Source organism: Zavarzinia compransoris, assembly GCF_003173055.1.
GTDB classification, from domain to species: domain Bacteria; phylum Pseudomonadota; class Alphaproteobacteria; order Zavarziniales; family Zavarziniaceae; genus Zavarzinia; species Zavarzinia compransoris.
This window is the reverse complement of sequence record NZ_QGLF01000003.1, coordinates 166,970-221,030: the sequence shown is the minus strand read 5'-3', so window position 1 is coordinate 221,030 and position 54,061 is coordinate 166,970. Positions and strand designations below refer to the sequence as shown.

At 68.2% G+C, this 54,061-nt stretch carries 58 protein-coding genes (2 of these 58 cut by a window edge); 25 read left to right on the top strand and 33 right to left on the bottom strand.

Going from position 1 to position 54,061, the window contains the following annotated elements; genetic code table 11:
- The 4 genes from hemH to DKG75_RS11690 all read left to right on the top strand — a co-directional run.
- Positions 1-36, top strand: partial view of a ferrochelatase gene (gene hemH, locus DKG75_RS11705; protein ID WP_243746564.1) — the 3' portion only. Its footprint begins 960 nt before the window's first position; the window shows 36 of its 996 coding nt (coding positions 961-996); its start codon lies off the left edge, out of view; the stop codon is at positions 34-36.
- Positions 24-467 (top strand): protoporphyrinogen oxidase HemJ, encoded by a 444-nt coding sequence (hemJ, locus tag DKG75_RS11700; protein WP_109921303.1) that lies wholly within the window; start codon positions 24-26, stop codon positions 465-467. The genes hemH and hemJ overlap by 13 nt, the downstream gene beginning before the upstream one ends.
- A gap of 250 nt (positions 468-717) precedes the next feature.
- A complete protein-coding gene (gene rho / locus DKG75_RS11695; protein WP_109921302.1) occupies positions 718-1,974 on the top strand; it encodes a transcription termination factor Rho in 1,257 nt (418 codons plus the stop codon).
- 49 nt (positions 1,975-2,023) lie between these two features.
- Positions 2,024-2,812 carry an N-acyl homoserine lactonase family protein gene (locus DKG75_RS11690; protein ID WP_109921301.1) on the top strand — a complete coding sequence of 263 codons (789 nt, stop codon included), beginning with the start codon at positions 2,024-2,026 and terminating at the stop codon, positions 2,810-2,812.
- A 6-nt stretch (positions 2,813-2,818) separates the two neighbouring features.
- Here DKG75_RS11690 and DKG75_RS11685 read toward each other — a convergent pair whose 3' ends face one another.
- The 7 genes from DKG75_RS11685 to DKG75_RS11655 form a co-directional block, all read right to left on the bottom strand.
- Positions 2,819-3,721, bottom strand: coding sequence for a ParB/RepB/Spo0J family partition protein (locus tag DKG75_RS11685; protein WP_109921300.1), 903 nt, complete (start codon positions 3,719-3,721; stop codon positions 2,819-2,821).
- A 23-nt stretch (positions 3,722-3,744) separates the two neighbouring features.
- A complete protein-coding gene (locus DKG75_RS11680) occupies positions 3,745-4,548 on the bottom strand; it encodes a ParA family protein (protein ID WP_109921299.1) in 804 nt (267 codons plus the stop codon).
- Complete coding sequence (gene rsmG / locus DKG75_RS11675) at positions 4,541-5,158, bottom strand: 16S rRNA (guanine(527)-N(7))-methyltransferase RsmG (RefSeq protein ID WP_109921711.1); 618 nt, start codon at positions 5,156-5,158, stop codon at positions 4,541-4,543. Before rsmG ends, DKG75_RS11680 begins: the two co-directional genes overlap by 8 nt.
- Before the next feature lie 17 nt (positions 5,159-5,175).
- Entirely contained in the window at positions 5,176-7,026 is a 1,851-nt protein-coding gene (gene mnmG, locus DKG75_RS11670; RefSeq protein ID WP_109921298.1) for a tRNA uridine-5-carboxymethylaminomethyl(34) synthesis enzyme MnmG, read from the bottom strand.
- A gap of 116 nt (positions 7,027-7,142) precedes the next feature.
- Positions 7,143-8,438, bottom strand: a complete 1,296-nt coding sequence (gene mnmE, locus DKG75_RS11665; protein ID WP_109921297.1) for a tRNA uridine-5-carboxymethylaminomethyl(34) synthesis GTPase MnmE — start codon at positions 8,436-8,438, stop codon at positions 7,143-7,145.
- A 1-nt stretch (position 8,439) separates the two neighbouring features.
- On the bottom strand, positions 8,440-8,805 hold the full coding sequence (locus DKG75_RS11660; RefSeq protein ID WP_109921296.1) for a (2Fe-2S) ferredoxin domain-containing protein: 366 nt from the start codon (positions 8,803-8,805) through the stop codon (positions 8,440-8,442).
- Entirely contained in the window at positions 8,802-9,086 is a 285-nt protein-coding gene (locus tag DKG75_RS11655) for a DUF6489 family protein (protein ID WP_109921295.1), read from the bottom strand. Before DKG75_RS11655 ends, DKG75_RS11660 begins: the two co-directional genes overlap by 4 nt.
- A gap of 101 nt (positions 9,087-9,187) precedes the next feature.
- On the opposite strand from DKG75_RS11655, the gene DKG75_RS11650 reads away from it, so the two are divergent.
- The 3 genes from DKG75_RS11650 to DKG75_RS11640 all read left to right on the top strand — a co-directional run bounded on the left by DKG75_RS11650 (position 9,188) and on the right by DKG75_RS11640 (position 11,414).
- Positions 9,188-9,652, top strand: coding sequence for a methylated-DNA--[protein]-cysteine S-methyltransferase (locus DKG75_RS11650; protein ID WP_109921294.1), 465 nt, complete (start codon positions 9,188-9,190; stop codon positions 9,650-9,652).
- Positions 9,653-9,717: 65 nt separating this feature from the next.
- The gene (locus tag DKG75_RS11645; protein ID WP_109921293.1) at positions 9,718-10,422 is read left to right on the top strand and encodes a dienelactone hydrolase family protein; all 705 of its coding nucleotides are present in this window, start codon (positions 9,718-9,720) and stop codon (positions 10,420-10,422) included.
- A gap of 11 nt (positions 10,423-10,433) precedes the next feature.
- On the top strand, positions 10,434-11,414 hold the full coding sequence (locus tag DKG75_RS11640; RefSeq protein ID WP_109921292.1) for a quinone oxidoreductase family protein: 981 nt from the start codon (positions 10,434-10,436) through the stop codon (positions 11,412-11,414).
- On the opposite strand, the gene ribB is transcribed toward DKG75_RS11640, so the two are convergent.
- From ribB to DKG75_RS11620, 4 genes are all read right to left on the bottom strand, one after another.
- Entirely contained in the window at positions 11,411-12,712 is a 1,302-nt protein-coding gene (ribB, locus tag DKG75_RS11635) for a 3,4-dihydroxy-2-butanone-4-phosphate synthase (RefSeq protein WP_166646534.1), read from the bottom strand. The genes DKG75_RS11640 and ribB overlap by 4 nt on opposite strands.
- 69 nt (positions 12,713-12,781) lie before the next feature.
- Positions 12,782-13,447 (bottom strand): rhomboid family intramembrane serine protease, encoded by a 666-nt coding sequence (locus DKG75_RS11630; RefSeq protein ID WP_208112115.1) that lies wholly within the window; start codon positions 13,445-13,447, stop codon positions 12,782-12,784.
- 57 nt (positions 13,448-13,504) lie between these two features.
- Positions 13,505-14,404, bottom strand: a complete 900-nt coding sequence (locus DKG75_RS11625) for an SDR family oxidoreductase (protein ID WP_109921290.1) — start codon at positions 14,402-14,404, stop codon at positions 13,505-13,507.
- 113 nt (positions 14,405-14,517) lie between these two features.
- Complete coding sequence (locus DKG75_RS11620; protein ID WP_133637015.1) at positions 14,518-15,174, bottom strand: TetR family transcriptional regulator; 657 nt, start codon at positions 15,172-15,174, stop codon at positions 14,518-14,520.
- Positions 15,175-15,332: 158 nt separating this feature from the next.
- On the opposite strand from DKG75_RS11620, the gene DKG75_RS11615 reads away from it, so the two are divergent.
- Both DKG75_RS11615 and DKG75_RS11610 read left to right on the top strand, forming a co-directional pair.
- Complete coding sequence (locus DKG75_RS11615) at positions 15,333-16,328, top strand: NADPH:quinone oxidoreductase family protein (protein WP_243746566.1); 996 nt, start codon at positions 15,333-15,335, stop codon at positions 16,326-16,328.
- Positions 16,329-16,454: 126 nt separating this feature from the next.
- Positions 16,455-16,805, top strand: a complete 351-nt coding sequence (locus tag DKG75_RS11610; protein WP_109921288.1) for a hypothetical protein — start codon at positions 16,455-16,457, stop codon at positions 16,803-16,805.
- Between the two features lie 35 nt (positions 16,806-16,840).
- Here the strand turns inward: DKG75_RS11610 and DKG75_RS11605 are convergent, their stop codons facing one another.
- The 10 genes from DKG75_RS11605 to coaBC form a co-directional block, all read right to left on the bottom strand.
- On the bottom strand, positions 16,841-17,206 hold the full coding sequence (locus DKG75_RS11605) for an HIT domain-containing protein (protein WP_109921287.1): 366 nt from the start codon (positions 17,204-17,206) through the stop codon (positions 16,841-16,843).
- Positions 17,207-17,210: 4 nt separating this feature from the next.
- The gene (locus tag DKG75_RS11600) at positions 17,211-17,537 is read right to left on the bottom strand and encodes a phosphoribosyl-ATP diphosphatase (RefSeq protein ID WP_109921286.1); all 327 of its coding nucleotides are present in this window, start codon (positions 17,535-17,537) and stop codon (positions 17,211-17,213) included.
- An 11-nt stretch (positions 17,538-17,548) separates the two neighbouring features.
- Positions 17,549-18,307, bottom strand: a complete 759-nt coding sequence (gene hisF, locus DKG75_RS11595) for an imidazole glycerol phosphate synthase subunit HisF (RefSeq protein WP_109921285.1) — start codon at positions 18,305-18,307, stop codon at positions 17,549-17,551.
- Positions 18,307-19,041 (bottom strand): 1-(5-phosphoribosyl)-5-[(5-phosphoribosylamino)methylideneamino]imidazole-4-carboxamide isomerase, encoded by a 735-nt coding sequence (gene hisA / locus DKG75_RS11590; protein ID WP_109921708.1) that lies wholly within the window; start codon positions 19,039-19,041, stop codon positions 18,307-18,309. Before hisA ends, hisF begins: the two co-directional genes overlap by 1 nt.
- Complete coding sequence (gene hisH, locus DKG75_RS11585; RefSeq protein ID WP_109921284.1) at positions 19,038-19,697, bottom strand: imidazole glycerol phosphate synthase subunit HisH; 660 nt, start codon at positions 19,695-19,697, stop codon at positions 19,038-19,040. Before hisH ends, hisA begins: the two co-directional genes overlap by 4 nt.
- Entirely contained in the window at positions 19,694-20,053 is a 360-nt protein-coding gene (locus DKG75_RS11580) for a DUF2628 domain-containing protein (protein ID WP_109921283.1), read from the bottom strand. The genes hisH and DKG75_RS11580 overlap by 4 nt, the downstream gene beginning before the upstream one ends.
- A complete protein-coding gene (gene hisB, locus DKG75_RS11575) occupies positions 20,053-20,652 on the bottom strand; it encodes an imidazoleglycerol-phosphate dehydratase HisB (protein WP_109921282.1) in 600 nt (199 codons plus the stop codon). Before hisB ends, DKG75_RS11580 begins: the two co-directional genes overlap by 1 nt.
- 100 nt (positions 20,653-20,752) lie before the next feature.
- On the bottom strand, positions 20,753-21,712 hold the full coding sequence (cysK, locus tag DKG75_RS11570) for a cysteine synthase A (RefSeq protein WP_109921281.1): 960 nt from the start codon (positions 21,710-21,712) through the stop codon (positions 20,753-20,755).
- Positions 21,713-21,735: 23 nt separating this feature from the next.
- Positions 21,736-22,200 (bottom strand): RrF2 family transcriptional regulator, encoded by a 465-nt coding sequence (locus DKG75_RS11565; protein WP_109921280.1) that lies wholly within the window; start codon positions 22,198-22,200, stop codon positions 21,736-21,738.
- Positions 22,200-23,420 carry a bifunctional phosphopantothenoylcysteine decarboxylase/phosphopantothenate--cysteine ligase CoaBC gene (coaBC, locus tag DKG75_RS11560; protein WP_109921279.1) on the bottom strand — a complete coding sequence of 407 codons (1,221 nt, stop codon included), beginning with the start codon at positions 23,418-23,420 and terminating at the stop codon, positions 22,200-22,202. The genes DKG75_RS11565 and coaBC overlap by 1 nt, the downstream gene beginning before the upstream one ends.
- 162 nt (positions 23,421-23,582) lie before the next feature.
- On the opposite strand from coaBC, the gene DKG75_RS11555 reads away from it, so the two are divergent.
- A complete protein-coding gene (locus tag DKG75_RS11555; protein WP_109921278.1) occupies positions 23,583-24,173 on the top strand; it encodes a hypothetical protein in 591 nt (196 codons plus the stop codon).
- Here DKG75_RS11555 and DKG75_RS11550 read toward each other — a convergent pair.
- On the bottom strand, positions 24,155-25,006 hold the full coding sequence (locus DKG75_RS11550; RefSeq protein WP_109921277.1) for a 23S rRNA (adenine(2030)-N(6))-methyltransferase RlmJ: 852 nt from the start codon (positions 25,004-25,006) through the stop codon (positions 24,155-24,157). The genes DKG75_RS11555 and DKG75_RS11550 overlap by 19 nt on opposite strands.
- A complete protein-coding gene (locus tag DKG75_RS11545) occupies positions 25,003-26,262 on the bottom strand; it encodes an RsmB/NOP family class I SAM-dependent RNA methyltransferase (protein WP_109921276.1) in 1,260 nt (419 codons plus the stop codon). Before DKG75_RS11545 ends, DKG75_RS11550 begins: the two co-directional genes overlap by 4 nt.
- Positions 26,263-26,677: 415 nt before the next feature.
- Between DKG75_RS11545 and DKG75_RS11540 the strand changes: the two genes are divergently transcribed.
- From DKG75_RS11540 to DKG75_RS11525, 4 genes are all read left to right on the top strand, one after another.
- The gene (locus DKG75_RS11540) at positions 26,678-27,016 is read left to right on the top strand and encodes a P-II family nitrogen regulator (protein WP_109921275.1); all 339 of its coding nucleotides are present in this window, start codon (positions 26,678-26,680) and stop codon (positions 27,014-27,016) included.
- A gap of 23 nt (positions 27,017-27,039) precedes the next feature.
- The gene (locus tag DKG75_RS11535) at positions 27,040-28,383 is read left to right on the top strand and encodes an ammonium transporter (RefSeq protein ID WP_109921274.1); all 1,344 of its coding nucleotides are present in this window, start codon (positions 27,040-27,042) and stop codon (positions 28,381-28,383) included.
- A gap of 151 nt (positions 28,384-28,534) precedes the next feature.
- On the top strand, positions 28,535-29,446 hold the full coding sequence (locus DKG75_RS11530) for a cation diffusion facilitator family transporter (RefSeq protein WP_109921273.1): 912 nt from the start codon (positions 28,535-28,537) through the stop codon (positions 29,444-29,446).
- Positions 29,447-29,579: 133 nt separating this feature from the next.
- Positions 29,580-31,421: a long-chain-acyl-CoA synthetase gene (locus DKG75_RS11525; protein ID WP_109921272.1), complete on the top strand. Its 1,842-nt coding sequence runs from the start codon at positions 29,580-29,582 to the stop codon at positions 31,419-31,421.
- A 62-nt stretch (positions 31,422-31,483) separates the two neighbouring features.
- Here DKG75_RS11525 and DKG75_RS11520 read toward each other — a convergent pair whose 3' ends face one another.
- Entirely contained in the window at positions 31,484-32,671 is a 1,188-nt protein-coding gene (locus DKG75_RS11520; RefSeq protein WP_166646535.1) for a helix-turn-helix transcriptional regulator, read from the bottom strand.
- Between the two features lie 546 nt (positions 32,672-33,217).
- On the opposite strand from DKG75_RS11520, the gene DKG75_RS11515 reads away from it, so the two are divergent.
- Genes DKG75_RS11515 through DKG75_RS11500 form a run of 4 tightly spaced genes read left to right on the top strand, consistent with a single transcriptional unit; the run spans position 33,218 to position 36,229 of the window.
- Positions 33,218-34,375 (top strand): ATP phosphoribosyltransferase regulatory subunit, encoded by a 1,158-nt coding sequence (locus DKG75_RS11515; protein ID WP_109921270.1) that lies wholly within the window; start codon positions 33,218-33,220, stop codon positions 34,373-34,375.
- 47 nt (positions 34,376-34,422) lie between these two features.
- Positions 34,423-35,715, top strand: a complete 1,293-nt coding sequence (locus tag DKG75_RS11510) for an adenylosuccinate synthase (protein WP_109921269.1) — start codon at positions 34,423-34,425, stop codon at positions 35,713-35,715.
- 38 nt (positions 35,716-35,753) lie between these two features.
- Entirely contained in the window at positions 35,754-35,972 is a 219-nt protein-coding gene (locus tag DKG75_RS11505; protein WP_341809851.1) for a PIN domain-containing protein, read from the top strand.
- Positions 35,969-36,229 (top strand): type II toxin-antitoxin system HicB family antitoxin, encoded by a 261-nt coding sequence (locus DKG75_RS11500; protein ID WP_109921268.1) that lies wholly within the window; start codon positions 35,969-35,971, stop codon positions 36,227-36,229. Before DKG75_RS11505 ends, DKG75_RS11500 begins: the two co-directional genes overlap by 4 nt.
- A gap of 9 nt (positions 36,230-36,238) precedes the next feature.
- Here DKG75_RS11500 and DKG75_RS11495 read toward each other — a convergent pair whose 3' ends face one another.
- Positions 36,239-36,934 carry a TetR/AcrR family transcriptional regulator gene (locus DKG75_RS11495; protein WP_109921267.1) on the bottom strand — a complete coding sequence of 232 codons (696 nt, stop codon included), beginning with the start codon at positions 36,932-36,934 and terminating at the stop codon, positions 36,239-36,241.
- A gap of 75 nt (positions 36,935-37,009) precedes the next feature.
- Here DKG75_RS11495 and DKG75_RS11490 point away from each other — a divergent pair, with 75 nt between their 5' ends.
- Positions 37,010-38,128 carry an efflux RND transporter periplasmic adaptor subunit gene (locus tag DKG75_RS11490; protein WP_109921266.1) on the top strand — a complete coding sequence of 373 codons (1,119 nt, stop codon included), beginning with the start codon at positions 37,010-37,012 and terminating at the stop codon, positions 38,126-38,128.
- Positions 38,125-41,235, top strand: coding sequence for an efflux RND transporter permease subunit (locus DKG75_RS11485; RefSeq protein WP_109921265.1), 3,111 nt, complete (start codon positions 38,125-38,127; stop codon positions 41,233-41,235). The genes DKG75_RS11490 and DKG75_RS11485 overlap by 4 nt, the downstream gene beginning before the upstream one ends.
- Here DKG75_RS11485 and DKG75_RS11480 read toward each other — a convergent pair.
- On the bottom strand, positions 41,219-41,851 hold the full coding sequence (locus DKG75_RS11480) for a TetR/AcrR family transcriptional regulator (protein ID WP_109921264.1): 633 nt from the start codon (positions 41,849-41,851) through the stop codon (positions 41,219-41,221). The two genes, DKG75_RS11485 and DKG75_RS11480, sit on opposite strands and share 17 nt — an antisense overlap.
- A 53-nt stretch (positions 41,852-41,904) precedes the next feature.
- On the bottom strand, positions 41,905-42,348 hold the full coding sequence (locus tag DKG75_RS11475; protein ID WP_109921263.1) for an NUDIX hydrolase: 444 nt from the start codon (positions 42,346-42,348) through the stop codon (positions 41,905-41,907).
- 159 nt (positions 42,349-42,507) lie between these two features.
- Here DKG75_RS11475 and DKG75_RS11470 point away from each other — a divergent pair, with 159 nt between their 5' ends.
- Complete coding sequence (locus DKG75_RS11470) at positions 42,508-43,275, top strand: DUF2066 domain-containing protein (RefSeq protein WP_109921262.1); 768 nt, start codon at positions 42,508-42,510, stop codon at positions 43,273-43,275.
- On the opposite strand, the gene DKG75_RS11465 is transcribed toward DKG75_RS11470, so the two are convergent.
- Genes DKG75_RS11465 through DKG75_RS11455 form a run of 3 tightly spaced genes read right to left on the bottom strand, consistent with a single transcriptional unit; the run spans position 43,272 to position 45,389 of the window.
- Positions 43,272-43,991: an RluA family pseudouridine synthase gene (locus tag DKG75_RS11465; RefSeq protein ID WP_109921261.1), complete on the bottom strand. Its 720-nt coding sequence runs from the start codon at positions 43,989-43,991 to the stop codon at positions 43,272-43,274. The genes DKG75_RS11470 and DKG75_RS11465 overlap by 4 nt on opposite strands.
- 2 nt (positions 43,992-43,993) lie before the next feature.
- Positions 43,994-44,464: a preQ(1) synthase gene (gene queF / locus DKG75_RS11460; RefSeq protein ID WP_109921707.1), complete on the bottom strand. Its 471-nt coding sequence runs from the start codon at positions 44,462-44,464 to the stop codon at positions 43,994-43,996.
- Between the two features lie 13 nt (positions 44,465-44,477).
- Complete coding sequence (locus tag DKG75_RS11455) at positions 44,478-45,389, bottom strand: LysR family transcriptional regulator (RefSeq protein WP_109921260.1); 912 nt, start codon at positions 45,387-45,389, stop codon at positions 44,478-44,480.
- Between the two features lie 99 nt (positions 45,390-45,488).
- On the opposite strand from DKG75_RS11455, the gene DKG75_RS11450 reads away from it, so the two are divergent.
- Positions 45,489-45,908 (top strand): DoxX family protein, encoded by a 420-nt coding sequence (locus tag DKG75_RS11450; protein WP_109921259.1) that lies wholly within the window; start codon positions 45,489-45,491, stop codon positions 45,906-45,908.
- 33 nt (positions 45,909-45,941) lie between these two features.
- Positions 45,942-46,718 carry a dioxygenase family protein gene (locus DKG75_RS11445; protein WP_109921258.1) on the top strand — a complete coding sequence of 259 codons (777 nt, stop codon included), beginning with the start codon at positions 45,942-45,944 and terminating at the stop codon, positions 46,716-46,718.
- Between the two features lie 10 nt (positions 46,719-46,728).
- Here DKG75_RS11445 and DKG75_RS11440 read toward each other — a convergent pair whose 3' ends face one another.
- Together DKG75_RS11440 and DKG75_RS11435 are read right to left on the bottom strand one after the other, a co-directional pair.
- Positions 46,729-48,105 (bottom strand): aspartate aminotransferase family protein, encoded by a 1,377-nt coding sequence (locus tag DKG75_RS11440; RefSeq protein WP_109921257.1) that lies wholly within the window; start codon positions 48,103-48,105, stop codon positions 46,729-46,731.
- A gap of 271 nt (positions 48,106-48,376) precedes the next feature.
- Positions 48,377-48,760 (bottom strand): helix-turn-helix domain-containing protein, encoded by a 384-nt coding sequence (locus tag DKG75_RS11435; RefSeq protein WP_109921256.1) that lies wholly within the window; start codon positions 48,758-48,760, stop codon positions 48,377-48,379.
- Positions 48,761-49,163: 403 nt separating this feature from the next.
- On the opposite strand from DKG75_RS11435, the gene DKG75_RS11430 reads away from it, so the two are divergent.
- Positions 49,164-50,030, top strand: coding sequence for a phytanoyl-CoA dioxygenase family protein (locus DKG75_RS11430; RefSeq protein ID WP_208112117.1), 867 nt, complete (start codon positions 49,164-49,166; stop codon positions 50,028-50,030).
- Between the two features lie 18 nt (positions 50,031-50,048).
- Here the strand turns inward: DKG75_RS11430 and DKG75_RS11425 are convergent, their stop codons facing one another.
- The gene (locus DKG75_RS11425; protein WP_425086492.1) at positions 50,049-50,471 is read right to left on the bottom strand and encodes a DUF29 domain-containing protein; all 423 of its coding nucleotides are present in this window, start codon (positions 50,469-50,471) and stop codon (positions 50,049-50,051) included.
- Between the two features lie 176 nt (positions 50,472-50,647).
- Here DKG75_RS11425 and DKG75_RS11420 point away from each other — a divergent pair, with 176 nt between their 5' ends.
- Positions 50,648-54,061, top strand: the 5' portion of a protein-coding gene (locus tag DKG75_RS11420; protein WP_109921253.1) for an NAD-glutamate dehydrogenase. It continues 1,341 nt past the right edge of the window; only the first 3,414 of its 4,755 coding nucleotides appear in the window; the start codon lies at positions 50,648-50,650; its stop codon lies beyond the right edge, outside the window.

The following is a 54,061-nucleotide window of genomic DNA, read 5'->3' as shown; positions in this document are numbered from 1 at the left end:
ATCGGCGCCAAGGACGAATTACGATGGATTTCCTAGTCCAGCATTACGACACGCTGAAGGTGCTGCATATCATTGCCTTCACCACCTGGATGGCGGGCATGTTCTACCTGCCCCGGCTTTTCGTCTATCATGCCGACAAGCCGGTGGGATCGGACGCATCCGAGACCTTCAAGGTGATGGAACGCCGCCTGCTGAAGGCGATCATCAATCCTTCGATGGTCGTCACCTGGATCATGGGCCTGTCGCTGATGGTGGCGACCAATGCCCTCCAGGCGGGCGGCTGGTTCCATGCCAAGCTCACCCTCGTCCTTCTGATGAGCGCGGTCCATGGCGTGCTGGTCGGCCAGGTCCGGCGCTTCGGCCGGGACGAGCGGCCGCATTCCGCCCGCTATTACCGCATCCTCAACGAAGTGCCGACCGTGCTGTTTCTCGCGATCGTGCCGCTCGTGGTGCTGAAGCCGTTCTGAAGCGGGTTGACAGGGGGCACCGTGAAGCGCAAGGTGCCCCCGTCCGGACAGGCCGATGGTCCGGGCCTTGGCCTTTGGCCTTGATCCAGTGCGCTGCGACAGCCGGCCGCCGGGTACTCTTCGGACCTATCCCATCTCACCGCTTCCAGTCCCGGTATTTGGCCCCCTGGGCCCCGTCTTTCGGGCATTCGCCCCGGCGGCTTGGCGACGGAACGGGCATTCCCCCCAGCGACCGACATTGGTAGTACCCATGAATCTTCAGGAGCTTAAGGAAAAATCGCCGACCGAACTTCTCGCCTATGCCGAGGAGCTTGAAGTCGAGAATGCCTCGACCCTGCGCAAGCAGGACATGATGTTCGCGATCCTCAAGCAATTGGCCGAGAAGGATATCGAGATCACCGGCGGCGGCGTGCTCGAAATCCTGCAGGACGGTTTCGGCTTCCTGCGTTCGCCCGAGGCGAACTACCTGCCGGGTCCGGACGACATCTATGTCAGCCCCAGCCAGATCCGCCGCTTCGGTCTTCGCACCGGCGACACGGTGGACGGCCAGATCCGGGCGCCCAAGGACGGCGAGCGTTACTTCGCTCTGCTCAAGGTCAACACCATCAATTTCGAGGACCCGGAGGCGATCCGCCACAAGGTCCATTTCGACAATCTGACCCCGCTCTACCCGAACAAGCGCCTGAACCTCGAGCCCAACGATCCGACGATCAAGGATCGCTCGGCCCGGGTGATCGACCTGATCTCGCCGCTGGGCAAGGGCCAGCGCGCCCTGATCGTGGCGCCGCCGCGCACGGGCAAGACGGTTCTTCTCCAGAATGTCGCCCATGCCATCACCGCCAACCATCCGGAAGTCTATCTGATCGTCCTTCTGATCGACGAACGGCCGGAAGAAGTGACGGACATGAGCCGGTCGGTGAAGGGCGAAGTCATTTCGTCCACCTTCGACGAACCGGCGGTGCGCCACGTCCAGGTCGCGGAAATGGTGATCGAGAAGGCCAAGCGCCTGGTCGAACACAAGCGCGACGTCGTCATCCTGCTCGATTCGATCACCCGCCTCGCCCGGGCCTATAACACCGTCGTCCCCTCGTCGGGCAAGGTGCTGACCGGCGGTGTCGATGCCAATGCCCTGCAGCGGCCGAAGCGCTTCTTCGGCGCCGCCCGCAATATCGAGGAAGGTGGTTCGCTGACCATCATCGCGACCGCCCTGATCGATACCGGCAGCCGCATGGACGAAGTGATCTTCGAAGAGTTCAAGGGCACCGGTAACTCGGAAATCATCCTGGACCGCAAGATCGCCGACAAGCGCACCTTCCCCGCGATCGACATCACCAAGTCCGGCACCCGCAAGGAAGAACTGCTGGTCGACAAGGGCACCCTGTCCAAGATGTGGGTGCTGCGCCGCATCCTGATGCCCATGGGCCCGGTCGATGCCATCGAGTTCCTGCTCGACAAGCTGAAGCACACCAAGACCAACGGCGAATTCTTCGACTCGATGAATTCGTAAAGACTGAAGGGGGCCGGTGTTCGGCCCCCTTTCGCATTCGGGGGATCGGATGACGGCGACCACGGTCAGAAAGCTCTATGTCTTTCTCGTCGGCTACGAGGTTCTGCCGAAGTCCGTCTCCACCCTGAACCGGGGTGCCGACCGCATTCTCGCCGAGCCGGTCTGCGCCTATCTGATCGAGACCGAGCGGGGCTATGTCCTGTTCGATGCCGGGCTGAACCGGGACCTGCTGACCGACGATACATTGCGCCAGCGCTATTACCCCTATCCCCTGTGGCTGGCGCCTTCGGTCGTGCTGCCGGAACACGATCTGTTGCCGCAGCTGGCGAAGATCGGCGTCTCGCCCCGCGACATCGGCGACGTCATCCTCAGCCATACCCATTGCGACCACGCGGGCAACCTGAAGCATTTCGCCCATGCCCGGGTCCATATCCAGCGCCGCGAATATGATTACGCCATGGGTGACCATGGCAATTACGCCGTCTTCAATATCGATTTCGACCTGCCCGGCCTCGACTGGCAGCTTCATGACGGCGATTGGCAATGGGCGCCGGGGATCGAGGCGATCTCGACCCCGGGGCATACGCCGGGCCATCAGTCCCTGGTCGTCAGCCTGCCGTCGGGCGCGACCAAGATCCTGGTCGTCGATGCCGGCGATCTGGCGGAAAATTTCGCCGAGGAAATCGCTCCCGGCGAATGCCTGGCCGGGGTCGAGACCGCGCTGGCCTCGATCCGGCGGATCAAGGCGCTGGCGGCGGCGCGCGTCGCCGATATCGTGCTGTTCCACGATGCCGACCACGTTCATGCCTTGCGGCTGGCGCCCGCCTTCTACGATTGAGGACGATCAGTCGTCCATGCGGCTGAGCTTGCCGCAGATGCCGTCCAGCTCGTCCAGGGTCTGGTAGCGGATGGTGATGGAACCGCCGGCATCGCCCTTGTGGGCGATCGAGACCGGCAGGCCGATGGCGGCCGACAGATTGCCCTCAAGCTCGATCGTGTCCGGGTCCTTGGCCGCGGCGCCGTTGCCCTGCCCGCCGCTTACTGGTGCCGGAGTCTTGGCTTTCTTGGCCAGGTCTTCGATCTGGCGCACGGTCAGGCCCTGGTCGACCGCGCGCTTTGCCAGGGCCGCGGCATCGGGCAGGCCGATCAGGGCGCGGGCATGGCCGGCGGACAATTGGCCCTGGTCGACCAGGTCCTTCACCGGCGCCGGCAGGCTCATCAGGCGCAGGGTATTGGCGATATGGCTGCGCGACTTGCCGACGATCTGGGCGATCGCTTCCTGGGTATGGCCGAAATCGTCGATCAGGCGCTGATAGCCGGCCGCCTCTTCGATCGGGGTCAGGTCGGCGCGCTGGATATTCTCGACCAGGGCGACTTCCATCACCTCGGCGTCGGTGAATTCCTTGACCACCACCGGCACCTGGTGCAGGCGGGCGGCCTGGGCTGCGCGCCAGCGCCGCTCGCCGGCGATGATCTCGTAGCGGTCCTGGCCCAGTTTCCGCACCAGCAGGGGCTGAAGGATGCCGTGGGACTTGATCGAGGCGACGAGGTCGTCCAGCGCTTCCGGGGTGAAGCGCTTGCGCGGCTGTTTCGGATTGGGCTGGATCTGCTCGATCGGCAGTTCGCGCAGGCCCTTGGGTTTTTCACCGGGGGCGGCGCCCGGGGGCGGATTGACCGCGTCGCGCACCTCGCCCATCAGGGCCGAAAGGCCCCGGCCCAGACCCTTCTTCCGGGTATCGTCAGCCATTGAACTCGTGATCCTTCAAAACGTCAGGCGGCGCGGGGCTCTTCCCGGCGCAGCAATTCGCCGGCGAGGCGGATATAGGCCTGGCTGCCGGCGCAGCGGTGGTCATAGACCAGGGCCGGCTGGCCATGGCTGGGCGCCTCCGAAATGCGGACATTGCGGGGGATGACCGTGTTGTAGACCTTGTTGCCCAGGAACCCCCGCACGTCCGCCGCGACCTGATCCGACAGGTTGTTGCGGTTGTCGTACATGGTCAGGACGATGCCCTGGATCTCCAGGCCCGGGTTCAGGCTGCCGCGTACCTGGTCGATGGTCCGCAGCAGCAGGCTCAAGCCTTCCAGGGCGAAGAATTCGCATTGCAGGGGCACCAGCACCGAATCGGCCGCGACCATGGCATTCAGGGTCAGCAGGTTCAGGGACGGCGGGCAATCGATCAGCACGTAATCGAAGGCACGGGTGATCTCCGGGGCCGAAAGCGCATCCTTCAGGCGGTGGGCCCGGCGCTCCTGATCGACCAGTTCCAGTTCGGCGCCCGACAGATCGACGGTGGACGGCACCAGCGACAGGTTGGGGATCGCGGTTTCGACCAGGGCTTCGGCCAGGGTCGCCTCGCCCATCAGCGCGTCATAGGATGTGATCGCGCGGGACGAGCGGTCGATCCCGACCCCGGTCGAGGCATTGCCTTGGGGGTCGAGGTCCAGGATCAGCACCCGGCGCCCGACGGCGGCAAGGGCCGTGCCCAGGTTGATCGCCGTCGTGGTCTTGCCCACGCCCCCCTTCTGGTTGGCTACGGCGATGATACGCACATCCGCAGGGCTAACGTCAGTCATGGTCGGTCACTCTGATGCGGAAGATGGTGGCTGCCGGGTCGGTCAGACTCCGGTGGCGCGTGGACTCCAGTGTGGAACGCCGCGCCGCCTCGGTCAATTCCGCCTCGGCCTCCTTGCCCTTGGGGATAATGTGGATTGTGTGGGCAGATCGGTGCGGCGCCGCCCAATCCAGCAGTTTTTCCAGGGAGGCCAGGGCGCGGGCGGTAATCACATCCGCATCCAGCGGCGCCAGGGTCTCGATGCGAAGGGCGTGGATCGTCACCCTGGTGTCGGTGATTCGCGCCGCTTCGCGCAGGAAGGCGCATTTGCGCTGGTCGCTTTCGACCAGGTGAACATCGCCGGCGCCCATGATCGCCAGGACCAGCCCGGGAAAGCCGGCACCGCTGCCGAGATCGACCAGCCGGCGCTCCCGGCCCGCCGGCTTCTCCGGCAACAGGGGAAAAAGCTGGGCCGAATCGAGGAAATGGCGGCGCCACAGGTCGGGGATCGTGGCCGGGCCGACGAGATTGATCTTGGCCTGCCATTTGACCAGCAGGTCGGCATAGAGCCGCAGGCGGTCCAGTGTTTCACGTGAAACATTGGCCGCCGCGGCGAAGCCCTCGGCGGTCATCGGCTTGTCCAAGGCCATTACGCGACTCGTTTCTTGACGTGGGCCAGCAGGGCGGTCAGCGCGGCCGGGGTGACGCCGGAAATCCGCGCGGCGGCCCCCAGGGTCGGCGGCCGGCCGGCGGACAGTTTCAGGCGGATCTCCGCCGACAGGCCGCCGATCTGGCCATAGTCGAGATCGGCCGGCAGGTCCAGGTTCTCATCCCGGCGGAAGGCGCGGATATCGGCCTCCACCCGATCGAGATAGCCGGCATAGAGCGCCTCGATCTCCACCTGTTCGGCGACATCGGCGCGTAGCCCCTGAAGCCCGGGCCAGAGCGCGGCGACAAGCTCCAGGGTCACGCCCGGCAGGCGCAGGAGATCGAGAAGGGAACGGCGCTGGCCGTCCTGGTTGACCGGCAGGCCCCGGCTTGCCGCCTCGTTCGGGGTGATCTTCGTTTCCCGGGCATAGGTCAGGGCGGCCTCGACGGCGGTGCTTTTGGCCGCAAAGGCCGCGGCCCGGGCACTGCCGACACAGCCCCAGGCGCTACCCTTGGCGGTCAGCCGGCGGTCCGCATTGTCGGCGCGCAGCACCAGCCGGTATTCGGCCCGGCTGGTGAACATGCGGTAAGGCTCCCGCGTGCCCTTGGTCACCAGATCGTCGATGAGCACGCCGATATAGGCATCGGCCCGGTCGAGGATGACCCCCTGCCCGCCCCCGGCGGCCCGGGCGGCATTGAGGCCGGCCATCAAGCCCTGGGCCGCCGCCTCCTCATAGCCGGTGGTGCCGTTGATCTGCCCGGCCAGATAAAGGCCGGGACAGCGCCGCGTTTCCAGGTGATGGGTCAGTTCCCGGGGATCGATGAAATCATATTCGATGGCATAACCGGGACGCAGCATGACGGCGTGCTCGAGGCCGGGAATGGTCTTCAGCAGGTCGGCCTGGACATCGCGCGGCAGGGAGGTGGAAATGCCGTTGGGATAGACGGTGTCATCGTCCAGGCCTTCCGGCTCCAGGAAAATCTGGTGGCGCTCCTTCTCGGCGAAGCGCACCACCTTGTCCTCGACCGAGGGGCAATAGCGCGGGCCGGTACCTTCGATCTGGCCGGAATACATGGGCGCGCGATGCAGGTTGGCCCGGATCAGGGCGTGGCTGGCCGCGCTGGTATAGGTGATGCCGCAGGCGATCTGGGGCGTCTCGATCCGTTCCGTCAGGAAGGAGAAGGGCTGGGGCGGGTCGTCGCCGGCCTGGGATTCGAGGCCGGCCCAATCGATGGTGCGGCCGTCGAGGCGGGGCGGCGTGCCGGTCTTCAACCGGCCGAGGGTGAAACCGATCCGGGCCAGGGTCGCGGACAGGCCGAGGGACGGCGCCTCTCCCACCCGGCCGGCGGGGATCTTGTCCTCGCCGATATGGATCAGGCCGCGCAGGAAAGTGCCGGTGGTCAGGACCACGGCCCGCGCGGCGATCGCGCTGCCGTCGGCCAGGACCACACCGGCCACGCGGCCGTCGCTCAGGATCAGGTCTTCGGCGGCGGCCGACAGGATGGTCAGATTGTCCTGTTCCGCCAGCAGGGCCTGCACTGCCCGGCGATAGAGCTTGCGGTCAGCCTGGGCCCGCGGGCCCCGGACTGCCGGGCCCTTGGATTGATTGAGGATGCGGAACTGGATGCCGCCGCGGTCGATGGCCCGGCCCATGATCCCGTCCAGGGCATCGATCTCGCGCACGAGATGGCCCTTGGCCAGGCCGCCGATGGCAGGGTTGCACGACATTTCGCCGATGGTTTCGGCCTTATGGGTAAGCAGCAGGGTATGCGCGCCGTAACGCGCGGCTGCCGCGGCCGCTTCGCAACCGGCATGGCCGCCGCCGATCACGATCACATCGAATGTCTTCATGCCGGCACTTTAGGGATATGGCGACGGCAGTCAAATGACGAGTTGTGACAGGTGGCGATCCTGTTTCACGTGAAACATTCCGGCGGCGCATGGCCGGCATTGTTTCACGTGAAACATCACTTGCCGATGCAGAACTCGAAGAAGATGACGTCGAGCAGGTCCTCGACATCGACCGCCCCAACCACCCGGCCCAAAGCGCGCAGGGCGAGGCGCAGGTCCTCGGCGCGCAATTCGGCGGGCAGCGGCAGGGGCGAGAGGGCCCGCTCCAGGGCGGCGACGGCTTCCTCCACCGCCAGGCGATGGCGGGCCCTTGTGATCGCCGGCGCCTCGCCCGGCTCCAGCCGCTCGGCCACCCGGGCGGTGATGAGGGCGAGAAGCCGGTCGATGCCGGCCCCGGTGCGGGCGGAGACGGGCACGGCATCCGCCGGCCCCGGCCCCAGGTCCGCCTTGTTGGCGACGGTGATGGTCTCGGGCCCGGCTTTCAGCCCCGGCGCGGGGTCGCCGGGACCGACGACATGCAGGCGCAGGTCTGCCGTCGCCGCGCGCTGGCGGGCGCGCCGCACCCCTTCCCGCTCGATCGGATCGTCGGTCTCGCGCAGGCCCGCGGTATCGATCAGCACCACCCGATAGCCGCCGAGGTCGAGGGCGACCTCGATCACGTCGCGCGTCGTGCCCGGAATCTCGGAAACGATGGCGACCTCGGCGGCGGCCAAGCGGTTCAGCAGGCTGGATTTGCCGACATTGGGGGCGCCGGTGATGGCGATCTCGAAACCGTCCCGCAGCCGTTCGCCCCGGTGCCCGTCGGCCAGATGGCGGGCGAGCTCGTCGCGCAGGCGGGCGGTGCCGGCCAGGACCTCGCCCTCGATGGCCTCGTCGAGACCCTCGTCGGGAAAGTCGATCAGGGCTTCGAGCCGGGCCAGCAGCACTTTCAGCCGGTCGCGCCACGCTTCATAGAGTCGGCCCATGGCCCCGTCGAGCTGGCGCAGGGCCTGCCGGCGCTGGGCCTCGGTCTCGGCATCGACCAGATCGGCGATGGCTTCGGCCTGGGAGAGGTCGAGCTTGCCGTTCTCGAAGGCGCGGCGGGTGAATTCGCCCGGCCCGGCCGGGCGCAGCCCGAGGGCGCCAAGGATGACGGTCAGCCGGTTCAGGATCGCCCGGCCGCCATGGACGTGGAATTCGGCCACATCCTCGCCGGTGAAACTGGCCGGGGCCGGAAACCACAGGACCAGGGCCCGGTCGATCACCGTGCCGTCGCCCGGATCGCGCAGGGCGGCCAGCCGGGCAAGGCGCGGGGCGGGCAGCCCGCCGGCCAGGGCGGCGACGGCACCGCCGGCCCGGGGGCCGGAGAGGCGCAGCACCGCCACCCCGGCCCGGCCCCGGCCGCTGGCCAGGGCGAAGATGGTCTCGCCCACCTTATTCGGCGGCCGGCAGTTTCTGTTCGGGCGGAAGCATCAGCCGCTCCACCCGCCTGCCCTGCTTCAGGTGGACGTCCAGGATCTCGTCGATATCCGCCGGGGTGCGGGGCGCATACCAGATCCCTTCGGGATAGATCACCAGGACCGGGCCCAATTCGCAGCGGTCGAGGCAGCCGGCCTGATTGATGCGGATATTCCCGATGCCGAGTTCATCCGCCCGCACCTTCATGTAATTGCGCAAGGGCACCCCGCCCCGCGCCTTGCAGGAGCCGCGGGGGTGGACATCGGGACGCTCGTTCACGCAGGCAAAGACATGGGCTTCGTAATAGGGCGCGGGGTCGCCGGGCCGCTGCCGATCACTCACTTCGTCTCTTCCTTGGTGTCGGCCTTGCGCTTGCCGCCGCGCACGGTCGAGGCGGCGGACCACAGGAAATCCTGCAACTTCTCGAAGCCCTGCAAACTGCCCTGGATGCCCATGGGCACCCATTGCTTGATGATGGTCTCGGGATCGATGACATGGAGATACTGCATCATCTTGCCTTCGACTTCGGCCAGGATGCGCTGCTGCATGGGTTCGAGATCGGGCAGGCCAAGGACGCGGCGTGCTTCTTCCGGGGTGATGTCGAATTCGACGTTGATTTTCATGGCGTCCTCTCAGGCATGACCGGATCATCCGGTGGCAATATGAGTGTAATTCAGCGGCCCTCGGGCGCAAGAATGCCCTGCGGGTGATATGGGGAGGCAGCATGGCGGAAGCCAGGGTCGAAACGCCGATCGGCAGGTTCCACGTCACCGTCCGCGCCGATGCGGTGGTCGCGGCCGGCTGGGCGCCCAGCGGCGACGCGGCATCTGGTGATGGCGACGACATGCTGCTCGCCCTCGCGCTCGGCCAGGTCGAGGATTATTTCGCCGGCCGGCGCCGCCAGTTCGACCTGCCCATCGCCCCCCACGGCACGCCCTTTCAGCGGAAGGTCTGGCGCCGCATCGCCGCGATCCCCTTCGGCGCCTTCGAGACCTACGGCAGCCTTGCTCGCACGCTGGGCGGGGTGGCGGCCCAGGCGGTGGGCCAGGCTTGCGGCCGCAATCCGGTCGGCCTGCTCGTGCCCTGCCACCGGGTGCTGGCGGCGGGGCCGAAGCTCGGCGGCTATGGCGGTTCGGAAACGGTGAAGCGCTGGCTTCTGAGCCATGAGGGAATCGAAGTGCCGGGTTGAGTGCCATGACAATGCCGCCGTGGGGCGCTAGCATCCCTCCCGCCAAATTCCCGTGGGAGGATTTCATGAGCGGTTCGTCCATCACCATCGCGGCCAAGGATGGCGGCAGCTTTTCGGCCTATCTGGCGCGGCCCGCGGGCGGCGCGCCGGCGCCGGCGATCGTGGTCATCCAGGAAATCTTCGGCGTGAATGCGGTGATGCGCGGCGTCGCCGACTGGCTGGCAGGCGAAGGCTATGTCGCCATCGTCCCCGATCTCTTCTGGCGTATCGAGCCGGGCATCGACATAACCGATCAGTCCAAGGCCGAATGGGACCGGGCCTTCCAGCTGTTCGGCGCCTTCGACCGTGACAAGGGCATCATCGATATCGACGCCACCCGCGCGGTCGCGGCCACCCTGCCCGGCACCAATGGCAAGGTGGGCGCGGTCGGCTATTGCCTGGGCGGGCACATGGCCTATCGGACGGCGGCGGAAACCGCGGTCGATGCCACGGTCGGCTATTACGGCGTCGGCATCAACGACGTGCTGCACCTCGCCCCCGGCATCAGGAAGCCCCTGATGCTGCATGTCGCGGAAAAGGACGGCTTCGTGCCCCCCGAAGCCCAGGCGAAGATCGCCGACGGCCTTGGCGGCAATCCCCTGGTGACGATCCACACCTATCTCGGCCAGGACCATGCCTTCGCCCGCATCGGCGGGGCGCATTACGACCAGGCCTCCGCCGATCTCGCCAACCGGCGGACCCTGGATTTCTTCGCGGCCCATCTCGGCTGAGGAGTCCTAAGATGACCGAGGCGCAAGTCGTCCGCTTCCACCAGACCGGCGGGCCCGAGGTTCTGTCCTACGAGACCGCGACCCTGGCCCCGCCGGGCCCGGGCGAGGTCCGCCTGCGCCAGACCGCCGTCGGGCTGAATTTCATCGACTGCTATCACCGCAACGGCCTCTATCCCCTGCCGCTGCCGAGCGGCATCGGTCTCGAGGCCGCGGGCGTGGTCGAGGACCTGGGGCCGGGCGTGGCCGGGCTTGCGGTCGGCGACCGGGTCGCCTATTGCCTGACGCCGATCGGCGCCTATGCCAGCCACCGCAATTACCCGGCCGACCTCCTGGTCAAGGTGCCGGCGGGGGTGGAGGACGAACAGGCCGCCTCCCTCATGCTGCAGGGGCTGACCGCCTGGTACCTGCTGTTCCGCACCTATCCGGTGACGGCGGGGGAGACGGTGCTGTTCCACGCGGCGGCGGGCGGTGTCGGCCTGATCGCCTGCCAATGGGCGAAGCATCTGGGCGTGCGCCTGATCGGCACTGCCGGCAGCCGGGACAAGGCCGAGCTGGCGCTCGCCCATGGCGCGGCCGAGGTCATTCTCTACCGGACCGAGGATGTGGCGAAACGGGTGCGCGAGCTGACCGGGGGCAAGGGCGTGCCCGTGGTCTATGATTCGGTCGGCAAGGATACGTGGGAAGCGTCGCTCGACAGTCTCGCCCCCCGCGGCCTGATGGTCAGCTTCGGCAATGCCAGCGGGCCGGTCGCCCCGGTCTCGCCCGGGATCCTGGGGCCCAAGGGCTCGCTCTACCTCACCCGGCCGACCCTGTTCCACTATATCGCCGACAAGGCGGAGCGGGACCGGGCGGCGGCCGAAATGTTCGACCTGGTCGCCCGGGGCGTGATCCGGACCAATGTCCGCCAGCGCTATGCCCTGGCCGATGCCGCCGAAGCCCACCGGGCGCTGGAGGCGCGGGAAACCGCAGGCTCGACGGTACTTCTGCCTTAAGAACCAAGGGTGACGGTTTCGGCGATCTCGATGCCGAAACCGGATACCCCGACATAGGACAGGCCCGAGGTCGACGAGGCCTTGGACACCAGATGGCGGATGGAGACCACGCCCAGGTCGCGCAGGATCTGGGCGCCGAGGCCGATCTCGCGCCATTGCCGGGTGCGCTGGGCTTCCGAACTGTCGTCCTCGCCGGTTACCGTGGCCGGCACGCCGGCGGTGCCGTCGCGGAGATAGAGCAGCACGCCGCGCCCCTCCGCCGCCATCCGCGACAGGGCCTTGTGGATCAGGGGTGCGCCGCCGAAGACATCGGCGATGACATTGGCCCGGTGCAGGCGGGTGGGCACATTCGTGCCGTCGCCGATATCGCCGAGGGTGAAGGCGAAATGCTGCACGCTGTCGAACGGCGTGACATAGGCGTGCCCGGTCAGCACGCCGGCCTCGGTCTCGACCTGGAAGGTCGAGACCCGCTCGACCAGTTTCTCGCGCATCTGGCGGTGGGCGATGATGTCGGCGACGGAAATCCGCTTCAGGCCGTGCTGGTCGGCGAAGGCTTCGATCTGGGCGCCCTTCATCACCGTGCCGTCGTCATTGGCCAGTTCGCAGATGACGCCGACCGGCGGCAGGCCGGCCAGGGCGCAGAGATCGACCGCGGCTTCGGTATGGCCGGAGCGCATAAGGACGCCGCCGTCCCGGGCGATCAGGGGGAAGACATGGCCCGGCCGGACGAAATCCGCCGGCCCCATATTGTTGTTGGCAAGGGCGCGCACGGTGTTCGAGCGCTGCTCGGCCGAAATGCCGGTGGTCAGGCCGTGGCGGACATCCACCGTCACGGTGAAATTGGTGCCGAGCGGGGCGTCGTTGCCGTTCACCATGGGATCGAGGCGCAGGCGCCGCGCCTCGGCCGCGGTCAGGGGCGCGCAGACGATGCCGCAGGTATGGCGGATGATGAAGGCCATCTTCTCCGGCGTGCACAGCGAGGCGGCGCAGATCAGGTCGCCTTCGTTCTCCCGGTCGTCGTCGTCGGTGACGATGATGATCTCGCCCCGGGCAAGGGCCGCCACGGCCTCGGTCACGGCTTTGGTCACGGCATTCTCCTTCTGCGCCGGCAGGCCGATGAAATCATTGGGAGTCACGGCGCCATCCGTGACCCGCAGCAGGATTTCCGCGGTTTCCCGCGACAGCCAGGGCGTCTCGTTATTGCACAATTGGGTGACGGCGGCCGGCGAGACGCCGATGCGGCGCGCCAGTTCGGTTCGTGTCAGCCCTGCCTGGGCCAGCCATGCCGTCAATTTCATGGCCGCCAGCATAGCGCCGAGATTTTTAAGTTAAACTAAAATTTTCTTCCGGCTTAAGAGATAGAAAAATTATCCTTGCGGCCGCAGCTGGTGCCGGAACGGCCGGATCAGGGCGGCGCCGACGATGAAGCCGCCGACATGGGCGATCCAGGCGATGCTTTCGGCCGAGGCGGCCCCGGTCACGCCGTCGAGGAGCTGGAACACGAACCAGATGCCGATGGTGAGAAAGGCCGGCACCGGCAGCGGCACGAAGCCGACCAGCACGATGACCGGCTGCCGGGGATAAAGCATGACATAGGCGCCGAGCACGCCGGAAATGGCGCCCGAGGCGCCGATCAGCGGCGCCTGCGACAGGGGGTCGACCAACCCCTCGCCCAGGGCCGCGGCCACGGCGCAGAAGAGATAGAACAGCAGGTAGAGCCCATGGCCGAGCGCATCCTCGACATTGTTGCCGAAGATCCAGAGGAACAGGATATTGCCCGCCAGGTGCCAGAAATCGCCGTGCAGAAAGGCATAGGTGACCATTGTGGCCAGCGGCCCGGCCCCGCCGATATCGATATCCCCGGGCAGGCCCTGGAACAGGAAATAGGGCACGAAGCCGTAGCGGATCGAATCCACTTCGCGGTGGCCGGTGATCAACTGCCAGAGAAAGACGGCGATGCAGGCGATCATCAGCGCATTGTTGACGACGGGCTTGCGCCGGGTCGGCAGGCCATCGGCGAGGGGCAGGACCACGGGTTTCCTTTCGGCGGCGGGGCCGGCAGCATAGCAAACCCGTGGCCTTGCGGCATCTCAGACGCTGCGCTTCGCCTTGTCCGCCGCCGTGGTCGCCTGGATGGCGGCGCGGGCGCGGCTCCAGTCGTCGTCGGACCATTGGCGCAGGTCGTTGAAATTGGCCCCGGTCGCCAGGAAATCGCCGCCGTCGATGGCGATGGTCTGGCCGTTCACATAATCGGCGCCCGGCGCCATCAGGAAGACGGCGAGATTGGCCAGTTCGGCCATGGCGCCGACCCGGCCCGTGGGATTCCGCGCCAGGTTCATGAAGGCGCTGCCGTCGTCGGTCGGGGTCAGGCGCTTCGACATGCCCTCGGTCGGGAAGGGGCCGGGGGCGATCGCGTTGAAGCGCACGCCCCGGCCCGCCCATTCGACCGCCAGGGACTGGGTCATGGCATGGATCCCCGCCTTCGACATGGCGGACGGCACGGTGAAGGGCGAGCCGTTGTGGACCCAGGTCACCAGGATCGACAGGACCGAGGCCCGGTCCCCCGCCGCCAGCCAGCGCTTGCCGCATTCGAGCGTGGTCAGGAACGAGCCCCGGAACACGATATTGGCGATGGCGTCGAAGCCGCGGGACGAGAGGTCTTCGGTCCGGCTGATGAAATTGCCGGCGGCATTGTTGACGAGGCCGGTCAGCGGCCCGCCGTCGGCCCAGATGAATGCGACCATGGCCGCGATCGCCTCCGCGTCGCGGATGTCGCAGGCGACCGGCACCACGCGGCCGCCGTGAGCCGCCGTCAGTTCCGCCGCCGTTTCCTCGAGGACGCTGCCGCGCCGCCCGCAGATATAGACCGTGGCGCCCAGCAGCAGGAACGCCTCGGCCATCACCCGGCCGAGGCCGGTACCGCCCCCGGTCACCAGGATGCGCTGGCCGGCCAAAAGGCCAGGGCGATACATCAGGTCGTCCAGTTTCATCGTCTTCTCTCCCTCGTCCGGCTCTGGCGGCCGCTCTTATTTATATATTTAAAACATTGATCTAAAACAAGGCGCGAAGCGGCGGCGGAAAAGGGGCTTGGCAGAGAAGGAGGTCAGGCGCGGCGGTGGTCGACGACGCCGTTCATCAGGAGATCGACCACCGCCTCGGCATAGCGGTTGCACAGGTCCTCGTCGATCTGCTTGACGCCGAAGGTGTAGCGCAGCGTGCTCGATTCCGCGAACAGGTGGTCGCAGGCGCCGGTGACGCAGAGGTGGAACATCATCGGGTCCATGGCGCGGAAATCGCCGCTGGCGACGCCTTCGGCCAGGATCGCGGCCTGGGTTTCCACCACCGGCTGGCTGAAGAATTGGGTCAGTTCCCGCGCCGCCTTGGAATCCGCATTGCGCAGCAAGGCGCGCAGCAGGCGGTAGAGATAGGGATAGCGAAAGAAGGTGCGGATCATGGCGGCCAGGTGCCGGCGCATCTTGTCCGGCGCCGGCATGCCGGAGGCCAGCAGCTTCTTCATGTCCGCGACCGCCTGGGCGGCGTCGCGCCGGACCAGGGCCATGTGCAGCCCGGTCTTGGTGCGGAAATAGTAATTCACCAGGGCGGCGTTCAGCCCCGCCCGCGCCGCCACATCGGCCACCGGCACGTCGATCGTGTTCCGTTCGGTCATCAGGGCGGCGGCGGCGGCCAGCAGTTGCTGGGCGGTATCGGGGGTCGCGCCGTCCTGCTGCTGGTGCCGGAGACTGGTCTTTTCTTGTGCCAAGGGGCTGTCCGTGAAGGGAAAGAACACCACTATACACTGTTTTAAATGCGCGTACTATCCACCCCGGCCCCGAGCGCCGAAAACCGTATCGGTTACATGGACGGCCGGGAGCAAGAAAAGCCTGGAGCGAGAAAAGCCGGAACAGGGGGAACGGGGGCATGAGCGAAACCACCATGCGCGCCATCTGGTGCACCGAATATCAGGATCCGGCGGGCCTGTCGATTGCCACGGTGCCGCGCCCCGTGCCCGCCCTGGGCGAGGTCCTGGTCAGGGTCCATGCCGCGGCGGTCGGCTTCGTCGACCTGCTCATCGCCGGCGGGCGCTATCAGGTGAAGCCGCCCCTGCCCTTCGCGCCCGGTTCGGAACTGGCGGGCGAGATCGTCGCCATCGGCCCGGGGGTGGAGGGCCATCACCTGGGCCAGCGGGTGATCGGCTGGGGCTTCACCGGGGCCTATGCCGATTATGCCGCGGTCGCCGCGGCCGGCCTCACCCCCCTGCCCGACAGCCTGTCCTTCGAGGATGCGGCGGGCTTCCGCATCAATTACGGCACCGCCTATCACGGGCTGGTCGATCGCGGCCGGGCGGTGGCGGGCGAGACCCTGCTGGTCCTGGGCGCGGCCGGTGCCGTGGGCGCGGCGGCGGTCCAGGTCGGCAAGGCGCTGGGCCTCCGGGTGATCGCCGCGGCCTCGAGCCCGGAGAAGCGCGAGTTCGCCCTGCATCTCGGCGCCGACGACGTGGTCGATTACACGGCGCCCGGCTGGCGCGACGACCTGAAGGCCAAGGCCGGGCCCCGCGGCCTCGACCTCGTCTTCGATACGGTGGGCGGCGATTATGCCGAACCGGCGTTCCGCACGCTCGGCTGGGGCGGGCGGCACCTGGTGGTGGGCTTTGCCGCCGGGCGGATTCCGGCCCTGCCCTATAATCTGGCGCTGTTGAAGGGGGCGGAACTGGTCGGGGTGGATTTCGCCCGCTTCGGCAATATCCACCAGCTGGAAAAGGCCCGGGCCAATGCGGCGCTGCTGTTCGACTGGCTGGCCGGCGGCCGGCTGAAATCCCTGCCCGGCGAGATCGTGCCCTTCGCGGATTTCGCCCGCGCCTTCACCGCCGTCGCCGGCCGCAAGGCGGTCGGGCGGGTGGTGCTGAAACTGGCCTAGCGCATTTTCCCGTGTCTGCGCAATGCCACGCAAGGGGGCGCAATTGTGGGCTGCGCGCATAGGGAATAGACAAGGCCGCGATGGGCCGGCGCAGCGGGACGCGGGCCGAAAGGGAGCTTGGGGTCGATGCGGCACGGCTTTGGTCTTTCCGCCTTGCGGAAGTTCGTTCTGGTCGGGGTGCTGGCGGCAGTGCTGTCGGCCTGCGGCGCCTCCGGCGCCGGCACGGACGACTTCGCCGAGGTGGCGACGCGCGAATTACTCGAAGATCATCTGATAATGCTCGGGGCATCCCCGGCCGAAGCCAAGGATCTGTCGCAGATCGAGATCGTGTCCGTGGACAACATCCGTTCCTCGGATGGCGCCACTTTCACGGCCGACATCGTGTTGAGGGTCAAGAAGACCGGCCGGAAGGACAGCTTTCCCCTGTCCATCCGCAAGATCGACGGCACATGGGTCATGGTCGAAACGCAACGGTGACGGATCGAACGCTCGCGGATCGGGCTGGCGCTGGTTTAATCGACCGGCATCAGCAGGGGGCCCAAGGGCCGGCCGCCGGTGATGTGGACGTGGAGATGCGGCACTTCCTGGTGGCTGTGCGCGCCATGGTTGGCGAACAGGCGATAGCCGCCGGCATCGACCCCGGCGGCCCGGGCGACGTCGCCCACCGCGCGCACGAAATCGGCGATCTCGGCATCCGATGCCTGCTGCGAGAAATCGTCCCACGAGACATAGGCGCCCCGGGGGATCACCAGGATATGCACCGGGGCCTGGGGGCGGATGTCGTTGAAGGCGATGCTGTGCGCGGTTTCATGCACCAGTTTCGCCGGGATCTCGCCGCGCAGGATCCTGGCGAAGATATTGTTCGGATCATAGGCCATCGGACTATTCCTTCGGTCGGCCGGCCTTTTCCTCGACGCCGGACTTGCCTTCGCGGGCTTCGAGTTCGGCCCAGACGGCGGCGGGTTCGATGCCCCGCTCGGCCAGCAGGATGAACAGGTGGAAAATCAGGTCGGCCGCTTCGCCGACCAGTTCCTTGTCGCTGCCGGCAACCCCGGCCAGGGCGGCCTCGACGCCTTCCTCGCCCACCTTCTGGGCGATCTTGCTGCGGCCCTTGGCGAACAGGCGGGCGACATGGCTGTTAGCCGCCTCGCTGCCCTTCCGCGACAGGATGACCTGATAGACCCGGTCCAGGATCGCGGGATCGCCCATTGCCGTCTCCGTCACAGCCGCATGGGCACGCCGCGCGCCGCCATGTGTTCCTTGGCCTCGCGGATCGAGAAGGTGCCGAAATGGAAGATGGAGGCCGCCAGCACCGCCGAGGCATGGCCCTCGACGATGCCGTCCGCCAGATGGTCCAGGGTGCCGACACCGCCGGACGCGATCACCGGCACGGTGACGGCATCGGAAACCGCCCGCGTCAGGCCGAGGTCGAAACCCGATTTGGTGCCGTCCCGGTCCATGGAGGTGAGCAGGATCTCGCCCGCGCCGAGCGAGACCATGCGCTGCGCCCACTCGATGGCGTCGAGCCCGGTGTTGCGCCGCCCGCCGTGGGTATGGACGTGCCAGCGGCCCTGGCCGTCCGCCTTGGCGTCGATGGCGACGACGATCGACTGGCTGCCCACCTTTTCCGCCGCCTCGCGGACGAAATCCGGGCGGCTGACGGCGGCGGAATTGATCGAGACTTTGTCGGCCCCGGCAAGCAGCAATTGCCGCACATCGTCGAGGGTGCGGACGCCGCCGCCCACGGTCAGGGGCATGAACACTTGTTCGGCGGTATGGCGCACCACGTCCAGCATGATGGCGCGGTCGTCGCTGGACGCCGTGATGTCGAGGAAGGTCAGTTCATCGGCGCCGGCGGCGTCGTAGATCCGCGCCTGTTCGACCGGATCGCCGGCATCGCGGAGATCGACGAAATTGACCCCCTTGACCACGCGGCCGTTGTGCACGTCGAGGCAGGGGATGACCCGGGCCTTCAGCATCACGCCGCCTTTCGCCGGGTCAGGGCCAGCGCCGCCGCCGGGTCCAGGCGCCCGTCGTAAAGCGCGCGGCCGGAAATGGCGCCGGCGATGGGCGTGCCCGCCACCGCCATCAGGGCCTCGATATCGGCAATGCCCGCCAACCCGCCGGAGGCGATGACCGGGATCGCCACCGCATCGGCCAGGGCCGCGGTGGCGGCGACATTGACGCCGGTCAGCAGCCCGTCGCGGGCGATGTCGGTGAAGATGACGGCGGCGACGCCCGCATCCTCGAAGCGCCGGGCAAGCTCGATCGCGGTGATTTCCGAGGTTTCGGCCCAGCCTTCCACTGCCACCCTGCCGTCGCGGGCGTCGATCCCGACCGCGATCCGGCCCGGGAACAGGCGGCAGGCCTCGATCACCAGGTCCGGGTTGCGCAGCGCGACCGTGCCCAGGATCACCCGCGTCAGGCCGCGGGCCAGCCAGCCCTCGATCATCTCCAGGCTGCGGATGCCGCCGCCCAATTGCACCGGGACGTCGGTCGCCTTCAGGATGGCTTCGACCGCCGGGCCGTTCACCGCATTGCCGGCGAAGGCGCCGTCGAGATCGACGACATGCAGCCATTCGAAGCCCTGGGCCTTGAAGGCAGCGGCCTGGGCGCCCGGATCCTGGTTGTAGACGGTGGCGCGGGCCATGTCGCCCTGGGCGAGGCGGACGCATTCGCCGCCCTTGAGGTCGATCGCGGGGTAAAGGATCACGGGCGCCACCTCAAGAAGCCGGCGATGAGCGACAGGCCGAAATCCTGGCTCTTCTCCGGGTGGAACTGGGTGCCGAACATATTGTCGCGGGCGACGATGGCGGTGACCGGGCCGGCATAATCGGCGCTCGCCACCAGATCCGCGTCGCGTTCGACCTGCAGGGCATAGGAATGGACGAAATAGGCATGAACGCCCGACCGCGCCTTGCCCAGCACCGGATGGTGGTGGTGGATGTGCAGGTCGTTCCAGCCCATGTGCGGGATCTTCAGCTTGGGATCGGCCGGGGTCAGGCGGTCGACCACGCCGGGCACCCAGCCGAAGCCGGCATGGTGGCCGTGCTCCCGCCCCTCGGTCGCCATCAGCTGCATGCCGATGCAGATGCCGAAGAAGGGCCGCGCCTTCGCCACCACCTGTTCGTGCAGCACGTCGAGAAGGCCGGGAATGGCGGCGATCGAGGTCTTGCAGTCGGCGAAGGCGCCGTCGCCCGGCAGCACCACGCGCTCGGCCCGGGCGATGACCTCCGGCCTGTCGGTGACCACCACCTGTTCGGGGCGCAGCCCGACCTCGGCGCCCATGCGCTCGAAGGCCTTGGCCGCGGAACGGAGATTGCCGGCGCCGTAATCGATGATGGCGACGGCGGGAATGGTGCCGCTCATGCCCTGGCCCTCAGAACGACGCTATCCTCGGCATCGGCCAGCGTATCGCCGGTGACGACGCCGATCACCGGCCGGCCGCGCCGGACCAGGGCCCGGCGGCGGATGTCGCCCGCCTCGAAACCGATCAGCAGCTGGGCGGCCAGCACGGTCACCGGCAGCAGGGGCCGGTCGGCGAGAAAGTGGAAATTCACCACCCCCGCCGTGCCCACCGCCAGGACCCAGACGGCCAGTTCGACGAAGGCGCCGCGGAACAGCAGCCACAGCGGCCCGAGCACGGCGGCGAAGAGCGAGAACCGCTCCGACACCAGGGCGATGCCCGCCGGCCCCTGATGCACCGTATAGGCGTTCGGGCGCATCAGAGGGTGCCGCCCAGCACGCCCTTGGTCGAGGGGATGGCGCCGGCCTGGCGCGGATCGATCTCGATCGCGGCGCGCAATGCCCGGGCCAGGGCCTTGAAGCAGCTCTCGACGATATGGTGGTTGTTCTCGCCGTAGAGGTTCTCGACGTGAAGGGTGATGCCGCCGGCCTGGGCGAAGGCCTGGAACCATTCCTTGAACAATTCCGTGTCCATTTCGCCCAGCTTGTCGCGGGTGAAGCCCACTTTCCAGATCAGATAGGGCCGGTTGGAACAATCCAGCGCCACCCGGGTCAGGGTCTCGTCCATGGGGATCAGGGCGTCGCCATAGCGCCGGATGCCCTTGCGATCGCCCAGCGCCTTGGTGAAAGCCTCGCCGATGGCGATGCCGGTATCTTCCGTCACATGGTGGAAGTCGATGTGGATATCGCCCTTGGCCCGGACCTCGAGGTCGATCAGGGAATGGCGGGAAAGCTGCTCCAGCATATGGTCGAGGAAGCCCACCCCGGTCGACACGTCGTATTTGCCGGTGCCGTCCAGGTTGATGGCGATGGAGATTTCGGTCTCCTTGGTCTTGCGGGCGATCGTGGCGGTCCGCATGGGGTTCCTCGACAAAAGCTGATCGCGCCCCTTTAGCACGGGCGGACGCGCTAGGCCACATTCGTGACGCCGCGCCGGGGCCCCCGGCGCGGCGGACCGGTCACAGCCCGTCGAACAGCGCGGTCGAGAGATAGCGCTCGGCGAAGCTCGGGATGATGACGACGATGCTCTTGCCGTCCATCTCGGGCCGGGCCGCGACTTCGAGCGCGGCCGACAGCGCGGCGCCCGAGGAAATGCCGCAGGCGATGCCTTCGAGCTTGGCCGCCTGGCGCGAGGTTTCGAAGGCGGTCTCGTTGCCGATGGTGATGACTTCGTCGATCAGGGCGCGGTCCAGGATGGGCGGCACGAAGCCGGCGCCGATGCCCTGGATCTTGTGCGGGCCGGGCTGGCCGCCGGACAGCACCGGGCTGTCCTCGGGCTCGACCGCGATCATCTGCACCGAGGGCTTCAGCTTCTTCAGGACCGTGCCGATGCCGGTGATGGTGCCGCCGGTGCCGACGCCGGCGACCACCGCATCGACCTTGCCCGCGGTGTCGTTCCAGATTTCCTCCGCGGTGGTGACGCGGTGGATGGCCGGGTTGGCCGGATTGGCGAATTGCTGGGGGATCACCGCGCCGGGGATTTCCTTCACCAGTTCCTCGGCCCGGTTGATGGCGCCGCGCATGCCCTTCTCGGGCGGGGTGAGTTCCAGTTCGGCGCCCAGGATCAGCAGCATCTTGCGCCGTTCCATCGACATCGATTCCGGCATACAGAGGATCAGGCGATAGCCCTTGGCGGCGGCGACGAAGGCAAGCGCGATGCCGGTATTGCCCGAGGTCGGCTCGATCAGGGTGGCGCCGGGCTTCAGCTTGCCCTCGGCCTCCAGCGCCTCGATCATGGCGACGCCGATCCGGTCCTTCACGCTCGACAGGGGATTGAAGAATTCCAGCTTGGCCAGGACTTCGGCCCGGGCGCCGGCCTGCTCGGCCAGGCGGTGCAGGCGCACCAAAGGCGTCGAGCCGATGGTCTCGGTGATATTGTCGTAGATCCGGCCGCGCCCGGGCTTGGTTTCCTTGGTCATTATCGTTCTCCTGTTGCGACCGGTCAGATCGAGAAGTCCATGCGTTCGCGGCCCTCGGAATGGACGCCGGCGGTTTCCGCCCGCCGGCACAATTCCTCGACGCTGATCGAATCGAGCTTGGCCATGATCGTATCGTGCAACTCCGTCCACAGCGGCTGCACCACCTTCTTGCCCAGTTCGGACGACATCGGCGTGCCCTCGCCCAGATCCTCCTCCTCGCCGGTTTCGATGGCGCCGACGACGCGGATGATCTCGCCCACCGTGATGCGGCGGCGTTCCCGCGCCAGGCGATAGCCGCCCTTCGGCCCGCGCACGCCCTTCAGGACGCCGGCATGGACCAATTGCTGCATCACCTGTTCCAGGTAACGCTGGGGGATCCCCTGGCGCCTCGTGATTTCCTTCGACTGCACCGGTTCGGGCCGGGCGTTATAGGCGATGTCGACGACCGCTTCGAGGGCAAACAGCATCTTGCGCGAGAGGCGTAGCATCAGATGTTCCGTTCCTTCACGGTCTGGGCGATGCGGGCGGCAAGCCGGCTCGCCACTTCGGTCTTGGGAAGCCGGGGCCAGGATTCCGTGCCCTCGGCGGTAACGATGTGGATTGTATTGTCGGCGGCGCCCATCACGCCGCCGTCCGGGCCGCTGCCGACGTCGTTGGCGATGATCCAGTCGCAGCCCTTGCGCGCCAGCTTGGCCTTCGCGTGGTCGACGACCTTTTCCGTCTCGGCGGCGAAGCCGACCACCAGGGCCGGGCGGCGCGGGCCGGGCCGCGAGATGGTGGCCAGGATGTCCGGATTCTCGACGAAGGACAGGGCGGGCACCCTGCCGCTGCCGTCCTTCTTGATCTTCTGGTCGGCCTCGCCGGCGACGCGCCAGTCGGCGACGGCGGCGGCGCAGACGGCGATATCGGCGGGCAGCGCGGCATCGACCGCCGCCGCCATCTGGCGCGCGGTCTCGACGTGGCGGGTCTCGACGCCGGCCGGATCGGCCAGGGTCACCGGGCCCGAGATCAGGGTGACCTGGGCGCCCAGCTTGGCCAGGGCGGCGGCCAGGGCATGGCCCTGCTGGCCGGACGAGCGGTTGGCGATATAGCGGACGGGGTCGATCGGCTCGTGGGTCGGGCCCGAGGTGACGACGATCCGCTTGCCGAGCAGCGGCCGGTCGCCCCGCGACTGGTAGAAGGCTTCGATCCCGGCCAGGATCTCATGGGGTTCGGCCATGCGGCCGGGGCCGTATTCGCCGCAGGCCATGTCGCCGTCGTTCGGCCCGATCACGGTGACGCCGTCGGCGATCAGCCGGGCGTGGTTGCGCCTCGTCGCCAGGTGGTTCCACATGCGGACATTCATGGCGGGCGCGATCAGCACCGGCTTGTCGGTGGCCAGCAGGGCGGTGGTCGCCAGGTCGTCGGCATGGCCGTTGGCCATCTTGGCCATCAGGTCCGCCGTCGCCGGCGCGACCACCAGGAGATCGGCATCGCGGCTGAGCTGGATATGGCCCATCTCCGCCTCGTCCGTCAGCGAGAACAGGTCGACATAAGCCTTGTCCCCGGTCAGCGCGGAAACCGACAGGGGGGTGACGAAGTGCTGGGCTGCCCGGGTCAGGATGGCGCGCACGGCAATGCCGCGCTCGCGCAGGCGGCGGATCAGTTCCAGCGACTTATAGGCGGCAATGCCGCCGCCGACGACCAGCAGAATACGTTTATCGGCCATTCCCCTGCCCTGGCGCGCGAAGAGAGGATTAGCCTTTTATACGCAATCTTGGTGGCCTTCAATAGAAATACCCGACGAATGCCGGGTTTCTTTCCGTCGCCGCCCCCTTGACCGATGTCCGCCGCTTCCATAGATCCTGGCGGGACATGTGGGAGGAATCATATGCGCATTGCCCGGTCCTTCGCCAGTCCGTCCCCGGCCCTTGCCTTGATCGGGCTGGCGCTGCTCGGTCCCGGCCTCGGCGGCTGCGCCTCCGCCCCGTCGGCGGCCAGCGCGCAGGAACCCCATGCGATGACCCGCCTGCACGGCAACTGGCAGGTCGGCGCCAGCGAGATGCGCGATGCCCAGGGCCGGCAGTTCACCGTCTGCACCCTGCTGCAGACGAATGAGGGCGACCGCCGCTTCTGGCTCGCCGCGACCCCGGCGGCGGTTTCCGGCGATCTCTACCTCGGCCTGCGCAGCCCGGACCTGCCCGCGGTCGAGGGCCGGGTGGACCGCAAGGCGGTGATCGAGATCGACGGCACGCGCTTCAGCCCGGCTCGCTCGCAGCAGGCGGGCGACGCCCTGTCGATGGCCATTCCGGCGGCGGCGACCGAGGCTTTCCTCGACGCCTTCGCCAAGGGCGCCAATCTGGTGGTGACGGCGGCGGACCTGCCGCGCTTCGCCCAGGGCGCCGATCTTCAGGGCAGTGCCAACGGCCGGCGCGAATGGCGGAAGTGCATCGAGACGGAGCTTCAGCCCGCCAGATCCTGATCGATGCCGCGCGCCGCCTCGCCCGCCAGCCATTCGACCCTGGTGCTGCCGGTCGCCCGGTATCCCATCCGGTCGAGAAGAACGGGCAGGGTTTCCCGCAGCGCCTGATCGAGCTGGAACGGCGGGCGCAGGATGACGAGGCCGGAACCGGCGAAGCGCCCGGCGTCATGATCCGGTTCGGCCAGGAATTCGACCGCGAGCAGTTTTTCGAGGCCGCTGCCGGCCAGGCGCCGGTACAGCGCCTCGACCGCGCGCCGCCCCTTGACCGGGAACCAGCCGATGACGATGGCCGTGGGCGCCCGTTTCGCCGCCTCGGCGATATGGCGCGACAGCAGCTCGAAATCCTCGCCGGCCTCGAAGGGCGGGTCGATCAGCACCATTGTGCGGCCCGTCTTCACCGGCAGGAAGGCGCGCAAGGCCGCCCAGCCGTCGCGCCGGTGCACCGCCGCCCGGGGATCATGGGCCAGGTGGCGCCGCAGCTCGGCCGCGACCTCCTCCACCGTCTCGCAGGCGATCAGCCGGTCCTGCTCGCGCAGCAGGCGCAGGGCGACCAGGGGCGAGCCGGGATAAAGCAGGGGCTCGCCCCCCAGCGCCGCGGCATAGGGGGCGAGCAGGGGGGGCCAGCCGGCCGCCTCGGATGGGATCAGCCGGCCGATGCCGCCCTGCCATTCGCCACCCTGGGAATCCAGTTCATAAAGACCGGCCCCGGCGTGGGTGTCGATCACGGTGATCGGCGCGTCCTTGGCTTTCAGGCGCTCGATCACCGCCGCCAGCACCAGGTGCTTCAGCACGTCGCCCAGATTGCCGGCATGGAAATGGTGGCGGTAGTTCATGGCAGGCGTTCGAGCACGGCGGCGAAGAAACCGTCGGTCTCGTGGCGGGCGGGGGTCAGCAGCAGATGGGGCCCGGCGCCGGGCTCCGGCACCTCGCTGCCGACGGCGGCCCAGGCATCGGCCAGCGGCACGATGCGGAACCCCGCATGGCGGGCGAGGAAGGCGTCGATCTGGTCCTCGTCCTCCGCCGCCAGGATCGAGCAGGTGGCATAGACCAGCCGGCCGCCCGGCTTCACCAGGGCGGCGGCGCGGTCCAGCAGCTTTGCCTGCAAAGCGGTCAGATGGGCCAGTTCCTCGGCGCTGGAGCGCCATTTGGCGTCCGGGTTGCGGCGGAAGGTGCCGGTGCCGGTGCAGGGCGCATCGACCAATACCCGGTCGAAGGCGCCTTTCTGGCGCGACAGCCATTTGTCGCCCTCCGCCCCGATGACGTGGCGGGTGACATTATGGACATCGGCCCGGCGCAGGCGGGTGACGGCCTCGGTCAGGCGGCGCTCGTCGCTGTCGGTGGCGATCAGCCGGCCCTTGTTGGCCATGGCGGCGGCGATGGCCAGGGTCTTGCCGCCCGCGCCTGCACAGAAATCGAGCACGCGTTCGCCCGGCTTTGCCCCAAGGATGAGCGCGGCCAGTTGCGAGGCTTCGTCCTGCACCTCGACCAGGCCTTCGCGCCAGGCCCGGCTGCGGGCGATGGCCGGCCGCCCCTCGACCCTGAGGCCGACCGGGGAATAGGGCGTGGGCAGGGCGATGATGCCGTCCTCGGCCAGGGCCGCCATGGCGGCGTCGCGCCCGCCCTTGATCGCATTGGCGCGCATGTCGAGGCCGGCCTCGCCGCACAGCGCCGTCGCCTCCGCCAGCAGGCGGTCGCCGAAGCGGGCCTTCAGATGGGGCATCAGCCAGGACGGCAGATTGCTGCGCACCGCCGCCGGCTGGTCAGGATGGTCCAGCGTATGGTCCATCAGGAATTGGGCGGCATGGGTTTCCGGCGTGGGCAGGTGGGGCAGGTGCTTGCGCAGCTGGCCCTTGTCCAGCCCCTCGATCAGCACCAGGGCGGCCGCCAGCCGGGCCAGCGGCGCAGACCGGCAGCCGGCCTGTTCCAGCCACCAGTCGAGCTGGGCGCGGTGACGGCAGACGCCCAGGGTCAGGCGGGCGATGCGGCTGCGCGCCGGGGGCAGCCATTTGCGCCGGTCGAAGGCGGCCTTCAGCACGCGGTCGGCGGCGCGGCCGTTCTCGATCGCGACCAGGGCGTCGAGCACGGCCATGGCGATCTCCTCCTCCGGGCGCGGGCGGGGGCGGCCGAGGCGCAGGGGCGCACCGGCGGGAGGCTGCGGGCGCGGGCCGGGCGGCCGGCGGCCCGAGGGGCGATCGGAAGACGTCATGATGGGCGGAAATTAATCGCGCCCGAGGTTCCGCGCCATCCCCGATTGCGCGGGGCCGTCGCCTTTCTGAACCGCGTCCTGATCAAATTTTGTGCATTGCTGGTCTTTTGTGCAGCAATTTGTCGGAATTGCGACGACAATGCGACGCGAAAGGACCGTCTTCCGGGGCCCGAACCATGACCTCAGCCCGGTTGGCACGGTTCTTGAGTCTGATGGGGCGGGTGGCGCGTCCGGCCTTCGCCTGAAGGGGCTCGGTCGGGGCCGGCGCGGCCCTGAGGTCAATCGTGAGGGGAAAACCATGAAACTCGTGATTGCCGTCATCAAACCGTTCAAGCTCGATGACGTGCGCGAAGCCCTGGCCGCAGTTGGTGTGCCCGGGCTCACGGTAAGTGAAGTCAAAGGTTTCGGTCGGCAGAAAGGCCATACCGAAATCTACCGCGGTGCGGAGTACACCGTGAGCTTCCTGCCTAAGGTGAAGATCGAGGCCGCGGTCGCCGACGAGATCGTCGAGCAGGTCGTGGAGGCGATTCAGAAGGCTGCCCATACGGGCAAGATCGGCGACGGTAAAGTGTTCGTCGTCGACCTTCAGCAGTCCATCCGCATCCGCACCGGCGAAACCGGCCCGGATTCGCTCTGAGTCCCGACGAGAGGGTCCTTCCCATGAAACTTAACTGGAAACTTCCGCTCCTGCTGGGCGCAGCCGGCGTGGCCCTGACGGCCCCCGAGTTCGCCGCCCTCGCGCAGGAAGCCGCCGCGCCTGCGGCGGAAGCCGCTCCGGCCGCCGCCGAAGTCGTTCCGACCATCAACGACGGCGATACCGCCTGGATGTTGATCTCGTCGGTCCTCGTGCTGCTGATGACCGTGCCGGGCCTCGCCCTGTTCTACGGCGGCCTTGCCCGTGCGAAGAACATGCTGTCGGTCCTGACCCAGGTCCTCGGCATCCTGTGCCTTGTCTCGATCCTCTGGGTGTTCTACGGCTACAGCCTGACCTTCGGCGAAGGCAATGCCTATATCGGCGACTTCTCCAAGGCCTTCCTGAAGGGTGTCACGCCTGAATCGATCAGCGGCACGATCCCCGAATATGTCTTCGTCCTGTTCCAGATGACCTTCGCCTGCATCACGCCGGCGCTGATCATCGGCGCCTTCGCGGAACGCGCGAAGTTCATCTCGGTGCTGGTCTTCGCCGCGCTCTGGGTGACCTTCGTCTACTTCCCGATGGCCCATATGGTCTGGGCGGGCACGGGCATGCTGTTCCTCGACGGCGCGCTCGACTTCGCCGGCGGCACCGTCGTTCACATGAACTCGGGTATCGCCGCGCTGGTCGCCTGCATCTTCTTCGGCAAGCGCATCGGCTTCGGCAAGGAAGCCATGCCCCCGCACTCGCTGGTCTTCACCATGGTCGGCGCCGCCCTGCTGTGGGTGGGCTGGTTCGGCTTCAACGCCGGCTCGGCCGCCGCGGCCAATGCGACCGCCGGTCTCGCCGCCATCAACACCTTCGTCGCCACCGGCGCCGCGGGTATCGCCTGGCTCCTGATCGAATGGATCGCCAAGGGCAAGCCCAGCCTGCTCGGCCTCGCCTCGGGCGTGGTCGCCGGCCTCGTCGCCATCACCCCGGCCTGCGGCACCGCCGGCCCGCTCGGGGCGATGCTGCTCGGCGCGGTGACCTCGATCGTCTGCTTCTTCTTCTGCACCACGATCAAGAACGCCTTCGGCTATGACGACAGCTTCGACGTCTTCGGCATCCACGGCGTGGGTGGCATCGTCGGCGCCATCGGCACCGCCTTCACCGCCAATGTCGCCCTCGGCGGCGTCGGCTACGAGCCCAGCCTCGGCGCCCAGCTCTGGGTCCAGGTGTTCAGCGTGATCATCACCCTGATCGTCTCGGGCATCGGCACCTCGATCATCCTGGCGCTGATCAACTTCACCATCGGCCTGCGCGTCGCTCCCGATGCGGAACGCGAGGGCCTGGACGTCGCCGAACACGGCGAACGCGCCTACAACTGACCCCGGGCGGGCGGCATCAGCCGCCCGCTTCCGGCACGGCGAAAGGGGCGGCGACGCCCCTTTCCTCGTTTTCGGGCCTCCCGTCCCCCCTGCACAAACCGGCGTCGCTTCCCTACACTTCCCGACGGGGAGTTCCGACGTCAGGGAAGACATGGCAGGATCATCGAAGAAGGCGATCGTCATCGCCGCCGCCGGCAATGCGGTCATCGCCGCCGCCAAATTCGCGGCCGCCTTCTGGACCGGCTCGTCGGCCATGATGTCGGCAGGCATCCATTCGCTGGTCGACGCCGGCAACCAGTTCTCCCTGCTGCACGGCCTCGGCCGGGCGGCGCGGCCGGCGGACGGCCGCCATCCCTTCGGCGATGGCAAGGAGCTTTATTTCTGGTCCTTCCTGGTCGCGATCCTGATCTTCGCGCTGGGCGGCGGCCTGTCGCTCTACGAGGGCATCCAGGCGGTGGCGCACCCGGGGGAACCGCACGATCCATTGGTCAACTATGTCGTGCTCGGGGTCGCCCTCGTCTTCGAAGCCTATTCCTTCAGCACGGCGATCGGCGAATTCAGCAAGGGCCGGGGCACCAGGCCGGTGCTCCGCGCCATCCGCGAGACCGGGGATCCCGGCCTCGTCACCAAGCTCCTTGAAGATGCGGCGGCCATGGCCGGCCTCATCGTCGCCCTTGCCGGCCTCGTGCTCGGCCAGGTGCTGGGGATGCCGGTGTTCGACGGCATCGCCGCCCTCGTCATCGGCATCCTCCTGCTGCTGACCGCGGTCATTCTCGCCGTCGAAGGCAAGGGCCTGCTGATCGGCGAAGGCGCCGACCCCCAGGTGGTGGCCGCCATCCGCGCCAAGGTGGCGGCCGATCCGCGCATAGCGGCGGTCGGCGAGATTCTCAGCGGCCATTTCGGCCCGCACGACCTGATCGTGCTCGTCACCCTCGATTTCCGCAGCGGCTTTTCCGCCGACGACGCCGAGGCCGCGATCCGCGACCTGACCGCCGCGGTCAAGGCGGCGGAACCAAGCGTGCGCCATTTCTACATCGAGGCCGCGGCCACCCCCCGGGCCTGAAGTTCCGTCCCTGTACAGGCTTGGCCGGCCGGGCGTGCATCGGGCCGGCGCTACAGTGACAAAATGTCAGACGCTGCTGGACCGATGGCGACAAATCGGGTTAGGAAAGCGTCCAAAGGCGAGAGGAGACGCCATGCTGAACGGAATTCTGGAATATGCGGCCAAATACGATCCGACCGGCCTGGTCGGCCGGGCCGCCAACGAGGTCCAATACGCCGAGACCATGATCGCGGTCCTGCGCAAGCTGGCGGGGATCAAGCTGGACGGGCCCTATACCGTCGTTCAGATGGTCGAACAGCAGGCCCGGCGCTCGGTCAAGGCGCCGGCCATCGTCTTCGAAGGCCGCACCCTGTCCTGGGCCGAACTCGACGCCCGCGCCAACCAGGTCGCCCATTGGGCCCAGGCCCGGGGCATCGAGAAGGGCGACGTCATCGCCCTGATGATGGCCAACCGGCCGGAATTCGTCGTCACCTGGCTCGGCCTGGCCAAGGCGGGTGCCACCATCGCCCTGATCAACACCAATCTGACCGGGGGGCCGCTCGCCCACAGCCTGACCGTCGCCGCGGCCAAGGCCCTGGTCATCGATGCCGACTATGCGGCCAATCTCGATTCCGTGCGCAACCTGTGCGAAGCGCTGCCGCCGGTCTTCGCCTCGGCCGGCGCGATCCCGGGGGCGGATGATTTCGATGCCGAGACGGCGGCCCAGCCGCGGGCAGAACTGCCGCGCCATCGCCGGCCCGCCCTCACCGCCAAGGACAATCTGTTCTACATCTATACCTCGGGCACCACGGGCAATCCCAAGGCCGCCCATATCAGCCACTACCGCTTTCTCCAGGCGTCCAATGCCTTCGCGGCCCAGATGGGGGCGACCCGGCACGACCGCATGTATTGCGTGCTGCCGCTCTATCATTCGGCGGGCTGCATCATCGCCGTCGGTTCCATGCTGGCGGTCGGCGGCACGGTGATCCTGCGCCGGCGCTTCTCCGCCAGCCAGTTCTGGGACGACGTCGTCCGCTACGAGGCGACCTGTTTCCAATATATCGGCGAATTGTGCCGCTATCTGGTGAATACGCCGCCGCACCGGAAGGAACAGGCGCATAAGCTGCGCGTCGTCTGCGGCAACGGCCTGCGCCCCGAGATCTGGCCGACCTTCCAGGACCGCTTCAAGATCCCCCGCATCGTCGAATTCTATGCCGCGACCGAGGGCAATGTCGCCCTGATGAATGCCGACGGCAAGGTCGGCGCGATCGGCCGCATTCCATGGTACCTGGACCGGGTCTTCAACACCAAGGTCATCCGCTTCGACATCGAGACCGAGCAGCCGGTGCGCGACGCCCGGGGCTTCTGCATCGAATGCCCGCCGAACGAGGTGGGCGAGACCATCGGCCTGATCCCCCAGGACCCGAACAAGCCGGTCGGCCGCTTCGAGGGCTACAAGGGCAAGGCCGAGACCGAGAAGAAGATCCTGCGCGACGTCTTCGAGACCGGCGACATGTGGTTCCGCACCGGCGACCTCATGCGCCGCGATCAGCTCGGCTATTTCTATTTCGTCGACCGCATCGGCGACACCTTCCGCTGGAAGGGCGAGAATGTCTCGACCGCGGAAGTGGCCGAGGCGCTGACCGTGTTCCCGGGCGTGCGCGAGGTGAATGTCTACGGCGTCCAGGTGCCGAACACGGACGGGCGGGCCGGCATGGCCTCGATCGTCGCGGCCGACGATCTCGACCTCGAAGCCTTTGACGCCCATATCGCCAAGGCCCTGCCCGCCTATGCCCAGCCCTATTTCCTGCGCCTGCAGCCGGAAATCGAGATCACGGGCACCTTCAAGCATCGCAAGGTCGATCTGGTGAAGGAAGGCTTCGATCCGGCCCAGGTGGCCGATCCCCTCTATATCCGCCACCCGGATCTCGGCGGCATCAAGCCGCTGACCCCGGCGATCCATGCCGATATCGCCGAGGGGCGCCTGCGCTTCTGAAACAGCACGGGGGTGGACGGTTGCCCGCCCACCCCCGGCACCCCTTCCCCAAAGGGGAACGATCAGGCCGATCTCACCGCGTCCAGCCGGTCTTTGTCGAAACAGCCGAGCGGGGCCACGCCGTTGACCAGGATGCGCACCAGTTCGGCCTGGCGGGTGACCCCGGTCTTCGCGAACATCGAGCGCAGGTGGGCCCGGGCGGTGTTGTAGCGGATGTTCAGTTCCGCCGCCGCCTCTTCCAGGCTTTCGCCCTTGGCGAGTTGCATGGCGAGGGCCGATTCCGCCTGGGTGAAGCCGAACAATTGCTTCAGGATGGCCGGGTCCGCCCGCACGCCGCATTCCGGATCGCGGATGAAGATGGTCGCGCCCGAGCGCCAGCGGTCGCCGACCTTGGTGCCGAGACGGATGCCGTTGACCACGACGCCCAGGTCCCGCGCCCCCGAGGGCCGCGAGATCGACAGGGCCTGGGCGATCTGGCGCCCCGCCTCGTCATGGCCGGCATCGCCGGCCAGCGCCGCCCGGACGAGGCTTTGTAGGGCGCGGTCGTCCTGGGTCGAGGTGGCGCGCACCGTGCCGTTCACCATGGTGATGCCGTCGCGCCGGTTCATCAGTTCGGCGGCGATGGCATTCATCACCAGGATCTTGCCGTTCTCGTCGATGACGATGCCGCCCACCGCCAACCGGTCCATGGCATCGGCATAGATCTGGTTGACGATTTCCGACTGGGCGAGGCGCGAGCGGATCTCGAGCGCGCGGGCGAAATGGGGCGCGATCAGCGAGATCAGGTTGGCCTCTTCCTTGACGAAGGGGTCTGAATCGCGCGCCCGCATCACCCGGATGAAACAGTCGATATTGTCGAGACTGCACACCCAGGAGCCCATGTAGTGATTGATGTCGCCGGCCTCCAGCAATTCGTTGAACTTGCCGAATTCGGACCGGTTCAGGGTCAGCCAGTCGTTGATCGTATAGACCTGCCCCAGGCGGGTCTCCACATTCGGCCGGTGCTTCTGGTATTCGGTCTCATACTGCACGAACTGGTCGAGCGCGATGGGGCCGACATTGATCGTCGCCTCCTGGCGCAGGGCGGTCTTCGCCACCAGCGACAGCGTGACGAAGCGGGCGTCGAGATATTCCCGCAGCAGCTCGAGCGACTCCTTCCACGACACATCCTCGAAGGAGCCCTGGTAGATATGCCCGATCAGCAGGCTGAGCTGCTCCTGCGACGGGCCATGGGTTCGATAGTCCAACATGTCGAGCCTCTTGAACGACGAACGCTTCCGCCAGCGCCAGCAAGCCTTTCGGCTTGCCATGTTGAATCGGCCTCAATTTGAATCCTGCACACGAGGCGCAGACTTGGCCGACAAGTCGAACAACGCAACTGAACGGGATCGCCATCTCTTTCGATACAGCATGCCGCTCGATACAATCGGATCGTTTGAGGCGCTGCCCCGGCCCAGGGATCGTCGACACCGCCTGTCGCGATCGCCCGTCAGCCCTATGGGGCGCGCTTCCCCCCTCCGCGTTCCGGAATTGCCCCATCCACCGGGTTTTCTTCAACCCAAATGACGGGATCCGGTCACTTTCATTATTACGATCATAACAGTTTCTCACATTACGACCAGACCCGTCTGATCCGTTTCGGTGGGGACGCGGCGGAAGTGGGGGCAGTTTTTGCACCTGCGATGCGCATATGCGAAAGAACCGGCGCCCGCGTGAATTGGGCGCAGGGGTGCCATGGGCATTTTCCGCGCCTTTTCCATGGACGGCGGGGCCGGCTTGAGTAAACTCCGCCCGCCATGACGGAATACGCCGCCCGCGCCCTGCTGCCTGAAGGTCTGCACGACGAACTGCCCCCCGCCGCCGAACACGAGGCCGCGGTGGTCTCGCGGCTCGTCGCGGTCTTTGCTGCCCACGGCTATCAGCGGGTCAAGCCGCCCCTGATCGAATTCGAGGAAAGCCTGACCGCCGGCCCCGGCGCCGCGCAGGGGACCGGCATGTTCCGCCTGGTCGATCCCGCCAGCCAGCGCCTGATGGCGGTCCGCTCCGACATGACGGTGCAGGTCGCCCGCATCGCCGCCACCCGCCTGCAAAAGGCGGCGCGGCCGCTGCGCCTGTCCTATGCCGGGCAGGTGCTGCGGGTGAAGGGTACCCAGCTGCGCCCCGAACGCCAGTTCCCCCAGGCCGGGGTCGAGCTGATCGGCGTGCGCTCGGTCGCCGCCGATGCCGAGGTCGTGCTGCTGGCGGTCGAGGCGCTGGAGGCTTGCGGCCATGCCCGGCCGGTCACCGTCGACCTGACCCTGCCCACCCTGGTGCCGGCGATCGCCGCCGCCCTGGCCCTGCCAGCCGCCCTGGCCGACAAGGCCCGCGATGCCCTGGACGGCAAGGATGCGGCTGAGTTGGACGGTATCCCGGGCGAGGCCGGCATTCTCTTCCGCGGCCTGCTGGCCGCCGCCGGGCCGGCCGATCGCGCGCTCGACACGCTCGCCGGCCTTGCCCTGCCGCCCGCCGCGCGGCGCGAGGTCCAGGAACTGGCCGGTCTCGTCGCCGCCATCCGCAAGGCCGATCCGGCCATCGCCCTGACCATCGATCCGGGCGAATATCGCGCCCATGAATATCACACCGGTTTCGGCTTCACCCTGTTCGCCGCCGGGGTCCGGGGCGAATTGGGCCGGGGCGGGCGCTACGACCTGGTCGGGCCCGACGGCGGCACGGAAGAAGCGGTCGGCTTCACCCTCTATGTCGATTCGCTGCTGCGTTCCCTGCCGAAGCCGGCCCTGCCGGTCTTCGTCTATCTGCCCTTCGATACGCCGGCCGCCGAAGCCCGGGCGCTTCGCGCCGCCGGCCATCGCACCGTCGCCGGCCTCGCCCCCGTGGACGACGCGGCGGCGGAGGCCCGGCGCCTCGGGTGCAGCCATCTCTACCATGCCGGCGCCGTGACTCCGGTCGCGGCCTGACCCTATTCCATTTCCTCCGGTGATCCGAAGATCCAAGGACTGAAACCATGGCCAATGTTGCGGTGATCGGCGCCCAATGGGGCGACGAGGGCAAGGGCAAGATCGTCGACTGGCTGTCGGAGCGCGCCGATGTCGTGGTGCGCTTCCAGGGCGGCCACAATGCCGGCCACACGCTGGTGATCGGCAACCAGACCTATAAATTGTCGCTGCTGCCCTCGGGCATCGTCCGCGGCGGCAAATTGTCGGTGATCGGCAACGGCGTGGTCATCGACCCCTGGGCCCTGTTCGCCGAGATCGAGCGCCTTCAGGCCCAGGGCGTCACCATCAGCCCGGACAATCTGGTGGTCGCCGACAATGCCTGCCTGATCCTGCCGGTCCACGGCGAACTCGACGGTTTCCGCGAGGACGGCAACAAGACCGGCGGCATCGGCACCACCCGGCGCGGTATCGGCCCGGCCTATGAGGACAAGGTGGGCCGCCGTGCCGTCCGCGTCTCCGACCTTGCCGATCCGGCCACCCTGTCGCGCCGGCTGGACGCGCTGATCACCCATCACGATGCGCTGCGCGCCGGCTTCGGCGCCCCGCCGGTCGACCGCGCGGCGCTGGAGGCGAAGCTGGCCGCCATCGCGCCCCGCCTGCTGCCCTTCGCCAAGCCGGTCTGGATGGTGCTGGACGAGATCCGTTCGGCCGGCAAGCGCGTGCTCTATGAAGGCGCACAGGGCTCGATGCTCGACATCGACCACGGCACCTATCCCTTCGTCACCTCGTCCAACACGGTCTCGGGCCAGGCGGCGGCGGGCTCGGGCGTCGGGCCGCGCTCGGTCGGCTATGTCCTCGGCATCACCAAGGCCTATACCACCCGCGTCGGCGGCGGCCCCTTCCCGACCGAACTGACCGACGAGATCGGCAAGCGCCTGGGCGAGCGCGGCCATGAATTCGGCACCGTCACCGGCCGGCCCCGGCGCTGCGGCTGGTTCGACGCGGTCATGGTCCGCCAGGCGGTGAAGGTCGGCGGCATCGACGGCATCGCCCTGACCAAGCTCGACGTCCTCGACGGGCTGGCGGAATTGAAGATCTGCGTCGGCTACCGGCTGCGCGGCGAAGTCGTCCGCCATTTCCCCGCCTCCGCCGGCGATCAGGCGGCGGTCGAGCCGGTCTATGAAGTGCTCGAAGGCTGGTCCGAATCGACCCAAGGGGCGCGCCGCTGGGCCGACCTGCCCGCGACCGCGATCAAATACGTGAAGCGGATCGAGGAATTGATCGAAGCCCCGGTCGCCCTGCTGTCCACCAGCCCCGAACGCGACGACACCATCCTGGTGCACGACCCGTTCCGCGACTGAGCTGCCGGTTGCCTACCCCGCGTTGACATCCTGGACCGGTGATAGGCACGCTTGCCGCCATTGCGGAGGGTGTCGATATTTCGTTTCGGACGCGCCCGATGCTGGCCGATGTCGCGGACGAAATGGTGCTGGAGGCTGCCTTGAATGGCGAGGCCGGGGCCATCGTGACCCATAACGTCAGGGATTTCCGGCCGGCGCTCGGGCTGGGCGTGGCTGTTGCGACACCCGGAGAGATCGTCAGGAGATTGAAGGCATGACGCAGGCCCGACGCTACAAATACCCGCTGCATTTGCCGGAATCGCTCAAGGAAACGGCGATGCGCCTTGCCATGGAGGACGGCGTGTCCCTCAATCAATGGATCGTTTCCGCGGTTGCGCAAAAGATCGGCGCGGTGGAGACGGCCCGGGATTTTCTCGCGATGCGCGCCGGCACGGCCAAGCGCGGCGATCTGACCGGCCTGCTGGACAGGGCGCCTGATGTGGTGCCCGCCCCGGACGATACCGTCAAGCGCTGAGCGAGGGTATCAGGGCCGGACCAGCAGCCCGTTGAGAAGGAGGTGCAGATGCGCCTCCTTCATCGCGACGATATCGGGCAGGGGCATGCCCGCGCCCGAGATCAGCACCGCCTGGAAGCAGGCCATCACCGCCGGGGCCATGATGGCGTCGGGAAAGCCGGCCAGGCGTTTCGCCGCCTCGGCATGGAATTCGCCGGTGGCCACGCCCCGCTCGATCACGGCGGCGATCAATTCCTCCGCCCGGCTGGTCAGTTCGCGCTGGAAAAATTGCGCCAGTTCCGGCACCCGTGACGCCTCGCCCACTAGCAGGCGGACGAATTCCCGCGATTTCTCGTTGCCCACCATGTCGTGCCAGGCCCGCTCCAGCAGCAGGCGCAGCAGGGTGACGCCGCCCGTGCCCTCGTCCCCCGCGATCGCCTTCAGGCCGTCGATCAGCGGCAGCAGATGGGCCATGACCATGGCCTTGAACAAGTCTTCCTTGCCCGGGAAATAGTGATAGATCGTGCCCTTGGTGATGCCGATGCGGCGGGCGACGTCTTCGAGCCTCGCCGCGGCATAGCCCTTTTCCGCGAATTCGGCGAAAGCCGCCTCGATGATCTGGCCCGGTCGCGCCGCCTTCTGGCGCTGGCGGATGCCGACGCCCGCCGCCTCGGCCGGTTCGGAAAGCGGGCGCTCGTCCCGCGTCAGGAAAACTTCTTGGGTCATGGATTAAATTTTTCATTGACCGACGAGTTAGTCAATATACTAGTTGAAGGGAGAGAGATCGTCGCGAGTACAGCCATGGCCCATCATCCCCCGTTTCCCGCCCTGCCGTCCCGCCGCGGGCCCGTGCTGCGCTTGGGGCTCGTGCTGGCGCTGGTGCTCGGCCTTGCCGCCTGCGACCGGCCGGAGGCGGCCCAGGGCGCCCGCGGCCCGGCCCTGACCGTCACCGTGCTGCCGGTGACGCCGACGGCGCTGACCCGCCAGATCATCGCCTCCGGCACCGTGCTGCCGTGGGAGGAAATCGTGGTCGCCGCCGAGGCCCAGGGCCTTGCCATCACCGAAGTCGCGGTCGAGGAAGGCGAACGGGTCTCGGCCGGCCAGATATTGCTGCGCCTGAACGATGCCGTCCTGAAGGCGCAATCGGCCCAGCAGGAGGCCAGCCTCACCTCCGCCCGCGCCCTGCTGGCCGAGGCGCGGGCCAATCTCGCCCGCGCCCAGGACCTGCAGCCGCGCGGCACCGTCTCGCGCCAGAGCCTGGACGAGCGCATCGCCGCCGAGCGCACCGCCGCCGCCCAGGTCCTGGCGGCCGAGGCCGCCCTTGCCGAAACCCGGGCCCGCCTGGACCAGACCGTGGTCAAGGCCCCGGCCGCGGGCATCATCGGCCGGCGCAGCGCCAATCTCGGTCAGGTCGTGAGCACGGGCGGGGAATTGTTCCGCCTGATCCGCGACGGCCGACTGGAACTGAAGGCCGAAGTGCCGGAGGCGACCTTCGCCGGCCTGACGCCCGGCCTTGCCGCCACGGTCACGGCGGAAGGCATCGGCCGGCCGGTGGCCGCCACCCTGCGCAGCCTCAGCCCGACCGTCGACAGCCGCACCCGGCTCGGCATCGCGCATCTGGCCCTGCCTGCCGATTCCGGCTTCCGCCCCGGCATGTTCGCCACCGGCGCGATCGATCTCGGCACGGTCGAGGCGCTGATGGTGCCTGCCGCTGCCATCGTCTGGCGCGACGGCATTGAGGGGGTGTTCGTCCTGGATGCCGCCGGCACCGCCCATTTCACCCCGGTGGTCACCGGCAGCCGGCCCAAGGGCGAGGTCGAGATCCGCGAGGGCCTGAAGCCGGGCGACCGTATCGCCGTGCAGGGCGCCGGCTTCCTCGAAGAAGGCGACAAGGTCGGCACGGTGGAGGCACGCTCGTGAACGGCCTGTCGTCCTGGTCGATCCGCAACCCGGTCCCGGTCCTGGTCCTGTTCATGGTGCTGACGGTGGCCGGTCTCATCGGCTTCATCGCGCTCCGCGTCAACAATACGCCGGATGTCGATATTCCGGTCGTCACCATCACCGTGGCCCAGCCGGGGGCCGCGCCCAGCGAATTGGAAACCCAGGTCACCCGCCTGGTCGAGGATGCGGTGGCCGGGCTCGGCTCGGTCAAGCACATCACCTCGACGGTCTCCGACGGCATCTCGGTCACCAGCATCCAGTTCCAGCTGGGCGTCGATATCGACCGCATGACCAACGATGTGCGCAATGCCGTCGCCGCCGTCCGCGGCGACCTGCCGGGCGATGCCGAGGAGCCGGTCGTCTCCCGCGTCGATGCCTCGGGCGTCCTGTTCATCTATGCCGTGCGCGCCCCGGACATGACCCCGGCGGAGCGCAGCTGGTTCATCGACAACGACGTCGCCAAGCGCCTGCTGGCGGTGAAGGGCGTCGCCTCCGTCCTGCGCGAGGGCGGCGTCGACCGCGAGATCCGGGTCGAGCTGAATCCGGAGCGCATGGCGGCCCTGGGCGTCTCGGCCCAGGCGGTGTCGTCGGCGCTGCGCCGGGCCAATACCAACCTGCCGGGCGGGCGCGTCGCCATCGGCACCGGCGAACAGACCATCCGCACGGTCGGCAGCGCCACCTCGGTCGAAGCCCTGGCGGCGACCAGGATCGACCTCCCGGACGGCCGCGCCATCCGCCTGTCCGACATCGGCACGGTCGGCGACGCTTTCGCCGAGCCGCGGGCGCGGGCCCGCTTCAACGGCGAGGAAGTGGTCGGCTTCAGCGTCGCCCGCTCGCAAGGGACGTCCGAGGTCCATGTCGCCCAGGCGGTGCGCCAGGCGATCGCCGCTTTCGACGCCGAACGCGACGACGTGCAGTTCGAGGAAGTGACCTCCGCCGTCGATTTCGTGATGGAGAGTTATTATGCCTCGGTCGAGGCGCTGATCCTGGGGGCGGCGCTCGCCGTCGTGGTGGTGTTCTGGTTCCTGCGCGACGGGCGGGCGACCTTCATCGCCTCGATCGCCATGCCGCTGTCCCTGATCCCCACGTTCGCGGTCATGCTCGCCCTCGACCAGTCGATCAATATCGTCAGCCTGCTGGCGCTGTCGCTGACGGTCGGCATCCTGGTCGACGACGCCATCGTCGAGATCGAGAATATCGTCCGCCATATCTCGACCGGCAAGAAGCCCTATCGCGCCGCGCTGGAGGCGGCGGACGAAATCGGCCTTGCCGTGGTCGCGACCACCGCGACCATCATCGCCGTCTTCATGCCGGTCGGCTTCATGCCCGGCATCGTCGGCCAGTTCTTCCAGTCCTTCGCCATTGCCGCCTGCGTCTCGGTCGCCTTCTCGCTGGTGGTCGCGCGCATGCTCACGCCCCTGATGGGCGCCTATATGCTGCGCGGCGAGGAAAGCCATCCCCACCGCGAGCCGCGCTGGATGCCCGGCTATCTGCGCTTTCTCGGCTGGTGCCTGGACCGGCGCTTCCTGGTCCTTATCGCCGGGATCGGGATCTTCGTCGGCTCCCTCGGCCTCACCACCCTGCTGCCGAACGATTTCGTGCCGGTCAGCGACCGGGGCCGCTCGGTCATGTCGGTCGAACTGCCGCCCGGCGCCTCGCTGGCCGAGACCGATGCCGCCGCCCAGGCCCTGACCGCCAAGCTGAAGGACCGGCCCGAGGTGAAGTCGATCTATGTCTCGACCGGGACCAATACGGCGACCGGCAGTCCCGGGGCGGTCGGCTCGATCCTGGGCGAGGTGCGGCGCGCCACCATCACGGTCAACCTGGTGCCGCGCGGCGACCGCGCCCTGAACCAGCAGGATTTCGAAAGCGAAGTGGGCGCCCTGCTGCGCCAGGTGCCGGGCACCCGCGTCCGCTTCGGCGCCGACGGCTCGTCGGGCGCCAAGCTGCAACTGGCCCTGGTCTCGGACGATCCGGCGATCCTGGCGGCGACCGCCCGCCAGGTGGAGCGCGAGATGCGTACCCTCGAGGGCATCGCCAATGTCGCCTCGACCGCCAATCTGGCCCGGCCGGAGATCCGCATCGTGCCGAAGCCGGACAAGGCGGCGGCGCTGGGGGTCACGGCCGAGACCCTGGCCGCCGTCGTCCGCGTCGCCACCCTTGGCGACATCGACCAGATCCTGCCCAAGTTCAATCTGGCCGACCGCCAGATCCCGATCCGCCTGATCTTCCCCGAAAGCGCCCGGAAGGATGCGGAAACCCTGGCCGCCCTGCGCGTGCCGACCAGCGACGGCGGCTCGGTGCCGCTTGCCGCCGTCGCCGATATCGAGCACCGGACCGGGCTTGCCCAGATCTACCGGCTGGACCGCCGCTCCAGCGTCGCAATCGAGGCAGAACTGATCGGCATCCCGCTCGGCGTCGCCGCGGCCCGGGTCCATGCCCTGCCGGCCATGAGCCACCTGCCGCCCGAAGTGATCGAGCTGCCCACCGGCGACGTCGAGAATCTGGCCGAGCTGATGACCGGCTTCCTGATCGCCCTCGGCACCGGCGTCTTCCTGATGTATGTCGTGCTCGTCCTGCTGTTCAAGGGCTTCGCCCATCCGGCGACCATCCTGACCGCCCTGCCGCTCTCGATCGGCGGCGCCTTCGGCCTGTTGTTCATCGCTAACGAGGCGCTGTCCATGCCGGCGCTGATCGGCATCCTGATGCTGATGGGGATCGCGGCGAAGAATTCGATCCTGCTGGTCGAATATGTCCTCTACCAGCGCGCCGCGGGCATGAGCCGGCGCGACGCCCTGATCGAGGCCGCCCACAAGCGCGCCCGGCCGATCATCATGACCACGGTCGCCATGGGCGCGGGCATGCTGCCGATCGCGGTGGGGATCGGCGCCGATACGGAATTCCGCGCGCCCATGGCGATCGCGGTGATCGGCGGGCTGATCACTTCGACCCTGCTCAGCCTCGTCTATGTGCCCGTGGTCTTCACCGTGGTCGACGATGTCCAGGCCGCCTTCGCCCGGCGCTTCGCCAAGCGCCTCGCCGCCCGCCGCCTGGAAGCGGAGGACGCGGTCACGCCGCCGGCCTGATGCGCGGCCGCACCAGATCGAGCACGGCATCGACCAGGGAGAGAATGCTCACCGGGTCGACTGCCGTGCCCTGGACTTCGAGGAAGGACACCCAGCCGGTGGCGACGATCCACAGTGACGAGGCGAGGCGGAAGGATTGCTCCCCGTCCTCGCCGGTCAGGGGCTGAAGGTCGCGGGCGACCGCGCGGGTGACGTCGCGCTGAAGACCGCGGTAGGACGCCTCGACCCGGGGATCGCGGCGCATGATCGCGATATGGTCGTGAAAGAAGAAGCGGAATTCGGCCAGGATCTCGGCGGCGCCCATGATCTGGAGCCGCAACCGGTCGACCCCGGTCTCGGTGAAGGCGGGGTCCAGGAACAGGCGGTGGATGCGCTTCTCCACCCCTTCGAACAGGTACCAGAGAATGTCTTCCCGGTTCCTGAAGTGATAGTAGAGGTTGCCCGGCGAGATGCCGCAGTCGTCGGCGATGCGGTTGGTGGTGACGGCGGTATAGCCCTGGGCGTTGAACAGGGTCAGGGCGACGTCGGCGATGCGGTCCCGGGTCAGGGCCGATTTCGCCCGCAGCACCGACCGCCCCCGCGAGGGCGCCATCCGCCGGCCGCTGCCTTCCGCCATCGTCTTACCCCCGAACCCGATTGCCTGCCCCGACTGCCTTGCCGCCTTTGGTCTTAGGCGACCGGCGGCAGTCTGTCGATCAATTGATGCTCGTGGCGCAGCAGCAGCGAGACCAGGCCGCCGTCGGACAGCAGCATCAGCGCCTCGAGAAGGCTGGCCCGCATGATCTCGCGCTGGCCCTTTTCCGGAAATTCCGCCAGATCCCCGGTCACCCGCATGGGGTAGACATAGATCTGCGCCGGGATCGCCGTATTGCCCTGGCCCTTGATCCCCATATAGCTGCCGAGGGCGCGATGCGCGGTGACGCCGAGCAGCCCCGCCTCCTCATAGGCTTCGCGGCGGGCGACTTCATGGCCCGGCAGGCGCGGCTCCGGCCGGCCCTTCGGAATGATCCAGCGCCCAGTGGTCCTGGACGTCACCAGCACAAGCTCCATCTCTCCCGATCGAAGATCGAGCGGCAGGGCGGCATATTGGCGGGTCAGGGGTTTCTTACTCATCGCGACGTTTGGATAGACCTATGCAGGTATTCATCTATTTAGTGTTGGCGACCCCTTGGCCTACCAGGGATTGAGGCCAACTCTTACTATGTTACCGTTACAAAGAGAAGTCATCTCAACGGCTTCCAGAGGCGCCACGGGCGGAATATTCTTGGGGCCATGCGCATCCTGGCCTTTCTCCTCGGCGTCGCGGCCGCTCTCGTCCCCGATGCCGGCCGGGCGCGGGTGGTCGAGCGGCTGACCGCCTGCGAGACCGTGGTCACGGGCCAGGGCGAGGCGGAACGGGCGCGCGGTCTCGGGGTCTGTCTGGCGGAAGTGCTGGTCCGGGTCGCCGGCCGGCCCGACCTTGCCGACGATCCCCGGCTGCCGGCCCTGCAGGCCCGCGCGGCGGAGGCTATCGTCAGCCTGGAATATGAAGATCGCATGAAGGGGTTACCACTTGGTGACGAGCAGGGCACGCGCGACCGGCCCTTCTTCCTGCGCCCGACCTTCAGCCCCGGCGCCATCGACGGCATGCTCGCCGCCCTCGGCCGCCGGCCCTGGCCGGCGGACCGGCCGGTGCTGGGGGTCGTCGTCGTCAGCCGGCGCGACGGCCGCGACTGGCTGGTCAGCCGCGGCGGCCCGGGGGTGACCCGCGGCGCCCAGGTCGAGGCGCTGGACGCCGCCGCCGCCCGCTTCGGCCTGCCCCTCGTCCTGCCGGACGCGGCGGCGGCGCCGGACGGCAGCGCCCCGGATAGCGTCGCCGCCGGCCTTGCCGCCGATACCGTCCTGACCGGCGATCTGGTCTGGGACGAGGCGGCGACGGGCTGGCGCGTGACCTGGACCCTGGCGGGACAGGCGCCCTGGTCGCTGGCCGGCGTTTCCTTCGACGATGCCTTCCGCGCCGGGATCGGCGGCGCTGCCGGGATCCTGTCGCGTCGTCCCTAATCCCGATAGCCGCAGGCGCGCAGCAGGGGCAGCATATGGTCCGGCGGCGGCGCCGTCGCCTCGACCGGTTCGCGGCTGGGATAGAGCGGCAGTTGGATCGCCCGGGCCAGGAGATGCAGCACGTCTTCCGGCTCCGGGGCGTCCTCGGGCCGGCCGTAGATCGGCTCGCCCACCAGGGGGCAGCCGAGATGGGCGCAATGGACGCGGATCTGGTGGGTGCGCCCGGTCCGGGGATGAAGCTCCAGCCAGGCATGGGCGCCGTCGGCGCTGGTGCCCAGCACCCGGTAGTCGGTGACCGCGGGCTGGCCGGCGGGATCGATCACCATGCGCCAGCCCCGTTTCGGCGTCAGCTTGGCCAGCGGCGCCTCGACCGTGCCCTGGTCTGCCGCCGGGCGGCCGCGCACCACCGCCCAATAGGTTTTCTTCGCCCGCCCGCCGGCAAAGATCTTGCCGAGTTTGGTCAACGCCTTCGGGTGCCGGCCGAGGACGAGGCAGCCGGTGGTATCCCGGTCCAGGCGATGCGCCAGCGACGGCGCCCGCGGCAGGCCGTAGCGCAGGTGTATGAAGGATTGTTCGAGATTGGGCCCGCCGCCCGGGCCCTGGTGCACGGGCAGGCCCGCCGGCTTGTCGATGATCAGGACGAGACTGTCCTTGTATAGCACGCGGGCTTCGATTTCGGCGGCGTCGGGGGCCTTGCGCTCGGCGGGGCGGGGCATGTTCAGCCCCGTCCGCGATAGGGCGGCACGCCCTGGTCCGGCAGCCACAGGCCCTCGGGCGGGGTGCCGGTGGCATAGAAGACGTCGATCGGGATGCCGCCTCGGGGATACCAATAGCCGCCGATGCGCAGCCATGCCGGCGCCAGCAGGTCGACCAGGCGCTTGCCGATCTCGACCGTGCAGGCTTCGTGAAAGGCGCCGTGGTTGCGGAACGCGCCGAGGAAGAGTTTCAGCGCCTTGCTTTCGACCAGCCAGTCGCCCGGCACATAGTCGATCACCAGATGGGCGAAATCCGGCTGGCCCGTGACCGGGCACAGCGAGGTGAATTCCGGGCAGACGAAGCGCACCAGATAGGCCGTGCCCGGATGCGGGTTCGCGATCCGCTCCAGCACCGCCGCGGCCGGGCTGGCGGGCAGGCCGGCGGCGTGGCCGAGCAGGGACAATTCGGTGGCGGTCGGGTCGGGCGTGGTCATGGCGGCGCGCACTCTACCCCCTGGGCCCGGCTTTCGCCAGAAGGGCGACGCTCCGGCGCAGCCAGCGGTGCAGCGGCGCTTCCGCATTGCGGCGGTGCCAGATCATGGACAGGCGCATGGCCGGCATGTCGAGCGGCACCGGCCGGCTGACCAGGCCGAAGGCGGCGGCGAGCACGGCGGCGACCGAGGCCGGCAGGGTCAGCAGGTCGTCGGTGCCGGCCAGCATGGCGCCCGCCGCCAGATAATGCGAGGCGACGGGGCCCAGCCGGCGCCCCAGCCCCCGTTCCGCCAGAAGCCGGTCGACCAGCCCGTCCCGGCTGGCGATGGCGGAGACCAGCATGTGCCGCCCGGCGATATAGGCGTCGAGGTCGAGGGCATCCGCCGCCGGATGCCCCGGCCGCAGCAGGACGGCGAACCCCTCCCGCGTCAGGAATTGCCGGGTCATGCGGCTGGGCGGCTCGGGCAGCGGGCCGAGCGCCAGCTGCACCGCGCCCTCGTCGATCAGGGCCAGCGCGTCCGAACGGTCGCAATGGCGGAAGGTCAGGGCGATCCCGGGGGCCGCCGCGGCCAGGTGAGTGGCCAGCCGGGGCCCCAGGACCAGTTCCGCATGGTCGGAGGTGCCGATCACCACCTCGGTTTCCACATGCGCGGGATCGAACAGGCGCTGGCCGTCCAGCGCCTGCCGCAGGTGGGACAGGGCTTCCGCCACCGGGCCGGCCAGGTCCCGGGCGCGGGCCGTCGCCTCCACCCCGCCGGGGCGGCGGATGAACAGGGGATCGCCCAATCCCTCGCGCAGGCGGGCAAGGCCGTTGGAGGCGGCGGATTGGGTCAGCCCCAGGCGCAGCGCCGCCCGGGTGACATTGCCCGTCTGCATCACCGCCTCGAACAGGCGCAGCAGGTTGAGGTCCAGCTTCTCGAATATCATCACGGTGAATAATGATATTCATCACTATCAATTTCAATAATGTCGGGGCGGGGACCATATTGATGCGCAGGACAGATTTCCCCGCATCGGAGTTCGATCATGACTGAATCCACCACCGCCGGCCTCGGTGCCTTCCTGCTGCGCGTCACGCTGGGCGTGCTGGCGCTGGCCCATGGCTTCATCCTGAAGGTGCTGACCTTCACCCCGGCCGGCACCGCCGGCTATTTCGAATCGATCGGCTATCCCGGCAGCTTCGCCTATCTGGTGATCTTCGCCGAAGTGGCGGGCGGCCTTGCCCTCATCCTGGGCGTTCTGCCGCGCCTGGCCGCCCTCGGCCTGATCCCGGTGCTGATCGGCGCGACCCTGCAGCATGCCGGCAACGGCTGGAGCTTTTCAGCGGCCGGCGGCGGCTGGGAATTCCCGGCGGCCTGGACCGTGCTGCTGCTCGCCTCGGCCCTGACCGGCCCCGGTGCCTTCGCCCTGGGCCGCAAGCTGCCGGGCAAGCTGGCCGCCCTCTGATCCGGACCGGCGCTTTTCCCGGAGGAGACGATCATGTCACGCCTGCCTGCCCTGTTCGTCAGCCATGGCTCGCCCATGCTGGCCCTGGACGACGGTCCCGCCCACCGCTTCCTGGTCGGGCTCGGCCGCGAGATCGAAACGCCGAAGGCGATCCTGGTCGTCTCGGCCCATTGGGAAAGCGCCGCGCCCCGGGTGTCGGCGGTGGAACGCCCGCGCACCATCCATGACTTCGGCGGCTTCCCCCGCGCGCTGTTCGAGATGCAATATCCCGCCCCGGGCGCCCCGGATGTGGCGGCGCGGGTCGCCGCCCTGCTGCCCGGGACCGTGGTCGATCCCGCCCGCGGCCTCGACCATGGCGCCTGGGTGCCGCTGAAGCTGGCCTATCCGGCGGCCGATGTCCCGGTCACCCAATTGTCGGTGCAGACCCCGCTCGGCCCCCGCCATGCCTTCGAGGTCGGCCGGGCGCTGCGCGGCTTGCGCGACGAGGGGGTGCTGATCCTCGGCTCCGGCTCGCTGACCCATAATCTCTACGAGTTCCGCAGCCCGGTGCAGGAACAGCCGGCGAAACCCTGGGTCGTCGCCTTCGCCGACTGGGTGGCCGAGACCATCGAGGCCGGCGATATCGACAGCCTGATCGCCTATCGCGAAAAGGCGCCCTTCGGCCCGCAGAACCACCCGACGGAGGAGCATTTCCTGCCCCTCTTCACCGTGCTCGGCGCGGCCTTCCCGGGCGAGCGGGTGATTGCCCGCCACCGTTCCTATACCTACGGCATCCTGGCCATGGACGCCTGGGGGACGGCCGCCGCCTGAAGTTCCGGACTTACCGCCCGAGGTCGCGGGCGGTAAGTTCGATGCACTGGGCGGCCAGGCCGACCAATTCGTCGATCTCGGTCTTCGAGATCGACAGCGGCGGGGCCAGCACCATGACATCGCGGCAGGCCCGCATGACGAGGCCATTGGCGAAGCAATGGTTGCGGCACTGGGTGCCGACATTCCGCTTGGGATCGAAGAAGGCCCGGCTCGGCTTGTGCTCGACCAGTTCGATGGCGGCGATCATGCCGACGCCCCGGACCTCGCCGACCAGCCGGTGATCGGCCAGGCCGCGCAGCTGGTCCTGGAAATAGGCGCCGATCTCGCCGCCGGCCTTGGCCACCAGGCTTTCCTCTTCCATGATCTCGATGTTGCGGACCGCGACCGCCGCCGCCACCGGATGGCCGGAATAGGTGAAGCCGTGGACGATTTCCTCGCCCGCGCTGCGGAAGGTCTCGGCCACGCGGCCGCCCATCATGATCCCGGCCATGGGGATATAGCCCGAGGTCAGGCCCTTGGCCATGGTCATGAAATCGGGCTGGATGCCGAAGGTCTGGCTGCCGAACCAATTGCCGGTGCGGCCGAAGCCGCAGATCACTTCGTCGGCGATGACGAGGACGTCGTACTGGCGGCAGATGCGCATGATCTCGGGCCAATAGGTGGCGGGCGGGATGATCACGCCGCCGGCGCCCTGGATCGGCTCGCCGATGAAGGCGCCGACAGTCTCGGGCCCCAGTTCCAGGATCTTCCGCTCGACCGCGCGGGCCGCCTTCAGGCCGAACTCGTCGGGCGAGAGATCGCCGCCATGGGCATACCAATAGGGCGCCTCGACATGGACGACGCCGGGCAGCGGCAGGTCGAACTGCGGGTGCATGGCGGTCAGCCCCGAGAGCGAGGCCGCCTGCATGGTGACGCCGTGATAGGCGTAATTGCGGCTGATGATCGTCTTCTTGCGCGGCTTGCCCTGGAGATTCCAGAAATAGCGCACCAGCTTGGCGATCGAATCATTCGCCTCCGACCCCGAGCCGGCGAAGGTGACCAGATCCATGCCCGCCGGCGCGATCGAGGCCAGTTTCTCGGACAGGGCCACCACCGGCGGATGGGTGGTCTGGAAGAACGTATTGTAATAGGGCAGTTCGAGCAGCTGCCGCTTCGCCACCTCGGCGAGATCGGCGCGGCCATAGCCGACATTGACGCACCAGAGGCCGGACATGCCGTCGAGCAGGCTCTTGCCCTCGGAATCCCACAGCCGCACGCCCTCGGCGCGGGTGACGACCCGGGCGCCCTTGGCGGCCAGGCCGGCATGGTCGGTGAAGGGGTGCAGGTGGTGGCGGGCGTCGGCGGCCTGAAGGGCGGCGGTCGAATTGCGGACGGGAGAAGCGGTCATGGCAAGGCCTCGTCGGAAAACGCGAAAACGGCAGGGGCAATGAAACGAGGCGGCCGACCTAAGGCCGATAGCCGATGCGGGCGCAGTGGATCAGCAGCAGGCGCTTGCGCGTCATGCCGTCCGGTTGCCGGATATGCGCCGGGGTGATCATCGTGGGACATTAGCACGCACGGCCACGGAACGCACGAGGCCCGCCCTTCGGAGAAAGGCGGGCCGCGTCGGAACGGAAGCCCCGTCGCCCGGGGTCCTATGAATTGAGGGTCCGGATGACTCAGGCGGCAGCCGGGTCCTTGCCCAGGGTGCGCAGCAGTTCGATCACCTTGCGGCGGACGGCATCGTCCTCGATCGCGTAATAGGCGCGCACGAGGCTGATGGTCTCCGACCGGGACATCATGTCGAGGTCGCCCGAATCCGAATCGGGCTTGGCGCCTTCGACACCGTCGAAAAAGAACGAGATCGGCACGTCCAGCACTTCGGCCATCTTGTGCAGCTTGGAGGCCGAAATGCGATTCGTTCCCTTCTCGTACTTCTGCACCTGCTGGAAAGTCAGATCGAGCGCATTGCCCAGTTCGGTCTGACTGAAGCCCAGAAGCTGACGGCGGAGCTTGACCCGAGCCCCGACATGAACGTCGACGGGATTTGCCTTGGACGGCATCGATATTCTCCTTGTACCCGCTAAGCCCCGACACCTTGCGCCCAAGCGGGGACCGAGATCTTTCACTAATGTGCCCCCCGGCACGTTTTCCTAACACAGGACTGTAATATTGCCAAATGGTAGTGCGAACCCGGGCGATTCCCTCAGTCCCAAGCTGCGATGAAGACTTGTTTCGTTTGCGACCGCGGAGGCTTATCTTCGCGCCATGACCAGCGTTCCCCAGAATCCGCCGCAACGCCCGAAATCCGTGGGCTTGGCTTTCCGGCGCGTGCTTGCGCTGCCGTTTCAAATCCTGTCCCTTGGGACTGGCGCGAAGTCGTTTATCGACAACCCGGTCATCGGCAGCGTCTGGTTGAACCGGCTGGGCCTGCATGTCCTGCGACTATTCGTCGCAGATCGGGTGATGGCTTTTCGCCGACTTTTGCTTGCGCCGACCGTTTCCGCCGCCGACCGGGCCGCGTTCGGCCGCGACGGCTTCATCCTGAAGGCGGATTTCCTGCCGGCCGCCGATTTCGCCGCCCTGGAGGCGGAAATCCGTGCCTTCCGGGCGCCCGGGCGGGAATGCCACCAGGGCGACACGATCACCCACCGCATCCTGCTGGACGGCGAGACCCTGGCCCGCCTGCCGGCGGCGCGGCGCCTGCTGGCGGACCGGCGCTATCGCCGCCTGCTCGGCTATGTCGCCGGCCGGCTGCGCATTCCGGGCCAATGGGTGCAGACGATTCGCTCCGGCGTCCTGCCCGGCCTGCCCGATCCCCAGACCAAGATCCACGCCGACACGTTCCAGCCGACCATGAAGGCCTGGCTGTTCCTCGACGATGTCGACGGCACCAACGGCCCCTTCACCTATGTTCCCGGCTCGCACCGGCTGACCTGGAAGCGGGCGAAATTCGAATGGCGGCGCAGCATCACCGAAAAGATGGGGCCGGACATTCTCTCGGCGCGCGGCTCGTTCCGCGTCTCGCCCGACGAGCTGGCAGGGCTGGACCTGCCGCCGCCGCGCGCCTTCGCGGTGCGGAAGAACACCCTGATCGTCGCCGATACCAGGGGCCTGCACCGCCGGGGCGACGCCAGCCTGCGCCCGGCCAGCCGGCTCGAGATCTGGTCGATGGCGCGGACCAACCCGTTCAACCCCCTGCCCGGCCTGCCCTTCCGCCTGTTCGACCGCTTCGATCTCGCCGTCTACCGCTTCTGGCTGACGGTGCAGGACCGCCGGGCGGCGGCCAAGGGCCGGCAGCCCGCCTGGCGCCTGGTCCCGCCCGGGGAGTGAGCGCGCCGGCCGCCGAATTCAGTCGGGCCAGAAATCTTCGCTGATCGCCTGATCGAAAGACCAGGGACACTCTTCCGGGAAGGTCGGCTTCGGCAGGCCGGTTTCGGCGGCGGCCTCGATCCGGGCGTTGCCATAGGCATAGTCGACGGCTTCCGGCACTTTCGCCTTCAGGCTCGGGTTGTCTTTGAGATGGACGGCCAGATCCCGCCGCTGCACCTCGATCGTCGCTTCCCACGAGGCGGAACGGCATTCCGGCTGGTATCGCCATTTCAGCAGATGCAGGAGCAGGACCGCCAACCGGCTTACCAGTTCGCGTTTTTCGGTCTTGCCCATGCTCTCGATTTCCTCGGCGATATGCTCGATGTCGGCCGCCGCCAGCTTGCCGGCACGCAGCAGCGCCGCCTGTTCATTGGCCCAGGCGTAGAAATCGCGTTCGTACAAGGACGGAATGGTGCTTCCCGGCATGGCGCGACATTAGCCGATGTCCGCCGATTTAGGTAGCCGCCGCGGCGCCGGCCAGACAGGTACTCCGCCCGCCTTGGCCCGGTAACCCCGCCTTGGCCCTGTAACCGAGGTCGGCTAGGCTGGCGGCAGGCCGAGGCGAACGCAGGGGACCCATGATGGTCGAGAACAAAGCGAACCAGGCGCGAGAAGACCAGCTGCAAGCCATCATCGGCCAGGCGAAGGCCCGCCTGACCACGGGCGCGGATGAAATCGCCGAGATGGCCGGCCATTATTTCGCCCGCCTCGGTTCCGAGGACTTGCTGGCCCATGGCGCCGAGGCCCTGTTCGGCGCCGCCCTCGGCCATTGGCGCTTTGCCGCCGAACGCCCGGCCGGCGGCCACCTCGTCCGCGTCTTCAATCCCCGCCTCGACAGCCACGGCTGGCACAGCCCGCATACGGTGGTCGAGACCGTGACCGACGACATGCCCTTCCTGGTCGATTCGATCACTGCCGCCCTGGCGCGGGAGGGGCGCGGCGTCCACCTGATCGCCCATCCGGTGCTGAACGTCGCCCGCGATGCCGCCGGCCGGCGCACGGCCCTGGCCGCCCCGGGCGCGGACGGCGCCATCGCCGAATCGCTGATCCATATCGAGATCGACGAGGACGGCGACGCCGAGTCCCGCGCCGCCCTGGCCGCGGCCCTGGACCGGGTGCTGGGCGATGTCCGCGCCGCGGTCGACGATTGGCGCCCCATGCTGCACCGGCTGGCGGAAGCGGCGGAAAGCCTGGCCGCCGTGCCCGGCATCGAGACCGAGATGGTCGATTTCCTGCGCTGGCTGCTGGACGGCAATTTCGTCCTGCTGGCCAGCCGCGACTATCGCGACGGGGCCCAGGGCGAGGGCCTCGGCCTGCTGCGCGACGCCCGCGTCCATGCCATGGGCCGGCAGGGCGACGGCGGCGTCCACCACCTCCGCTCGCAGGACGCGGCCCTGGTGGTGACCAAGGCGAATATGGAATCGACCGTGCACCGCCGGGCGATCATGGATTTCGTCGGCGTCAAACTGTTCGACGCCAACGGCCGGCCGGCGGGGGAGCGGCGCTTCTACGGCCTTTTCGCCTCCGCCGCCTATCAGCTCCGCCCGCGCGACATTCCGCTGCTGCGCGGCAAGGGGGCGCGGGTGCTGGCCCGGGCCGGCTTCGCCCCCGACAGCCACGACGGCAAGGCGCTGCTGAACGCGATCGAGACATTCCCGCGCGATGAATTGTTCCAGGTGACCGAGGACGAGCTGGCCGCCACCACCCTCGGCATCCTGCGCCTGGAAGAGCGGCCGCGGACCGGCCTGTTCCTGCGCGTCGACGGTTTTGAGCGCTGGATTTCCGCCCTCGTCTATCTCCCGCGCGAGCAATTCGACACGGCGCTGCGCCAGTCGGTCGAGGGCATCCTGACCCGCGCCGCCGGGGGCGAGGTGATGTCGCGCACCAGCCTGGTCGGCCAGACCGAACTGGCCCGCGTCCACCTGATCGTCCGCGCGACGGCGGAGGGCATCGCCCGGCTCGATCCGGCCGCACTGGAAAAGGATATCGTGCTGGCCGCCCGGGGCTGGACCGACCGCCTGCGCGAAGCCCTGATCGGGGCCGAGGGCGAGGACCAGGGCCTGCGCCTTGCCCGGCGCTGGCTGCGCGCCTTCCCCAGCGCCTACCGCGAATCCCATGCCCCCGCCGCCGCCCTGTTCGACATCGCCCGGGGCGAGGCCCTGCTGGCCCGGGGGCCCGGCGCCGTTTCCCAGGCAGTCTACCGCCTGCTCGAGGACGACGGCGCGGTGCTGCGCTTCAAGCTCTATCGCCTGGACCAGCCGGTGCCGCTGTCCGATTGCCTGCCGCTGATCGAACACCTGGGCCTCAAGGTGATGGAGGAAGTGCCCCATGCTCTTCGCCTCGCCGACGGCAGGGTGATGTGGCTGCACGACTTCCGCCTGATCGAGCCGGCGGGCCGGCCCCTCGCGCTCGAAACCCTGGCGCCCCTGATCGAGGATGCCTTCGCCCAGCTCTGGGCCGGGCGGACCGAGGACGACCGCTTCAACCGCCTCGTCGTCCTGGCCGCCATGCCGGCGCGCGATGTCATGGTGCTCAGGGCGATCGCCCGCTATCTCCGCCAGATCGGCATTCCCTATAGCCAGGATTACATGGAGGAAACCCTGGCCCGTTGGCCCGGCATCGCCCGCCAATTGGTCGATCTCTTCCGCCTGCGCCATGATCCGGCCTTCGCCGGCGACCGGCCGGCCGCGTTGGCCGCGCAGGAGGCGGCGATCCTGGCCGCCCTCGACGAGGTCGCCTCGCTGGACGAGGACCGCATCCTGCGCCGCTTCCTCAATGTCGTCGATTGTTCGCTGCGCACCAACCTGTTCCAGGCGGGCGGCGACGGCGGCCATCGCGCCTGCCTTGCCATCAAGCTGGACAGCCGCCGCATCGACGGCATGCCCCTGCCGAAACCCCTGGTCGAGATCTGGGTGTTCAGCCCCCGGGTCGAGGGCGTGCACCTGCGCGGCGGCAAGGTCGCCCGCGGCGGCATCCGCTGGTCCGACCGGCGCGAGGATTTCCGCACCGAGATCCTGGGCCTCGTGAAGGCGCAGATGGTGAAGAATGCGGTGATCGTGCCCACCGGCTCCAAGGGCGGCTTCTACCCGAAGCGCCTGCCCGGCGCCGCGGCGGGCCGCGAGGCGATCCAGGCCGAAGCGATCGAATGCTACAAGATCTTCATCGGCGGCCTTCTCGACCTGACCGACAATATCCGCGCGGGCGCCCTGGTGCCGCCGGCCGATGTCGTCCGCCACGACGGCGACGATCCCTATCTGGTGGTCGCGGCCGACAAGGGCACCGCCACCTTCTCCGACATCGCCAACGGCATCGCCGAGGACCGGGGTTTCTGGCTGGGCGATGCCTTCGCCTCCGGCGGCTCGGCCGGCTATGACCACAAGGCCATGGGCATCACCGCCCGCGGCGCCTGGGAAGCGGTGAAGCGCCACTTCCGCGAATTCGGCCACGATACCCAGGCCCAGGATTTCACCGTCGCCGGCGTCGGCGACATGTCGGGCGACGTCTTCGGCAACGGCATGCTGCTGTCGGACAGGATCCGCCTCGTCGCCGCCTTCGACCATCGCCATATCTTCATCGATCCCAACCCGGATGCGGCGGCGGGCTTTGCCGAGCGGCAGCGCCTCTTCGCCCTGGCCCGCTCGTCGTGGGACGATTACGACCGGGCGCTGATCTCGGCCGGCGGCGGCGTGTTCCCGCGCAGCCTGAAGGCCGTGCCCCTCAGCCCGGAAATCCGGGCCCTGCTCGGGCTCGAGGCCGCCCAGGCGACGCCCCAGGACTTGATGCAGGCGATCCTGAAGGCGCCGGTCGACCTGCTGTGGTTCGGCGGCATCGGCACCTATATCAAGGCGACCAGCGAGACCAATGCCCAGGCCGGCGACAAGGCCAACGACGGCATTCGCATCGATGCCCGCCAGCTTCGCGCCCGCGTCGTCGGCGAGGGCGCCAATCTCGGCTGCACCCAGCGCGGCCGCATCGAATATGCCGCGGCCGGG

What these genes read in the sequence shown, in the direction of transcription:
- hemJ (WP_109921303.1), top strand. Translation starts at nt 24, where the DNA reads ATGGATTTCCTAGTCCAGCATTACGACACGCTGAAGGTGCTGCATATC.
- rho (WP_109921302.1), top strand. Translation starts at nt 718, where the DNA reads ATGAATCTTCAGGAGCTTAAGGAAAAATCGCCGACCGAACTTCTCGCC.
- DKG75_RS11690 (WP_109921301.1), top strand. Translation starts at nt 2,024, where the DNA reads ATGACGGCGACCACGGTCAGAAAGCTCTATGTCTTTCTCGTCGGCTAC.
- DKG75_RS11685 (WP_109921300.1), bottom strand. Translation starts at nt 3,721, where the DNA reads ATGGCTGACGATACCCGGAAGAAGGGTCTGGGCCGGGGCCTTTCGGCC.
- DKG75_RS11680 (WP_109921299.1), bottom strand. Translation starts at nt 4,548, where the DNA reads ATGACTGACGTTAGCCCTGCGGATGTGCGTATCATCGCCGTAGCCAAC.
- rsmG (WP_109921711.1), bottom strand. Translation starts at nt 5,158, where the DNA reads ATGACCGCCGAGGGCTTCGCCGCGGCGGCCAATGTTTCACGTGAAACA.
- mnmG (WP_109921298.1), bottom strand. Translation starts at nt 7,026, where the DNA reads ATGAAGACATTCGATGTGATCGTGATCGGCGGCGGCCATGCCGGTTGC.
- DKG75_RS11655 (WP_109921295.1), bottom strand. Translation starts at nt 9,086, where the DNA reads ATGAAAATCAACGTCGAATTCGACATCACCCCGGAAGAAGCACGCCGC.
- DKG75_RS11650 (WP_109921294.1), top strand. Translation starts at nt 9,188, where the DNA reads ATGGCGGAAGCCAGGGTCGAAACGCCGATCGGCAGGTTCCACGTCACC.
- DKG75_RS11645 (WP_109921293.1), top strand. Translation starts at nt 9,718, where the DNA reads ATGAGCGGTTCGTCCATCACCATCGCGGCCAAGGATGGCGGCAGCTTT.
- DKG75_RS11640 (WP_109921292.1), top strand. Translation starts at nt 10,434, where the DNA reads ATGACCGAGGCGCAAGTCGTCCGCTTCCACCAGACCGGCGGGCCCGAG.
- ribB (WP_166646534.1), bottom strand. Translation starts at nt 12,712, where the DNA reads ATGAAATTGACGGCATGGCTGGCCCAGGCAGGGCTGACACGAACCGAA.
- DKG75_RS11625 (WP_109921290.1), bottom strand. Translation starts at nt 14,404, where the DNA reads ATGAAACTGGACGACCTGATGTATCGCCCTGGCCTTTTGGCCGGCCAG.
- DKG75_RS11615 (WP_243746566.1), top strand. Translation starts at nt 15,333, where the DNA reads ATGAGCGAAACCACCATGCGCGCCATCTGGTGCACCGAATATCAGGAT.
- DKG75_RS11610 (WP_109921288.1), top strand. Translation starts at nt 16,455, where the DNA reads ATGCGGCACGGCTTTGGTCTTTCCGCCTTGCGGAAGTTCGTTCTGGTC.
- DKG75_RS11605 (WP_109921287.1), bottom strand. Translation starts at nt 17,206, where the DNA reads ATGGCCTATGATCCGAACAATATCTTCGCCAGGATCCTGCGCGGCGAG.
- DKG75_RS11600 (WP_109921286.1), bottom strand. Translation starts at nt 17,537, where the DNA reads ATGGGCGATCCCGCGATCCTGGACCGGGTCTATCAGGTCATCCTGTCG.
- hisF (WP_109921285.1), bottom strand. Translation starts at nt 18,307, where the DNA reads ATGCTGAAGGCCCGGGTCATCCCCTGCCTCGACGTGCACAACGGCCGC.
- hisH (WP_109921284.1), bottom strand. Translation starts at nt 19,697, where the DNA reads ATGAGCGGCACCATTCCCGCCGTCGCCATCATCGATTACGGCGCCGGC.
- DKG75_RS11580 (WP_109921283.1), bottom strand. Translation starts at nt 20,053, where the DNA reads ATGCGCCCGAACGCCTATACGGTGCATCAGGGGCCGGCGGGCATCGCC.
- hisB (WP_109921282.1), bottom strand. Translation starts at nt 20,652, where the DNA reads ATGCGGACCGCCACGATCGCCCGCAAGACCAAGGAGACCGAAATCTCC.
- cysK (WP_109921281.1), bottom strand. Translation starts at nt 21,712, where the DNA reads ATGACCAAGGAAACCAAGCCCGGGCGCGGCCGGATCTACGACAATATC.
- DKG75_RS11565 (WP_109921280.1), bottom strand. Translation starts at nt 22,200, where the DNA reads ATGCTACGCCTCTCGCGCAAGATGCTGTTTGCCCTCGAAGCGGTCGTC.
- coaBC (WP_109921279.1), bottom strand. Translation starts at nt 23,420, where the DNA reads ATGGCCGATAAACGTATTCTGCTGGTCGTCGGCGGCGGCATTGCCGCC.
- DKG75_RS11555 (WP_109921278.1), top strand. Translation starts at nt 23,583, where the DNA reads ATGCGCATTGCCCGGTCCTTCGCCAGTCCGTCCCCGGCCCTTGCCTTG.
- DKG75_RS11550 (WP_109921277.1), bottom strand. Translation starts at nt 25,006, where the DNA reads ATGAACTACCGCCACCATTTCCATGCCGGCAATCTGGGCGACGTGCTG.
- DKG75_RS11545 (WP_109921276.1), bottom strand. Translation starts at nt 26,262, where the DNA reads ATGGCCGTGCTCGACGCCCTGGTCGCGATCGAGAACGGCCGCGCCGCC.
- DKG75_RS11540 (WP_109921275.1), top strand. Translation starts at nt 26,678, where the DNA reads ATGAAACTCGTGATTGCCGTCATCAAACCGTTCAAGCTCGATGACGTG.
- DKG75_RS11535 (WP_109921274.1), top strand. Translation starts at nt 27,040, where the DNA reads ATGAAACTTAACTGGAAACTTCCGCTCCTGCTGGGCGCAGCCGGCGTG.
- DKG75_RS11530 (WP_109921273.1), top strand. Translation starts at nt 28,535, where the DNA reads ATGGCAGGATCATCGAAGAAGGCGATCGTCATCGCCGCCGCCGGCAAT.
- DKG75_RS11525 (WP_109921272.1), top strand. Translation starts at nt 29,580, where the DNA reads ATGCTGAACGGAATTCTGGAATATGCGGCCAAATACGATCCGACCGGC.
- DKG75_RS11520 (WP_166646535.1), bottom strand. Translation starts at nt 32,671, where the DNA reads ATGTTGGACTATCGAACCCATGGCCCGTCGCAGGAGCAGCTCAGCCTG.
- DKG75_RS11515 (WP_109921270.1), top strand. Translation starts at nt 33,218, where the DNA reads ATGACGGAATACGCCGCCCGCGCCCTGCTGCCTGAAGGTCTGCACGAC.
- DKG75_RS11510 (WP_109921269.1), top strand. Translation starts at nt 34,423, where the DNA reads ATGGCCAATGTTGCGGTGATCGGCGCCCAATGGGGCGACGAGGGCAAG.
- DKG75_RS11500 (WP_109921268.1), top strand. Translation starts at nt 35,969, where the DNA reads ATGACGCAGGCCCGACGCTACAAATACCCGCTGCATTTGCCGGAATCG.
- DKG75_RS11495 (WP_109921267.1), bottom strand. Translation starts at nt 36,934, where the DNA reads ATGACCCAAGAAGTTTTCCTGACGCGGGACGAGCGCCCGCTTTCCGAA.
- DKG75_RS11490 (WP_109921266.1), top strand. Translation starts at nt 37,010, where the DNA reads ATGGCCCATCATCCCCCGTTTCCCGCCCTGCCGTCCCGCCGCGGGCCC.
- DKG75_RS11480 (WP_109921264.1), bottom strand. Translation starts at nt 41,851, where the DNA reads ATGGCGGAAGGCAGCGGCCGGCGGATGGCGCCCTCGCGGGGGCGGTCG.
- DKG75_RS11475 (WP_109921263.1), bottom strand. Translation starts at nt 42,348, where the DNA reads ATGAGTAAGAAACCCCTGACCCGCCAATATGCCGCCCTGCCGCTCGAT.
- DKG75_RS11470 (WP_109921262.1), top strand. Translation starts at nt 42,508, where the DNA reads ATGCGCATCCTGGCCTTTCTCCTCGGCGTCGCGGCCGCTCTCGTCCCC.
- DKG75_RS11465 (WP_109921261.1), bottom strand. Translation starts at nt 43,991, where the DNA reads ATGCCCCGCCCCGCCGAGCGCAAGGCCCCCGACGCCGCCGAAATCGAA.
- queF (WP_109921707.1), bottom strand. Translation starts at nt 44,464, where the DNA reads ATGACCACGCCCGACCCGACCGCCACCGAATTGTCCCTGCTCGGCCAC.
- DKG75_RS11455 (WP_109921260.1), bottom strand. Translation starts at nt 45,389, where the DNA reads ATGATATTCGAGAAGCTGGACCTCAACCTGCTGCGCCTGTTCGAGGCG.
- DKG75_RS11450 (WP_109921259.1), top strand. Translation starts at nt 45,489, where the DNA reads ATGACTGAATCCACCACCGCCGGCCTCGGTGCCTTCCTGCTGCGCGTC.
- DKG75_RS11445 (WP_109921258.1), top strand. Translation starts at nt 45,942, where the DNA reads ATGTCACGCCTGCCTGCCCTGTTCGTCAGCCATGGCTCGCCCATGCTG.
- DKG75_RS11440 (WP_109921257.1), bottom strand. Translation starts at nt 48,105, where the DNA reads ATGACCGCTTCTCCCGTCCGCAATTCGACCGCCGCCCTTCAGGCCGCC.
- DKG75_RS11435 (WP_109921256.1), bottom strand. Translation starts at nt 48,760, where the DNA reads ATGCCGTCCAAGGCAAATCCCGTCGACGTTCATGTCGGGGCTCGGGTC.
- DKG75_RS11430 (WP_208112117.1), top strand. Translation starts at nt 49,164, where the DNA reads ATGGCTTTTCGCCGACTTTTGCTTGCGCCGACCGTTTCCGCCGCCGAC.